General features: G+C 38.3%; 61 protein-coding genes and 1 other RNA gene (1 of these 62 running past the window's edge). 36 read left to right on the top strand and 26 right to left on the bottom strand.

All coding sequences use genetic code 11. The features are described 5' to 3' along the window. Positions 1 to 228 precede the first annotated feature (228 nt). An RNA gene (gene rnpB, locus CYP26_RS05235) (RNase P RNA component class A) lies at positions 229 to 555 on the top strand. Positions 556 to 656: 101 nt separating this feature from the next. Here the strand turns inward: rnpB and CYP26_RS05240 are convergent. The 4 genes from CYP26_RS05240 to CYP26_RS05255 are packed head-to-tail and all read right to left on the bottom strand — an operon-like array spanning position 657 to position 3416. Beyond that, positions 657 to 884, bottom strand: a complete 228-nt coding sequence (locus CYP26_RS05240) for a hypothetical protein (RefSeq protein ID WP_103630651.1) — start codon at positions 882 to 884, stop codon at positions 657 to 659. Then, complete coding sequence (gene fliS, locus CYP26_RS05245; protein WP_035143745.1) at positions 877 to 1248, bottom strand: flagellar export chaperone FliS; 372 nt, start codon at positions 1246 to 1248, stop codon at positions 877 to 879. The genes CYP26_RS05240 and fliS overlap by 8 nt, the downstream gene beginning before the upstream one ends. Positions 1249 to 1257: 9 nt before the next feature. Further along, positions 1258 to 3018, bottom strand: a complete 1761-nt coding sequence (gene fliD, locus CYP26_RS05250) for a flagellar filament capping protein FliD (protein ID WP_103630652.1) — start codon at positions 3016 to 3018, stop codon at positions 1258 to 1260. A gap of 2 nt (positions 3019 to 3020) precedes the next feature. Next, complete coding sequence (locus tag CYP26_RS05255) at positions 3021 to 3416, bottom strand: FlaG family protein (RefSeq protein WP_021089781.1); 396 nt, start codon at positions 3414 to 3416, stop codon at positions 3021 to 3023. Positions 3417 to 3535: 119 nt separating this feature from the next. On the opposite strand from CYP26_RS05255, the gene CYP26_RS05260 reads away from it, so the two are divergent. The 15 genes from CYP26_RS05260 (at position 3536) to CYP26_RS05330 (ending at position 17042) form a co-directional block, all read left to right on the top strand. Continuing rightward, complete coding sequence (locus tag CYP26_RS05260; protein ID WP_012001654.1) at positions 3536 to 3880, top strand: hypothetical protein; 345 nt, start codon at positions 3536 to 3538, stop codon at positions 3878 to 3880. Beyond that, positions 3877 to 4443 (top strand): 16S rRNA (guanine(966)-N(2))-methyltransferase RsmD, encoded by a 567-nt coding sequence (rsmD, locus tag CYP26_RS05265; RefSeq protein WP_103630653.1) that lies wholly within the window; start codon positions 3877 to 3879, stop codon positions 4441 to 4443. Before CYP26_RS05260 ends, rsmD begins: the two co-directional genes overlap by 4 nt. Positions 4444 to 4499: 56 nt before the next feature. After that, complete coding sequence (locus CYP26_RS05270; RefSeq protein ID WP_009293749.1) at positions 4500 to 5552, top strand: flagellar basal body P-ring protein FlgI; 1053 nt, start codon at positions 4500 to 4502, stop codon at positions 5550 to 5552. After that, positions 5552 to 5851, top strand: coding sequence for a rod-binding protein (locus tag CYP26_RS05275; RefSeq protein ID WP_103558155.1), 300 nt, complete (start codon positions 5552 to 5554; stop codon positions 5849 to 5851). Before CYP26_RS05270 ends, CYP26_RS05275 begins: the two co-directional genes overlap by 1 nt. Before the next feature lie 58 nt (positions 5852 to 5909). After that, positions 5910 to 6113, top strand: a complete 204-nt coding sequence (locus CYP26_RS05280) for a flagellar biosynthesis anti-sigma factor FlgM (RefSeq protein ID WP_035142326.1) — start codon at positions 5910 to 5912, stop codon at positions 6111 to 6113. A gap of 16 nt (positions 6114 to 6129) precedes the next feature. Continuing rightward, positions 6130 to 6561: a flagellar export chaperone FlgN gene (locus CYP26_RS05285; protein WP_012001657.1), complete on the top strand. Its 432-nt coding sequence runs from the start codon at positions 6130 to 6132 to the stop codon at positions 6559 to 6561. A gap of 3 nt (positions 6562 to 6564) precedes the next feature. Then, the gene (gene flgK, locus CYP26_RS05290; RefSeq protein ID WP_103630654.1) at positions 6565 to 8436 is read left to right on the top strand and encodes a flagellar hook-associated protein FlgK; all 1872 of its coding nucleotides are present in this window, start codon (positions 6565 to 6567) and stop codon (positions 8434 to 8436) included. Then, entirely contained in the window at positions 8433 to 9200 is a 768-nt protein-coding gene (locus tag CYP26_RS05295) for a TIGR02757 family protein (protein WP_103630655.1), read from the top strand. The genes flgK and CYP26_RS05295 overlap by 4 nt, the downstream gene beginning before the upstream one ends. 66 nt (positions 9201 to 9266) lie before the next feature. Further along, a complete protein-coding gene (locus CYP26_RS05300) occupies positions 9267 to 9803 on the top strand; it encodes a superoxide dismutase family protein (RefSeq protein ID WP_002942317.1) in 537 nt (178 codons plus the stop codon). 144 nt (positions 9804 to 9947) lie between these two features. Beyond that, positions 9948 to 10709, top strand: coding sequence for a TSUP family transporter (locus CYP26_RS05305; RefSeq protein ID WP_103630656.1), 762 nt, complete (start codon positions 9948 to 9950; stop codon positions 10707 to 10709). A gap of 65 nt (positions 10710 to 10774) precedes the next feature. Further along, entirely contained in the window at positions 10775 to 11458 is a 684-nt protein-coding gene (locus CYP26_RS05310; protein WP_002942300.1) for a F0F1 ATP synthase subunit A, read from the top strand. A 163-nt stretch (positions 11459 to 11621) separates the two neighbouring features. After that, positions 11622 to 13043 carry an Asp-tRNA(Asn)/Glu-tRNA(Gln) amidotransferase subunit GatB gene (gene gatB, locus CYP26_RS05315; RefSeq protein ID WP_103630657.1) on the top strand — a complete coding sequence of 474 codons (1422 nt, stop codon included), beginning with the start codon at positions 11622 to 11624 and terminating at the stop codon, positions 13041 to 13043. A gap of 12 nt (positions 13044 to 13055) precedes the next feature. Beyond that, positions 13056 to 13946: an NAD(P)H-dependent glycerol-3-phosphate dehydrogenase gene (locus CYP26_RS05320; protein WP_103630658.1), complete on the top strand. Its 891-nt coding sequence runs from the start codon at positions 13056 to 13058 to the stop codon at positions 13944 to 13946. After that, positions 13943 to 14998, top strand: a complete 1056-nt coding sequence (locus CYP26_RS05325; RefSeq protein ID WP_103630659.1) for a glycoside hydrolase family 3 N-terminal domain-containing protein — start codon at positions 13943 to 13945, stop codon at positions 14996 to 14998. Before CYP26_RS05320 ends, CYP26_RS05325 begins: the two co-directional genes overlap by 4 nt. Positions 14999 to 15173: 175 nt before the next feature. Further along, a complete protein-coding gene (locus CYP26_RS05330; protein WP_181000864.1) occupies positions 15174 to 17042 on the top strand; it encodes an HsdM family class I SAM-dependent methyltransferase in 1869 nt (622 codons plus the stop codon). A 16-nt stretch (positions 17043 to 17058) separates the two neighbouring features. Here the strand turns inward: CYP26_RS05330 and CYP26_RS05335 are convergent, their stop codons facing one another. From CYP26_RS05335 to rarD (CYP26_RS05355), 5 genes are all read right to left on the bottom strand, one after another. Then, complete coding sequence (locus CYP26_RS05335; protein WP_103630661.1) at positions 17059 to 17913, bottom strand: restriction endonuclease; 855 nt, start codon at positions 17911 to 17913, stop codon at positions 17059 to 17061. 4 nt (positions 17914 to 17917) lie between these two features. Next, positions 17918 to 18139, bottom strand: coding sequence for a helix-turn-helix domain-containing protein (locus tag CYP26_RS10685; RefSeq protein WP_103630736.1), 222 nt, complete (start codon positions 18137 to 18139; stop codon positions 17918 to 17920). A gap of 291 nt (positions 18140 to 18430) precedes the next feature. Further along, positions 18431 to 18883, bottom strand: coding sequence for an aryl-sulfate sulfotransferase (locus CYP26_RS05345; protein WP_103630662.1), 453 nt, complete (start codon positions 18881 to 18883; stop codon positions 18431 to 18433). Next, positions 18876 to 19763 (bottom strand): EamA family transporter RarD, encoded by an 888-nt coding sequence (gene rarD / locus CYP26_RS05350; RefSeq protein ID WP_103630663.1) that lies wholly within the window; start codon positions 19761 to 19763, stop codon positions 18876 to 18878. Before rarD (CYP26_RS05350) ends, CYP26_RS05345 begins: the two co-directional genes overlap by 8 nt. Continuing rightward, the gene (gene rarD / locus CYP26_RS05355) at positions 19747 to 20634 is read right to left on the bottom strand and encodes an EamA family transporter RarD (protein ID WP_009293763.1); all 888 of its coding nucleotides are present in this window, start codon (positions 20632 to 20634) and stop codon (positions 19747 to 19749) included. Before rarD (CYP26_RS05355) ends, rarD (CYP26_RS05350) begins: the two co-directional genes overlap by 17 nt. A 142-nt stretch (positions 20635 to 20776) precedes the next feature. Between rarD (CYP26_RS05355) and CYP26_RS05360 the strand changes: the two genes are divergently transcribed. The 12 genes from CYP26_RS05360 to lpxD all read left to right on the top strand — a co-directional run bounded on the left by CYP26_RS05360 (position 20777) and on the right by lpxD (position 33547). Further along, the gene (locus tag CYP26_RS05360) at positions 20777 to 22117 is read left to right on the top strand and encodes a class II 3-deoxy-7-phosphoheptulonate synthase (RefSeq protein ID WP_103630664.1); all 1341 of its coding nucleotides are present in this window, start codon (positions 20777 to 20779) and stop codon (positions 22115 to 22117) included. 24 nt (positions 22118 to 22141) lie between these two features. Further along, positions 22142 to 23104, top strand: coding sequence for an NAD(P)/FAD-dependent oxidoreductase (locus tag CYP26_RS05365; RefSeq protein WP_103630665.1), 963 nt, complete (start codon positions 22142 to 22144; stop codon positions 23102 to 23104). Next, a complete protein-coding gene (locus tag CYP26_RS05370) occupies positions 23101 to 25353 on the top strand; it encodes a vesicular transport factor Uso1p (RefSeq protein WP_103630666.1) in 2253 nt (750 codons plus the stop codon). Before CYP26_RS05365 ends, CYP26_RS05370 begins: the two co-directional genes overlap by 4 nt. Beyond that, a complete protein-coding gene (locus CYP26_RS05375; protein WP_103630667.1) occupies positions 25350 to 26057 on the top strand; it encodes a tRNA1(Val) (adenine(37)-N6)-methyltransferase in 708 nt (235 codons plus the stop codon). The genes CYP26_RS05370 and CYP26_RS05375 overlap by 4 nt, the downstream gene beginning before the upstream one ends. After that, positions 26054 to 26419, top strand: coding sequence for a YkgJ family cysteine cluster protein (locus CYP26_RS05380; RefSeq protein WP_103608287.1), 366 nt, complete (start codon positions 26054 to 26056; stop codon positions 26417 to 26419). The genes CYP26_RS05375 and CYP26_RS05380 overlap by 4 nt, the downstream gene beginning before the upstream one ends. After that, positions 26398 to 27660, top strand: coding sequence for a tetratricopeptide repeat protein (locus CYP26_RS05385; protein WP_103615577.1), 1263 nt, complete (start codon positions 26398 to 26400; stop codon positions 27658 to 27660). The genes CYP26_RS05380 and CYP26_RS05385 overlap by 22 nt, the downstream gene beginning before the upstream one ends. After that, entirely contained in the window at positions 27657 to 28442 is a 786-nt protein-coding gene (trpC, locus tag CYP26_RS05390) for an indole-3-glycerol phosphate synthase TrpC (protein ID WP_103630668.1), read from the top strand. Before CYP26_RS05385 ends, trpC begins: the two co-directional genes overlap by 4 nt. Beyond that, positions 28442 to 28927 carry an HIT family protein gene (locus CYP26_RS05395; protein ID WP_103630737.1) on the top strand — a complete coding sequence of 162 codons (486 nt, stop codon included), beginning with the start codon at positions 28442 to 28444 and terminating at the stop codon, positions 28925 to 28927. Before trpC ends, CYP26_RS05395 begins: the two co-directional genes overlap by 1 nt. Beyond that, positions 28914 to 29921, top strand: coding sequence for a tRNA 2-selenouridine(34) synthase MnmH (gene mnmH, locus CYP26_RS05400; RefSeq protein WP_103630669.1), 1008 nt, complete (start codon positions 28914 to 28916; stop codon positions 29919 to 29921). Before CYP26_RS05395 ends, mnmH begins: the two co-directional genes overlap by 14 nt. Positions 29922 to 30435: 514 nt before the next feature. Beyond that, positions 30436 to 32130 carry an acetolactate synthase large subunit gene (locus tag CYP26_RS05405; RefSeq protein ID WP_258031424.1) on the top strand — a complete coding sequence of 565 codons (1695 nt, stop codon included), beginning with the start codon at positions 30436 to 30438 and terminating at the stop codon, positions 32128 to 32130. Between the two features lie 2 nt (positions 32131 to 32132). Further along, positions 32133 to 32594 carry an acetolactate synthase small subunit gene (gene ilvN / locus CYP26_RS05410; RefSeq protein ID WP_258031425.1) on the top strand — a complete coding sequence of 154 codons (462 nt, stop codon included), beginning with the start codon at positions 32133 to 32135 and terminating at the stop codon, positions 32592 to 32594. Continuing rightward, positions 32594 to 33547, top strand: a complete 954-nt coding sequence (lpxD, locus tag CYP26_RS05415; protein ID WP_103630672.1) for a UDP-3-O-(3-hydroxymyristoyl)glucosamine N-acyltransferase — start codon at positions 32594 to 32596, stop codon at positions 33545 to 33547. The genes ilvN and lpxD overlap by 1 nt, the downstream gene beginning before the upstream one ends. A gap of 151 nt (positions 33548 to 33698) precedes the next feature. Here lpxD and CYP26_RS05420 read toward each other — a convergent pair whose 3' ends face one another. Next, positions 33699 to 35237, bottom strand: coding sequence for an inorganic phosphate transporter (locus tag CYP26_RS05420; protein ID WP_103630673.1), 1539 nt, complete (start codon positions 35235 to 35237; stop codon positions 33699 to 33701). A 130-nt stretch (positions 35238 to 35367) separates the two neighbouring features. On the opposite strand from CYP26_RS05420, the gene CYP26_RS05425 reads away from it, so the two are divergent. Then, entirely contained in the window at positions 35368 to 36270 is a 903-nt protein-coding gene (locus tag CYP26_RS05425) for a disulfide bond formation protein DsbA (protein WP_103630674.1), read from the top strand. Between the two features lie 30 nt (positions 36271 to 36300). Continuing rightward, a complete protein-coding gene (locus CYP26_RS05430) occupies positions 36301 to 36732 on the top strand; it encodes a GatB/YqeY domain-containing protein (protein WP_103603664.1) in 432 nt (143 codons plus the stop codon). Positions 36733 to 37414: 682 nt separating this feature from the next. Here the strand turns inward: CYP26_RS05430 and CYP26_RS05435 are convergent. The 16 genes from CYP26_RS05435 to CYP26_RS05510 are packed head-to-tail and all read right to left on the bottom strand — an operon-like array spanning position 37415 to position 52962. After that, positions 37415 to 38671: a methyl-accepting chemotaxis protein gene (locus CYP26_RS05435; RefSeq protein WP_103630675.1), complete on the bottom strand. Its 1257-nt coding sequence runs from the start codon at positions 38669 to 38671 to the stop codon at positions 37415 to 37417. Between the two features lies 1 nt (position 38672). Beyond that, the gene (locus CYP26_RS05440) at positions 38673 to 39173 is read right to left on the bottom strand and encodes a PAS domain-containing protein (RefSeq protein WP_021092381.1); all 501 of its coding nucleotides are present in this window, start codon (positions 39171 to 39173) and stop codon (positions 38673 to 38675) included. A 27-nt stretch (positions 39174 to 39200) separates the two neighbouring features. Beyond that, the gene (locus CYP26_RS05445; protein ID WP_021089179.1) at positions 39201 to 40436 is read right to left on the bottom strand and encodes a type II secretion system F family protein; all 1236 of its coding nucleotides are present in this window, start codon (positions 40434 to 40436) and stop codon (positions 39201 to 39203) included. After that, positions 40433 to 42184: a GspE/PulE family protein gene (locus CYP26_RS05450; protein ID WP_103630676.1), complete on the bottom strand. Its 1752-nt coding sequence runs from the start codon at positions 42182 to 42184 to the stop codon at positions 40433 to 40435. The genes CYP26_RS05445 and CYP26_RS05450 overlap by 4 nt, the downstream gene beginning before the upstream one ends. After that, positions 42184 to 42723, bottom strand: a complete 540-nt coding sequence (locus CYP26_RS05455) for a hypothetical protein (RefSeq protein WP_021092328.1) — start codon at positions 42721 to 42723, stop codon at positions 42184 to 42186. The genes CYP26_RS05450 and CYP26_RS05455 overlap by 1 nt, the downstream gene beginning before the upstream one ends. Next, positions 42720 to 43586, bottom strand: a complete 867-nt coding sequence (locus CYP26_RS05460) for a CDC27 family protein (protein WP_103630677.1) — start codon at positions 43584 to 43586, stop codon at positions 42720 to 42722. Before CYP26_RS05460 ends, CYP26_RS05455 begins: the two co-directional genes overlap by 4 nt. Beyond that, complete coding sequence (locus CYP26_RS05465; RefSeq protein ID WP_103630678.1) at positions 43579 to 44406, bottom strand: ATP-binding protein; 828 nt, start codon at positions 44404 to 44406, stop codon at positions 43579 to 43581. Before CYP26_RS05465 ends, CYP26_RS05460 begins: the two co-directional genes overlap by 8 nt. Further along, the gene (mshL, locus tag CYP26_RS05470) at positions 44399 to 45925 is read right to left on the bottom strand and encodes a pilus (MSHA type) biogenesis protein MshL (RefSeq protein ID WP_103630679.1); all 1527 of its coding nucleotides are present in this window, start codon (positions 45923 to 45925) and stop codon (positions 44399 to 44401) included. The genes CYP26_RS05465 and mshL overlap by 8 nt, the downstream gene beginning before the upstream one ends. Beyond that, on the bottom strand, positions 45903 to 46313 hold the full coding sequence (locus CYP26_RS05475) for a hypothetical protein (protein WP_103630680.1): 411 nt from the start codon (positions 46311 to 46313) through the stop codon (positions 45903 to 45905). Before CYP26_RS05475 ends, mshL begins: the two co-directional genes overlap by 23 nt. Next, a complete protein-coding gene (locus CYP26_RS05480) occupies positions 46313 to 46960 on the bottom strand; it encodes a pilus assembly protein PilO (protein ID WP_103630681.1) in 648 nt (215 codons plus the stop codon). The genes CYP26_RS05475 and CYP26_RS05480 overlap by 1 nt, the downstream gene beginning before the upstream one ends. After that, positions 46957 to 48477, bottom strand: coding sequence for a C4-dicarboxylate ABC transporter (locus CYP26_RS05485; RefSeq protein ID WP_103630682.1), 1521 nt, complete (start codon positions 48475 to 48477; stop codon positions 46957 to 46959). Before CYP26_RS05485 ends, CYP26_RS05480 begins: the two co-directional genes overlap by 4 nt. 60 nt (positions 48478 to 48537) lie before the next feature. After that, a complete protein-coding gene (gene era, locus CYP26_RS05490; protein WP_021086219.1) occupies positions 48538 to 49407 on the bottom strand; it encodes a GTPase Era in 870 nt (289 codons plus the stop codon). Beyond that, complete coding sequence (gene hslU / locus CYP26_RS05495) at positions 49404 to 50726, bottom strand: HslU--HslV peptidase ATPase subunit (RefSeq protein ID WP_103630683.1); 1323 nt, start codon at positions 50724 to 50726, stop codon at positions 49404 to 49406. Before hslU ends, era begins: the two co-directional genes overlap by 4 nt. An 8-nt stretch (positions 50727 to 50734) precedes the next feature. Further along, positions 50735 to 51268 carry an ATP-dependent protease subunit HslV gene (gene hslV, locus CYP26_RS05500; protein WP_002940451.1) on the bottom strand — a complete coding sequence of 178 codons (534 nt, stop codon included), beginning with the start codon at positions 51266 to 51268 and terminating at the stop codon, positions 50735 to 50737. After that, positions 51269 to 51715, bottom strand: coding sequence for a 50S ribosomal protein L9 (gene rplI, locus CYP26_RS05505; protein ID WP_009293837.1), 447 nt, complete (start codon positions 51713 to 51715; stop codon positions 51269 to 51271). A 23-nt stretch (positions 51716 to 51738) separates the two neighbouring features. Beyond that, the gene (locus CYP26_RS05510) at positions 51739 to 52962 is read right to left on the bottom strand and encodes an argininosuccinate synthase (protein ID WP_103630684.1); all 1224 of its coding nucleotides are present in this window, start codon (positions 52960 to 52962) and stop codon (positions 51739 to 51741) included. 221 nt (positions 52963 to 53183) lie between these two features. Here CYP26_RS05510 and CYP26_RS05515 point away from each other — a divergent pair, with 221 nt between their 5' ends. The 6 genes in view from CYP26_RS05515 to CYP26_RS05540 are tightly spaced (at most 33 nt apart) and all read left to right on the top strand, a layout consistent with a single transcriptional unit that may run on beyond the window. After that, positions 53184 to 55283: a TonB-dependent receptor domain-containing protein gene (locus tag CYP26_RS05515; RefSeq protein WP_103630685.1), complete on the top strand. Its 2100-nt coding sequence runs from the start codon at positions 53184 to 53186 to the stop codon at positions 55281 to 55283. Then, positions 55277 to 56104, top strand: a complete 828-nt coding sequence (locus CYP26_RS05520) for an alpha/beta hydrolase (protein WP_103630686.1) — start codon at positions 55277 to 55279, stop codon at positions 56102 to 56104. The genes CYP26_RS05515 and CYP26_RS05520 overlap by 7 nt, the downstream gene beginning before the upstream one ends. A gap of 33 nt (positions 56105 to 56137) precedes the next feature. Continuing rightward, positions 56138 to 56383: an RNA-binding S4 domain-containing protein gene (locus CYP26_RS05525; RefSeq protein WP_087580073.1), complete on the top strand. Its 246-nt coding sequence runs from the start codon at positions 56138 to 56140 to the stop codon at positions 56381 to 56383. Continuing rightward, a complete protein-coding gene (gene tsaE, locus CYP26_RS05530) occupies positions 56383 to 56781 on the top strand; it encodes a tRNA (adenosine(37)-N6)-threonylcarbamoyltransferase complex ATPase subunit type 1 TsaE (protein WP_103630687.1) in 399 nt (132 codons plus the stop codon). Before CYP26_RS05525 ends, tsaE begins: the two co-directional genes overlap by 1 nt. Next, positions 56774 to 57502, top strand: a complete 729-nt coding sequence (gene lptB, locus CYP26_RS05535) for an LPS export ABC transporter ATP-binding protein (protein WP_103630688.1) — start codon at positions 56774 to 56776, stop codon at positions 57500 to 57502. Before tsaE ends, lptB begins: the two co-directional genes overlap by 8 nt. A gap of 3 nt (positions 57503 to 57505) precedes the next feature. Further along, positions 57506 to 57671 carry the 5' portion of an RNA polymerase factor sigma-54 gene (locus CYP26_RS05540; protein WP_258031426.1) on the top strand. It continues 1085 nt past the right edge of the window, so only the first 166 of its 1251 coding nucleotides appear in the window; it begins with the start codon at positions 57506 to 57508; its stop codon lies off the right edge, out of view.

Genomic DNA, 57671 nt, shown 5'->3' on the forward strand with positions numbered 1-57671 from the left:
GATTGGTTTAAGGTTCAAAGCAAAATAACAAAAAAGTAAAATTTGGAGCGTTTTGTTCTTGTTTTTGTAAAGAAATTTTAAAAAGATTAAATAAAAAAATTAATTTCATACCAAGTTGTGACAAAATTTATGCTCAAAAATCAAAAAAATTTCTTAGATAAATTTGCAAAATTTAATGAAAAATTTGGTCGCAGGGTAAATTTATATATTTTTAAATATAATCACGCTCTGGCACGGTAAGCGGTCGCTTTTGCATCTTGCAAAAGAGGAAAGTCCGAGCTGCGATAAGACAAAGTTCCATCTAACGGATGGCTAGGGAAACCTAAGGGATAGTGTAACAGAAAGCAAACTTCCGCCTTGGCGGTAAAGGTGAAACGGCGGGGTAAGAGCCCACCGGTACGCTTGGTAACTTGCGTGGCCATATAAACCCAACTTGCAGTAAGAAGGGATGGTTTTGGTCTTATATTAAAACCCTTCGCTAGAGCTTGTTTGTAAAAGTAAGCGTAGATAAATGATCGCTCAAGACAGAACTCGGCTTAACGCCGTGCCTTCGCTTAAATTTAGAGTAAATTTCAAGTAGCAAGCAGTTAGTAAATTTAAAAGATTTTCAAGACAAAACCGGCAAATATGCCGTGCCTTGAAAGTTTGAGTTTAGATTAGTTTTTTACGTATTTTTGAGCTTTTTGTAGTTTTGTAAGCTCGTTTTGGATGTGTGAAGATTTAGCTTTAAAAAGCTCTATCGCGCCGCCTATCAAGGCCTTTGCCTCTTCAGCTGCAGCTAAGCTTTTAAACATATCTTCGTTGAAATTTTGTGATAAAACAGCTAGCTTTCTTGTATCTTCGTTTATTAACGCTAGCTTAAATTCATTGATCCAGCTATTCACCTGATGTTACCTCCCTCCATGCTTCTGATAACTGCTTTACGACATTTGTTACTTCATTTAGCGCTGCTATATCATTTTGGATATTTGCCATAGCAAGAAGCTGCATCTGCCTTGTATAAAGGCCGCTAAGGTAGTGAGCCACGTCGCCTTGAGAATAATCAAGCGAGTTTAAAAGCTCGACAAAGATAGCGTTTGCTCTGTTTATATAATAGACCTTTTTCTCTATATCTCCAGCTTCGATCGCTTTTTTGGTGCGAAATATAAATTTCAAAATTCCATCATAAAGCATTTCTATTAATTTAGTCGGGGACTCGATGCCCCCGAAACTCGACTGTGCGTATGCACTATATGCGCTTTGATTCATTTTTCTCTCTTATTTTCTACTGTTTATCTCAGCATCTATCATTGATTTTAGAGTTGAGAACTGATTTTCTAAACTTGCGATGATAGAGTTATACTTGATGAAGCGCTCTTGCATCGTTGTATATTTCTCGTCTAAAAGCTTTTGTGTAGCCTCTTTGTTGTCTGCAATTGATTTGTTTTCATCTCTTAGCTGATTTTGCATAGCAATCATTGTACCATCTTTGCCAACGACACCATCAAGCATTTTGTTAAGTCTTGTAAATAGACCATCTGTCTTTTTAGTTATTGGATTTACAGTTGCTTCGCTCATTCCCAGGCTTGCAAGGGCTGTGCTATTGCCTTTTATCTCTAAACTTTGGCCATCATTTCTCTTTAGGATTATTCTCTTGCCACTTTGATCAAGGCTAGCTGTGACACCATCTATTCCAGCGTCATTTATAGCTTGTTGAAGTTTTAGAGCGTTGTCCTCAGCTGATGAGCCAGCTGCGGTTGAGAAAATAACCGACTTGCCATTTATCGTAAGATCGCCGGCTGCTATGTTTAGAGCTCCGGCGCTAACTGGAGCATTTCCCATGTGAGTTATCGGCTCAGTCTTGTTTGACCCCATGAAAAATCTCTGAATTTCCTCAGGATCTTTGCTAAGAGCAGCGTTAAATTTATTTAGATCAAGCTGAAGCTGACCATCTTTATCAGGCGTTATGCCAAATTTACTTAGCGCTTTGCCTTCGCTATCTTGACCATTTACTAGACGGCCGATGTTTGATCTAAGGCCTGAAATTTCGCTCACGCCTTGGAAGGTGCCGGCGCCTTCTTTCTCATCATAGCTTGTCGCGATGCCAAGGTTCATGGTCATTAAGTTGTAGTCTTTTATAAACTCTTCAACCGCTTTTATGACTTCGTCTGTATTTTGTGAAATGCTAACATTTGTTTTACCAACCTCATTTAGTGTTATAGTAACACCTGGTCTTAGATTATCAAATGTATTTTTATCCCTTTTAACATTTACGCCATTATATGTAAATTCTGCATCTTGTGCTTTTTGAATTCTATTTTTTTCCAAATTTGATGTCATCTTTGGTGAACCATCAGGATTTGTTAATAGTACGCCATTCTCATCTGTGTCTTGAAACTGCGTATCATCCCAGCCAAGCTTGTCTAAAATGCCAGATGTATCGTTTGAAATTTTGATAGTCTGTGTCGCACCAGTTTTGCCTGATTGAAGCATTATTTGATTTGGTTTGTCGCCACCAACATTTAAAATTCTAGCTTGCAACTTGCCGCCACTTACGTCATTTATCTTATCAACGATATCTTGATATGTTGTTGATCTTGTCACGCCGATAGAGAATTTTTGTCCGTCGATCTCAACATCAAATGAGCCAGTGCTTGTTGCGCCCACTATCTCTGAAGCTTTTTTGAAATTTTTGCTTTGAAATGTATCTTTTTGAGCAAGTTTTTGCACGTCGATACTAAAGCTTTGCACGCTAACGCCGTTTGCCGCTGAAGCTGTGACGCTTTTACCGGCGTTATTAGTATTTCTTTTTAGATAAAGTGCCTCGCCGCCAAGTGTTTTGCCACTAACATTTACGTTGCTAACAAGAGTTTTTAGAGCCGCAAGATCCTTTTGCTTAAGCTCATTTTTCTCTAGTCTTGTTGTAAGTGGTTTGATCTGTCCAGCCTCATCAGCCTCTTTTAGTTTCTTGATAAGCTCATCGTTTAGGCCGCTATTTTTTGTACCGATGCCTAAATTTGTTACGTTACCTACTGCCATTTTTAACTCTCCTTGTCAAAAAGTATTCCGATACTTTCTTTGAAATACTCGCTGATTTTTATAGCTTCTTTGCTCGGAAGCTGTGTTATCTCTTCGCCTGTTTTGGCGTCTTTTACTTGCACTACCATTAAATTTAGCTTCTCGTTGTAAGCAAATCTTACATTAGTATCGAGCTGTTGCATCTGATAGTTTAGCCTATCAGTGACCTCTCTTGTTTTTCTAGCAAGATCCTCGTTGCTAAGTCCGTCAAGCTCGTTAGCATCCTTTGATTTGCCGTTTTTATCGGCATTTACTTTGACATCAGAGTGCTCGATAGGTCTGCTGTCAATTTGACGCTGAGCTGACGTGCTCATGTTTGCATCAAGTGTTTGATTTGCTGCTGCTTTGAAAATTTCCATAGTTTTACTCCTTAAAACTTACGCTAGCTCCTACATCGGTAAAATTTTAAATTCCTTTAGTATTTATATAAATTTTTGATTATTTAGGTTAAAATCGAGCAAAATTTATAGGACGGGATATGAAAATTTCATTTGAATGCGACTGCATTTTGCTGCAAAAGACCTTGCTGCTTTTTTGTGGAAATTTAGCCGCTCATCATAAGGATTGTGATTTTGTAGTAAGTGACCGCGAGATCGTCACAAAAAAACCGCTATTTATAATAGGTAAGAACGCTCATCTTTCTCATCCATTCACAAGAGCCACTCTTCTTGATACGCTCGAGGAGTTTTACTCAGCCACGCAAATTTCAAAGGCAAAAGAGCCAGATCAGATAGTAAATGAAAAGAGTTTGGAGCAAAAAGTATCACTCTTAATAGATAAATTTAAAGCTGATCTGCTTGAAATTTTAAGGGCAAATCAGTGAAGCTTTGCACCAAAATTTCAAGTGGTAAATTTAAAGGCAAAAGGCTAGAGCTACCAAGTCTAAGCACGACTAGAAGCACAAAAAGCATCGTAAAAGAGTCCTTTTTTAACGTCATTAGAGATGAAATGTACTCACTTACATTTATAGAGGGCTTTGGCGGAAGCGGCGTGATGGCAAGCGAGGCTGTTAGTAACGGAGCGCGCGAGGCTATCGCTATCGAAAAAGATAGAGCTGCTTTTAAGATCACGCAAAGTAACCTTGCAAGCCTGCAAAGTCCAAATTTAAAAGCGATAAATGGCGACAGCTTTGCACTTTTGCCTGATCTTATAAATTCGCAAAGTGGCAAGGTTTTGCTCTATCTTGATCCACCATTTGACATAAGGACTGGCTTTGATGATATCTACGAAAAACTTGTAAATTTGATCTCGCAGCTAAAAAAAGAGAAAATTTATATGATAGTTTTTGAGCATAACAGCGACTTTAAATTTAATGATGAAATTTCTACATATAAGCTTGTTAAATTTAAAAAATTTGGAGCCACTTCTCTCTCTTATTTTCAGTAAAATTTGGAACATCTTTTGCTTTAAAAACCTAAAATAGCTAAATTTTAGGAAAAAATATGAAAAAAATTTTATCTTTTGTAGCAGCTTCGGTGATAGCTACTTCAGCCTTTGCTACGCAGATAAAAGAGCTTGCAAACATCGTTGGCGTAAGGGATAACCAGCTAATAGGCTATGGTTTAGTCGTCGGACTAAACGGCACAGGGGACGGCTCAACGTCAAAATTTACGATCCAGTCGCTATCAAACATGCTTCAAGGCGTAAATGTCAAGATAAATCCAGATGATATCAAGTCTAAAAACGCAGCCGCTGTTATGGTGACAGCAAAATTGCCTGCATTTGCAAGACATGGCGACAAGCTTGATATCGAGATCTCATCTATCGGCGATGCAAAAAGCTTGCAAGGTGGCACACTTCTTATGACCCCACTAAAAGGCGTTGATGGCGATATCTACGCTTTGGCTCAAGGACCTCTAAGTATCGGTGGCAAGAGTGCAGGAAGAAGTGGTGGTAATCACCCAACAGTTGGCACTATCTTAAATGGCGCCCTTGTGGAGCGCGAGGTCACTTACGATATATACAACCAAGATAGCATAAAACTAAGCCTAAAAGATACAAATTTTAAAACCGCTCTTGATATCCAAAACGCCATAAATGCAAACATTTCAGACGATACTGCAAAGGCGATCGATCCAAGAACGGTTATCGTTAAAAAGCCAGATGATGTTAGCATCATCGAGCTTGCAAGCGCTGTGCTTGATCTTGATGTGGAGTATAAGCCAGATGAGAAGATCGTAGTCGATGAGAGAACTGGCACGATAGTTAGCGGTATAAACGCGGTGGTTAGCCCAGTCGTGATAACTCACGGCGCTATAACTATAAAGATAGAGCCAAACAGCTACGAAGAGGCGGCGCAAAATGATGTAAATATAGGTAGCGACACCTCGGTGGCTCCTAGTCAAAATTTACTTAAAATTTCAGGCGAAAAAACAACCGTTGCAAACGTGACAAGAGCGCTAAACAAACTTGGAGCAACACCAAGTGACATCATCTCGATACTTGAAAATTTAAAACGAGTTGGCGCGATACAAGTCGATCTGGAGATAATATAATGCAAATAGACAACACCCTAGCACTAAATTCATATAGTGACATCTCAGCAAACAAGATAAAAAATGCAAATGCCAAACAAGATGCACTTTTGAAAGAGCAAACTGATGCTTTTGAAGCATTTATGGTAAAAGCTGTTCTTGATATCGCTTTAAAAGAAGATGAGCATAACTCACTCTATCCAAAAGCCGCTGGCAGCGACATTTACAGGTCTATGTATAACGACGCTATGAGCAAAGCTTTGAGTGGAAATTTAGGTTTTTCAGAACTTTTATACGATTTTTTGAAGAGAGACTCTTAAGTAAATTTATATTTTGCCGATGTAGTGATATAAACATTTTATTTTAAGAGGTATGGATATGATAACTCCTTTGAACCAAAGACCAAACTACCAGGCAAATACGCTAAATAAAAATAGCGATGCTAGAGTTGAAAATGAAAACAAAGAAGTAAAAACAAACGAAAACGCAAGAGTAAAAGAGATAGCTGATGCAATAGCAAATGGCACCTATCAGGTAGATATCTCTAAAACAGCAAAAGCTGTGGCTGATGCGTTGCTATAAATTTAAAGGAATTTAAATGATAAAGAAGCTTTTGGACGAGGCCATAGGCGAGCTAGATGAGCTTATAAATTTAACGATGCAAGATATCGCCAATATAAAAGAGGCGAAGCACTCAAGCGTTGATGAGAGTGTGAAGAAGAAAAATGCTCTCGTGCGCGCTTTTGAAGATACCAAAAGAGCTTTGGATAAAGAGCTACTAAGAGTTTCAAAAGAGAGTGGCACTACGACACTTGCAAACGTTTTAGATGATGAAGTGAAGTCAAAGCTAGTGCTTATGCGTTCAAAGCTTGAAATTTTGCATAAAGTAAATAAAGAATATGCAAGACACGTCGTTGTTGTTAAGGAGTTTTTCGACTCGCTTAGCAAAAAAGTCTTTGGCACTCAGACTAATGAATACGGCCAAGACGGCAGCGGCACAGATAATAATTTTTACAAATCAAGGGTTTAAAAAATGGCTAATATCTTTATGTCATTAGGCACAGGCGTTTCAGGGCTAAATGCAGCCCAAGTGCAAATAAGCACAACTGGAAACAACATCACAAACGCCGATAGCAACTACTACACAAGGCAGCGTGTAGTGCAGTCTGCGTCTCCAGCGATGAACACAGTCCCTGGCGGCGTTGGCACAGGTACGCAAGTAGATACCGTGACAAGGCTTCACGATGAGTTTGCCTATTCAAGACTAAAATATTCATCATCAAATTTAGAAAATACAGGCTATAAACAGAGAATTTTACAAGAGGCGACAAAATACTTTCCAGATCTAAAAGATAACGGCATGGTAAAAGATATACAGGAGTATTTTGCTGCGTGGAACAACTTTGCTTCGAACCCAGACGAGGGCGCTCAAAAGGTAAATTTGATAAATAAAGCTAGCGTTTTAACAGCTAGCATCAACCGCTCATCAAAGATGCTTTATGATATGCATACTCAGATAGATGAGACTATAAAGATAAATATAAACGAGATAAACTCACTTGGCAAGCAAATAGCAAATATCAATAAGCAAATTCAAAGAGTTGAATCAGGCGCAGACGCTGGCATCAAGATAAATGCAAACGACCTTCGCGACAAGCGCGATGAGCTAGAGCTTGCTATGTCAAAGCTAGTAAATACAGCTGTTTATAAAAGCGATCTAAAAAGCGAGTCAAGGATAGATACAGGCATAAGCGATCAAGGAAGATACTACAACCTAAATATCGGCGGTGTGAGCATCGTTGATGGCGTAAATTTTCATGAAATTTCTATGAGCTCAACCGAGAGTGGGCAATACACAAAAATTTATTATGAAAGAGAAGATGGCAGACGCATCCCTATGGAGGAGAAGATCACAAATGGCAAGATAGGCGCTGCGCTTGATCTTAGAGGCCGCAACTACGAGCCAGATAATGATAAATTTAGCGATGGTATCATCCAAAAATATATCGACAATCTAAATACATTTTCAAAAACTTTAATAACTAGCACAAACAACGTCTATGCCGAGTCTGCTGTTGAAATTTCAAACTCAGATCCGATCAGCTATCTAGAAAACGAAAAGACGCTGATGAACCATGACAACAGCATAAGAAATGGCAGCTTTGAAGCCATAGTTTATGACAACAAAGGCAATGTCGTAGCTAAAAAGACTATCGAGATAAACGGCACTACGACGATGAATGATACAAAATACGGCAACTCTGTTGTGCAGGATTTTAACTCAAATTCAGACGATAATAACGACAACAACATGTTAAATGACGTCGATGACTTCTTTGAAGCGTCGTATTTTTATGATAAAAATACGCATCAAGGCACATTTGCGCTCATACCAAAGCAAGCTCAAGGGCTTTATAGTATATCAATAGTCGATCATGGTACAAATTTCCCAGGCGTTGTTGGCATCAATAGATTTTTTTCTGGCACAAACTCAAACACAATAGGCATCAATCAAAATTTCACTCAGGATCACACAAAGCTTCGTGCCTACTCAAAGCCAGTTGTCGGAAACAACGAAGTTGCAAACAAGATGATTCAGCTTCAGTACCAAAAGCAGACATTTTACTCAAGTGGCACTGCGCTTGACAGAGATGAGACGATTGAGGGATATTATCGTTATTTTACGACCGATATGGCGAGCGATACCGAGGCGAACAACACTATCCACGACACAAATACATCTTTACAAAGGACTGCTGAAGAGGAATTTCAATCAACAAGCGGTGTAGATACCAACGAAGAGCTTACAAACTTAATCCGCTTTCAAGCAAGCTACGGTGCAGCTGCAAAGATCATCACGACAGTTGATCAGATGCTTGATACCCTTCTTTCACTAAAACAATGAGCGAACTAAAGAGTCTTTTAGACTCGCACGTACTTAGTAAAAATACAAATTCGGGGCTATTTGACGCCCCAGATCCACTTCAAGTAGCTACTAAATTTAAAGAACCAAATATAGCACTCATTTGCGCGTTATTTGCCTATGGCAACGCAAAAATGATAGTAAAATTTCTAAATTCGCTTGATTTTAGCTTGCTTGATGAGAGTGAGAAAAATATCAAGAAAAATTTATCAAATTTTAAATACCGCTTTCAAAATGAAAACGACGTAAAAGAAATTTTCATCACACTTTCACGCCTGAAAAAAGAGGGCAGCATAGAGGAAATTTTGCGCCAAGGTCAAGCAAAAAATGGTGAGATGATAGAAGCAGTAAATGAGCTTATTAAATTTATATATGGGCTAAATCCTTACCGCTCAGACGGATATGAATTTTTCTTTGGTAAGAGCTTTAGTAAAGAGCCTCAAAGCCCATATAAACGCTATAACATGTATCTTCGCTGGATGGTGCGAGATAGCGACATCGACCTTGGATTATTTAAAAATTTGCCAAAAGATAGGCTTTTGATGCCACTTGATGTGCATACGCATAGGGTTTCATTAAATTTAGGGCTTATAAATAGAAAGAGCTACGACTTCAAAGCGGTCATGGATCTTACAAAAAAACTTAGAGAATTTGACAAGCTTGACCCGATAAAATACGACTTTGCGCTTTACAGGATAGGGCAGAGCAAAGAGCTAGAAACTATCGTAAAAAATCTCAAAAAATAAAAATTATTGCTAAATTTTTAAATTTTAGATAGACTTCACCTACAATTTTATCCATAAGGAGCTTGTATGAAAAAAATCGTTTTACTAAGTGCAGTTCTAGGAACTTTGCTTTTTGCTCACGAGGGTCATCACTTTGATCCAAAAGCTGGAGAGCATCTTGTGATCCCAGTTAATGAGCTAAGCGAAAAGGGCGATAAGAGTGTTGGCGAAGTAGTAGCTGTTAAGACAAACTACGGCGTTGCGTTTTTTCCAAATTTAAAAGGTCTTCCTGCAGGACTTCACGGCTTTCACGTTCACCAAAATGCTGATTGTGGAGCGACTGAGAAAGGTCTTGGTATGAAAGCGGGCGGTCACTGGGATCCAGCTGAAACAAAGATGCACTCATTCGCATGGGACGATAAGGGTCACAAAGGCGATCTACCAGCACTTTACGTAGATGCCGAAGGCAATGCAAACTACCCAGTTCTAGCTCCAAAGATAAAAAATCTTGACGAGCTAAAAGGTCACTCGCTAATGGTTCACGTCGGTGGCGATAACCACAGTGACCAACCAAAAGCACTTGGCGGCGGCGGCGCTAGAATGCTTTGCGGCGTTATTAAGTAATAAAGCCCCCACAAAAAGCCTTTAAATTTAATGTTTAAAGGCTTTTTAAAATTTCTCGCTCAAATTTAACTCCCATTTCTAAGATGAAATTTCAAAACTTTAAACTACAATCCGCTTTTTAACTTAAATTTACAAAGAGTAAAAATGGAATTTGACCTACTTAGCTACGTCGTCTTTTTTGTGGCTGCATTTTTGGGTGGTTTTATCGATGCGATCGCAGGAGGCGGCGGACTGATCACTCTGCCAGCTATCATGGCTATGGGCGTGCCACCTCATCTTGCCCTTGGCACAAACAAGCTTCAAGGCGTCTTTGGCAGCTTCACGGCAACGCTAAATTTCACTAAAAAAGGGCTGATTGACTATAAAGAGTGCTTTGTTGGCATAGTTTTTACATTTATTGGAGCCATCATCGGCGCAACGCTCATCTTATTTTTAAATGCAAATTTCTTAAAAATAATCATCCCATTTTTGCTAATCGCCATCTTCATCTACACGCTTTTTATGCCAAAAATAGGCGAGAGCGACAGGGCTGCAAAGATGAATGAGAGGCTTTTTTATGTCGTTTTTGGACTAATTCTTGGCTTTTATGATGGCTTTTTTGGCCCAGGAGCAGGCTCGTTTTGGATGTTTGCGATGGTGGCTTTAATTGGGCTAAATTTAAAAAAGGCGGTCGCTCACACAAAGGCTTTAAATTTCACCAGCAACATCGTAGCACTTGGCGTTTTTATAGCCGGCGGGCAGATACTTTGGCTAGTTGGCTTTTTGATGGCTGTGGGGCAAATTTTAGGAGCATATTTTGGCTCAAATTTAGTCATCAAAAAAGAGGTTAAATTTATTAGAACGATGTTTTTGATAGTTGTCGCAGCGACCATTTGCAAACTACTTTTTGACTACTTCAAAGCTTAAAATTAAAAATGTTTTAACAATAATTTTGTTACAATCACGCAAAATTCTAAATCTAAGGTAAATCAATGAAAGATTTGTTTCTATTCTCAAATTTGCTAAACCATTCACATGCCTTTGTCTATGCGTTTCACTTTTGCCTTGTAGCTTTGATCATCCTCATCGTTGCTTACATTGCAAGGAGTAAAATGCAACTTGTGCCAAGAGGCCTTCAAAACATAGTTGAGGCTTATTTGGAGGGCGTTATCTCTATGGGTAAAGATACTTTAGGCAGCGAAAAGCTAGCTAGAAAATACCTCCCACTTGTCGCAACTATCGGCTTTATCGTATTTTTCTCAAACGTCATCGGCATCATCCCTGGCTTTGAGTCACCAAGCTCAAGCTTAAATTTAACCCTAGTTTTGGCTTTGGTTGTATTTATTTACTATAACTTTGAGGGCATTAGAGAAAATGGCTTTTTCAAATACTTTGGACACTTTATGGGGCCAAATAAATTTCTAGCTCCTATTATGTTTCCAGTCGAAGTCATCTCACATCTTTCACGTGTAGTTTCGCTATCTTTCCGTCTTTTTGGTAACATTAAGGGCGATGACTTGTTCTTGCTTGCGATGCTTACACTTGCACCTTGGTTTGCTCCACTTCCAGCCTTTGCACTTCTAACACTTATGGCTGTTTTGCAAACATTTATCTTCATGATGCTAACTTACGTTTATCTAGCTGGTGCAGTCGCTATTAGCGAACACGAGCATTAAAATTTAAAGCCATATTTTTATATGGCTTTTCTCTTTTAAATTTATTCTCCAAAAATATTTTTAACCTATATAAATATATCACCAAAGCTCCCCTTTAGATATTTTAAAAGAAAGTATCGCTAAAATACGCACTAAAAATTTGCATAAATTTAAAGGTAAAAATATGTTTGAAGTCGTTATCGGTTTAGAAGTTCATACTCAGCTTAATACAAAAACTAAAATTTTCTGCTCTTGCTCGACTAGCTTTGGCGACGAGGCAAATACCCACGTTTGTCCGACCTGCCTAGCTCTGCCTGGGGCGCTACCTGTGCTAAACAAAGAGGCTGTCAAAAAGGCGATCAGCTTTGGCACAGCGATAAACTCTAAGATAAATAAAAAATCAGTCTTTAATAGAAAAAACTACTTCTATCCAGACCTTCCAAAGGCATATCAAATTTCACAGTTTGAGATACCTATCGTAGAAGGCGGCGAGCTCATCATCGACGTAAATGGCACTAAAAAGCGTATCGGCGTAACTAGAGCGCACCTTGAAGAGGACGCTGGCAAGAATATCCACGAAGAAAACGAGAGTTTGGTCGATCTAAATAGAGCTGGCACGCCGCTTCTTGAGATAGTTAGCGAGCCAGACCTTAGAAGTAGCGACGAGGCGGTGGCTTATCTTAAAAAACTACACTCGATCCTTCGCTTTTTAAACATCAGCGACGCAAATATGCAAGAAGGTAGCTTTCGCTGCGACGCAAACGTCTCTATCCGCCCAAAAGGCGACACCAAGCTTTACACAAGGGTTGAGATAAAAAACCTAAACTCATTTAAATTTATCCAAAAAGCGATCGACTACGAGGTAGAGCGCCAAAGTGCAGCTTGGGAAGATGGCAAATATGACGAAGAAGTCTATCAAGAGACGAGGCTGTTTGACACGACAAATTTAGTAACAAGATCTATGCGTGGCAAAGAGGATAGCGCGGAGTATAGGTATTTTCCTGACCCTGACTTGCTGCCTGTTGAGGTGTCAGGAGAGATGTATAACGAAGCGATCAAAATTCCAGAGCTTGCCGAGCAAAAGGTTGCAAGATATGTTAGTGAGCTAGGAGTAAAAGAGAGTGATGCGCTAAATTTAACTCAAAGCGTTGAGATGGCTAGATATTTTGAAGAGCTGATCGCCGCTGGAATTCAGCCAAAGCTTGCTACTACATGGCTCATAGTCGAGCTTCTTGGTCGTTTAAATAACGGCATGACGATCGAGACAAGCCCAGTTAGCAGCGCTAAGATGATAAATTTACTAAAACGCATAGAAGATGGCACGATAAGCGGCAAGGCTGCAAAAGAGGTGCTAGACTATCTAATGGAGCATGACGCAGACGTTGATAGCGTCATCGAAAAGCTTGGCTTAAAACAAGTGAGCGACGACTCAGCGATCATCGCGATCATAGATCAAATTTTAGCTGCGAACGCCGACAAAGTCGAAGAGTATAAAAATGGCAAAGATAAGATGTTTGGCTTCTTTGTCGGTCAGGTAATGAAAGAGGGTAAGGGTGCCTTTAACCCAGGCAAGGTCAATGAGCTTTTAAAGGCCAAAATAGGCTAAAAAAGGGCTAAAATGAGCATAGCAGTCATCGGAGCTGGTAAGTGGGGCAGTGCGCTTTTTCACGCATTTAGTGAAAATAACGAGTGCGTCATCAGCTCAAGAACGCCAAGAGAGATGCCAAATTTTGTAAGCTTGGATGAAGCTTTGGAGTGCGAATATCTAGTCTGCACGATCCCAACGCAAGCTACAAATTTATGGCTAAAGCAAAACTACAAAAACAAAGATCAAAAGATCCTAGTCGCCAGCAAGGGCATAGACACGGCAAATCTCAAATTTCTAAATGAAATTTATGAAGACTTTGTTGATAGAGAAAATTTGGCCTTTCTCTCAGGGCCGACCTTTGCAAAAGAGATCATGCAAAAGCTGCCTTGCGCCTTGGTGGTAAATTCTAAAAATCAAAATTTAGCTTTAAAATTTGCCTCATTTTTCCCAAGCTATATGAAAGCCTACACTTCTGATGATGTGATCGGCGCTGAGGTGTGCGGAGCTTATAAAAACGTGATCGCCATAGCTGGTGGTATCTGCGACGGACTTGGTCTTGGCAACAACGCAAGGGCGAGCCTCATTTCACGTGGGCTTGTCGAGATGGCTAGATTTGGCAAATTTTTTGGTGCAAAAGATGAGACATTTATGGGGCTTAGCGGCGCAGGAGATCTTTTCTTGACCGCTTCATCGATACTTTCACGCAACTACCGCGTAGGTCTTGGTATCGCAAGGCACGAGAGACTAGAGAAAATTTTAAATGAGCTTGGCGAGGTGGCAGAGGGCGTCGATACTGCAAGGGCTATTAGCAAGATCGCTAAAGAAAAGGGCATATATGTGCCCATAGCCAGTGAGGTTGAAAATATGCTAAATGGTAAAGACGTTTTTGAGAGCGTAAAATCGCTTTTGGGAAGAAGATGAGAGCTTTTAAATTTATACTTTTTATGGCTATTTTTGCTTTGGGGTTAAACGGCGCTGAGGTGAGCCTAAGAGCCAAGGTCTCGCAGATGATAATGGTTGGCTTTAACGGAGCTAGCACAAAAGACGCTGCGTTTCGCGCGATGTTAAGCGACGCTGGATACGAGAGATTTGGCGGTGTGATGCTACTTGGCAGAAATGTCACCAACAAAGCCCAGCTAAAAGCTAGTATAAAGGCGATCAAAGAGAAAAGTCCTAAAATTTTTATCGCCATTGACGAAGAGGGCGGTAATGTAAGCCGCATGAAGGACAAGAGCTTTGACGGTCCATATCCTAGCGCATACGAGGTCGCAAGCACGCTTGATATCAAAAGCGCATACGATCTCTACTCAAAAATGGCTATAAATTTAAAGGAGTGCGGCATAAATTTAAATTTCGCTCCAGTTGTCGATCTACACGATGAAAACTCGCCGATCATCGCTGCTAAGCAAAGGGCGTTTAGCGAGTATGCGAGCAAGGTTGTGATCTATGCCGATGCTTTTATGGACGCATTTAAAGAGCAGGGCATCCTAACGACACTTAAGCACTTCCCAGGGCATGGTAGCTCAAAGGAGGACTCACATAAAAATAAGAGCGAGGTCACGCTAAGTAAAGACGCGCTACTACCATACAAAGACGCTATAAGCACTGGTAGAGCGCAGATCATCATGGTCGGACACCTTTTTGTAAAGGGCATCGACGAGGATAATCCAGCCACACTTTCTAAAAAAATAATAACCGATCTGCTTCGCAATGAGCTTAAATTTAATGGTGTGGTTATCAGCGATGATATGCTGATGAAAGGCGTTGGTGACGAAGCTTTAGCACAAAAAGTGGTGAAATTTATAAACGCTGGTGGCGATATTTTGCTCTTTAGCGAGTTTAAGATAAATAACCAAAGAACGGCCGATCTAATCACTCAAATCATAATTGACGCCGTAAATGAGAAAAAGATCAGCAAAGAGCGGATAGACGCTTCATATAAGAGAATAATGGCTCTAAAAGCGAAGCTGTAAATTTGAAAATATAAATTTAGAGTATTAAATTTCTGCTAAGTTCATTTCTCTCTGGATAAAAGTATAAAATGGTTATATGAATAATTAAAATATTTTTTTATATAGTTATGTTTTTAAACTATATTTTAGTGTAGCTTCTTTAATAAATGATTATTGCAATAAATGGAGTGTAGAATTGAATAAAAGAATAAAAAAAATAGAGTTGAATAGAATTGTAAAAAGTCTTAAAAATAATTTTAATACAAATGAATTAATTTCTGAATTTTCAAATTTTTATATAAAATCTAATAATCTATTAAGTGGCGATATCTTATTGGGTTTAAGTGAATTTAAAAAATATAGTAATTGTCGAAATAAAGTATTATTTAATAGAATTAATAACTTATTTTCAGTTTTTTCTTTAAAAGATCTAGAAGCTGTTTTTGAAAGTTTAATTGACTTAGATAGAAAAAAAAGAGAGGGTGCAGTATATACTCCAAATTATATTATTGACTATATTATTAAATATTCATTGCAAAATTTTAAAGGTAAATATATTCCTATAATTTGCGATCCTGCTTGTGGAAGTGGTGGTTTTTTAGTTAGATCAATAGAAATTTTGAGTAAAAAATATAATATTTCAATAGAAGAAAGTGTTGAGTATGTAAAAGGAATAGATATTAATAGTCAATCTGTGTCTTGCGCTAAAATAATTATTGAATTATTTTTTTTATCAAAAAATATCGTAGTTAAATCTTTGGACAATAATATTATTTGTGAAGATACGCTAATAAGAGATAAAAATATTTTACTAAAAAAATTAAATTCAGAAAACGGCATAGATGTTATTGTAACTAATCCGCCTTATGTAAAATTGCAAAATATTGACAATAGTTATAGAAAAGAATTAATTAAAAAGTATTCTAATTTTACAAATGGTAGTTTTAGCTTAGCAATGTTATTTTTAATTGCTGGAAAAGAGTTGTTGTCTAAAGATGGTATGCTTGGATATATTACGCAAAATAATTTTTTTACATCCCTTGCTTCAAAAAAAATTAGAGAGTTTTTGCAAAACAATAAATGTATTCATACAATTATTGATTTTTTACATACAAAAATTTTTAAGAATGTATCTGCATATACCTGTTTAATATTTTTAGAGAATAGCCAAAAATTAGAAGAATTTAATTTTATGTGGGCTTTGGACCCGATAAATGATTTAGAAAAAAACAATTTTTCAAAAATTAATATAAAAGCATTAAATAGCGAAAAGTGGAGAATGGCTCCTAAAAAACATTTAGACAATATAAACAAAATAGAAACAATAGGTTATAGATTAGGTGAGATAGCTGACATTAAGGTAGGTTTTGCGACATTAAAGGATTCTATTTTTTTGGTTGATGGTAATAATCCATTAAACTTAGAAGAAGGAGTATTAAAATCGGCAATTAAAATTTCTGAATTAGATAATGAAGAATCCATTTTGAACAAAACAAGAAAAATTATATTTCCTTATCAAAAAGTAAAACATAGGTATGTTGCATATAATGAAGATGATTTAAAAGAGTTGTTTCCGCTAGCTTACAAATACTTGTTAAAAAATAAGGAATTGCTCAAAAGAAGATCTGAGGCAAAAAAAGGTTTAAAGAATTTTTATGAATGGGGTAGAATACAAGGAATGGAAGCCCCTGGTTATAAATTATTAACAAAAACATTTTCCAGTAAACCTAATTTTATGTTGGATAAAACAGATTCTTTGTTTTGTAATGGTTATTCCGTAAAGCCAAAAGTAAAAAAAACAAATGATCAAGAAATTAATATAATAATTTTGCAAAAGATATTAAATTCATCCATAATGGACTATTATTCAAAACTTACCTCTTTTCAGTTGGATGGAAACTATCAATGTTTCCAAAAAAATTTCATAGAGTTGTTTTGTATTCCAAAATTGGATAAAAAAGATAAAGATTTTATATTAAACAAGTCAGGATCGGAATTAAATCAGTATTTGGCTAATTTATATAAAATAGACTTTAAAGATTTAGAAGAAATTATAAATAGATAATTTTTATTTTTTATAATTATTTAATTGTTGAAATATTAAATCTATCACAATAAATTTTTAGCAATTTATCAAAAAAAGTATTCCAACTTAAATCTTCATATTTAAGAGTTGAGTTTTTTGGAAGTAATCCATTTTCCTCCAATTCATTGGTGGTATTGTAAAATTTTGGTGGTGTCTTACTAAAATCTACAATTAATAAACAAATTGATTCATATTTATAATAGTCTTCTTTAGTACTTTCTCTATTCGTGATTGCTTGAAAAGATTTTATATATTTTTTAACAAGTTCTTGATTCTTTTTTTTAAATTTTACTAACTTATTACTAAATTCTTTGGTGTCATATTCTGGTACAGCCAAAAGGTAAACTTCTCCTAAAACCATATCCGGACATCTTGCATGTAAATTTAGTGCCTCAGCATAAGTTCTTTCAAAAAGTGTATCAAAATTTTTTTGAATACTTGAAATCTGACTTCTTACATTAATTACTAATGTTTTTCTAGTAAATTCAATTCCGTACTCATCTTTTATGCCATCCAAAGGTTCTTCTGTGAGTTTTTCTTGGTATTTGTCAACATTGTTTGGTTTAATGCAAATATCTTGGTCTTTTTGTTTAAGCTTTCCAGCAAGTTTTAATTCAGGCGAATTTGAACCAATTGATGGACATATTAAATCTTTATTAATGCCTTTTGATATTAATGCATGTTTAACAGCTTCATGAATTTTAAAAATTGGCTCTGATGACCTTATTGCTGCCGTTATACCACTACTTCCATCTTTTTTTATTGAATCTTCTATTAGTTTTTTAAAATTTGATATAGCATCTTGTATATAATCTTGTATATAATCTTGTATATAATCTTGTATATCCATGTTATTATTCTCCTATCAAATTTTTAATATCGATATTTAGCCCTTCAGAAATTTTAAATAATGTCAGATAACTAGGATTTCTTTTGCTTCTTTCTACTAGACTTATATATGTCCTATCTAGACCACATTTATATGCTAGTGTTTCTTGGGTTAAATTTAGTTCCATTCTTCTAAATTTTATTTTTTTTGCTAGATTGTTGAGTAATTGTATTTCTTTATCATTCATAAAAGTTATATTATTCAATATATAAAGTTTTTATCAACGGACAATAGTCTGCAATTATTTGGCAAAATAAGACTAAAATATACTCTGTAACTATTGAATATATAGTATTTTAGCACTATGGTCTTGTTTGCATAAAATAAAATATGATTATGTGTATAATACAAAATTAAAAAAAGCTTGATCTTAATATAAAAATATATATTTGGAATAATGGTTTTTAAAAGTATCTTTCTATTGTATTTTTTTGAATTATCTTTGGTTGCCTTAGAACTTTACACCTTTAATTTTTTTTCACAACCCATCAAATTCTTTTTTTAGTTCGTCCCTTAGCTCTTCGGCTCTATCTTCGCCGTTTTTGAAATTTGCCTTTACAAAGCCATCGATCTCGTCTAAAATTTCAACAAGTTCGCTCTCCCAGTTTGCATTTTCTTGTTTTAAAAGCGCCTCTAGCTTATCTCTTGTCTGCTCGAGCTGATCTAGTGCTTTGTCCTTGTCGCTAGCCTCATTTAGCGCATCTTCAAAGAGTATGTCTTGCCTTAGAGCATTTATCTTTTTTAAGATAATGTTGCAAAATTTAGGGTATTTCTCAGCGTTGCTTAAATTTTCTAAAACCTCTTGTGCAGCCTTTTGATAGGCAGGCACCGCCCCCTCATCGTCAAGCTTTTTGGTTAGTTTTTGTATCTGAAAATATAAAATAAGCGCTGCAAAAAACGCAAGCAGCAAATAGATCGTTACGCTATTCATTTTTACTCCTTTTTCTAAATTTATCCACGCTAATTATCGCTAAAGCCAGCCAGATCATACAAAATGAGACGACTTTGTAGCCATCTAAAATTTCGCCATAAATGAAGACCGCGCAAAGGATCGCGATGGTTGGTGAGATGTATTGCAAGTAGCCGATAGTCGTTAAATTTATCCTTGTCGTAGCTGCGTTAAATGCGACAAGTGGCACGATAGTTACGATGCTTGAAGCGATCATTAAAAGCGAGTCTTTGTTTAGTCCAAAGTGGCTTTGCGAGTGAAAAACCAGCCATAAAACGTAGCCAAGCGCAAATGGAAACATAAAAAATGTTTCGATAAAAAGCCCATTAAATGCGCTAATCTTCGCCATCTTTCTAACCATCGCGTAAAATCCAAATGAAAGTGGCAAGATGATAGAGACAAGTGGCAGACCGCCTTTTGCATAAATTTGCACGCAGACAGCTGCGATGACGATGCAAACGGCCATAGCACCAGCTTTGCTGAGGCGCTCTTTAAAGATGATGACACCAAGAAGCATGCTTATCAAGGGATTTATAAAATAGCCCAAACTCGTGTCTAAAATTTTGCCGCTACCCACCGCATAGACATAAACGCCCCAGTTTATGGTGATAAAAATACCACTTAAAAATAGAGCCTTTAGCGAGCGGATATCTTTAAGAAGCGCAAAAATTTCGCCCATTTTGCCATTAATGCAAAGCACTGCTGCCATCAAGAAAAATGACCATATGATCCTGTGGGCTAAAATTTCATAAGCATCGACATCTTTACTAAATAGGTTGAAATAAACCGCCAAAAACCCCCACATAAAAAAGGCGCTAAGCGCGAGAATAACGCCTTTTTGGCTCTCATTTAGTCTTGGTATTTTTGTCGCCTTTTATAGAATTTATACTATCTATCATCAAAAGCGTGACAGAGATGGCTAGGCAGATCATCAAAAAGTATGAGCTTTTCTCCAGTCTCTCGCCGATGGCAAATGAGACAAAAAGCATCATTATAGGCTCAAAATATGTAAGCAAACCTAGTACATTTATCGGCACGAGCGTGCTTGAGAGGATCTGGGCGATGAGGGCTATGCCGCTGATAGCACCAAGCAAAATGAGCAGATAGTAGATGTTTGGATTTTGGCTCATTACGTAGTCCATATCGGCTGTGAGCGCAAAATAAAATGAGAATAAAAACATAAAAATTATCTCGATAACAAAGCTTGAGAAATTTGCAAGGTTGTAGTACTTTCTAATGGTAAAATAGACTGGATAAAGGCAAAAAACTACAGCGCTCTCCCACGAGATGCCGCCACTTATAACTGCTGTGCTAAAGACGCCAATGGCAGCGAAAAAGATCGATGCTAGCTTTGTTTTTGAGAGGTGCTCTTTGAAAAATATCCGTCCAAAAAGGACCATGACTATTGGCATGATGAGGTAGCCTATCGAGACTTTTAGCGCTGCGCCGTTACTTGGAGCCCAGAGATAGAGCCACATCTGAAATGAGACGATGAGCGAGGTAGCAAGCAAAACTAGTAAAATTTTAGGTTTTAGCTTTATTTTTAGAAGTAAAAATTTGAAATTTCGCTGCTGTTTTAACAAAAAAATGGCGGCGATGACAAAAGGCATGGCAAAGATCATGCGGTATCCAATAAGAGCTTGCGTGCTGATGGGGTTCATGAGCACTGACATGTAGTAGATGCAGTTAAATAAAACTGAGGCTAAAAGCGAATAAAATATGCCTTTTATCATGAAAAAAATCTTCTCTTTTTCTGGGTAAATTTAAAGTAGCGATTGTATGCAAAATATCTTTAATAACCCATTAATGGCTTTTATTTTTTAAGTTTTGCGTGATATAATCAGCGCTAAATTAAGGTAAAAGATAGGAAAATTTATGACTTGGGACAGAGATAGCTGGAGAGAATTTAACATCTTGCAACAACCAACTTATCCAAATTTAAAAGAGCTAAAAGAGGCTGAAGAAAAGCTAAAAGCACTTCCGCCTTTGGTATTTGCTGGCGAGGCTAGAAGTCTTAAAAATGAGCTTGCAAAAGTTTGCAACGGCGAGGCCTTTTTGCTTCAAGGTGGCGACTGTGCTGAGAGCTTTACAAATTTTAGCGCAAACAACATCAGGGATATGTTTAAGGTTTTGCTTCAAATGGCGATAGTTTTAACCTTTGGCGGTGGCTGTCCAGTGGTCAAAGTAGGCCGCGTAGCAGGGCAGTTTGCAAAGCCTAGAAGTAGCGACTATGAAGAGGTAAATGGCGTTAAGTTGCCAAGCTATAGAGGTGACATCATAAATGGCTTTGAATTTGACGAAAAGGCTAGAGTTGCCGACCCAAAACGTATGATAGAGGCCTACTATCAAAGCGCATCGACGATGAACCTACTTAGAGCCTTTTCAAGAGGCGGTTTGGCTGACCTTCATCAGGTGCATAAGTGGAATTTAGGCTTTGTTAAAAAGCCAGAGATCGGCGAGAAATACGCAAAACTAGCTGACGATCTAACAAAAACTCTATCTTTCATGGCAGCTTGCGGTATCACCTCGGCAAACACTCCAGCGATAAATCAAACAGCAGTCTATACATCTCACGAGGCGCTACTTTTGCCTTATGAAGAGGCACTAACTAGGGTTGATAGCCTTAGTGGCGAGTGGTACGACTGCTCGGCTCACATGCTTTGGATAGGCGAGAGAACGCGCGGCATAAACGACGCACACGTACATTTTTTAAGTGGTGTTAAAAATCCTATCGGCGTAAAGATCGGACCAAGCGCAAAAGCTGAAGACGTCGTCGCACTCGCAAATAAGCTAAATCCAGAAAATGAAGCTGGCAGACTAAATGTGATAATCAGAATGGGCGCTGATAAGATCGGTGAAAATTTACCAAAAATTTTAAGAGAGCTAAAGCGTGAGGGGTTAAATATCGTTTATAGCATCGATCCGATGCATGGCAACACCGTTAAGACCTCAAATAACTATAAAACTCGTGAATTTAGTAAAATTTTAAGCGAGGTTAGAAGCTTTTTTGAAATTCACAAAGCTGAGGGCACAAGAGCAGGTGGCGTGCATCTTGAGATGACTGGCAAAGATGTGACAGAGTGCACTGGTGGCGCGCTAAACATCACTGAAAGCTCGCTAAAAGAGAGATATGAGACGCAGTGCGATCCAAGACTAAATGCTGATCAGGCTTTAGAGCTTGCATTTTTGATGGCTGATCTAGTTAAAAAAGCTTAAAATTTATAAAATTTGGAGAAAAATATGGCAAATATTTATGATCTAATAGTAGTTGGCGGCGGACCTTGTGGTATAGCTAGCGTAGTAGAGGCTAAAAGAAATGGCTTAAGTAATGTTTTGCTCCTTGAAAAGGGCGACAACCACAGCCAAACGATCAGAAAATTTTATAAAGACAATAAACGCGTAGATAAAGAGTATAAAGGGCAAGATAGCACGATCCATGGGCTAGTTTCGTTTGAAGATGGCACAAAAGAGAGCACACTTGATTATTTTGACAAGCTACTTGACTCTGAGAATATCGAGGCTTTTTTTAATTCTGAGGTCGAAAGCGTAAAAAAAGAGGGCGAAGTTTTTAAAGTAACTACCTCAAAAGCTGTCTATGAAGCCAAAAACGTGATGGTCTCGATCGGCAAAATGGGACGACCAAACAAACCTGACTATAAGATCCCGCCATCACTAAATTCAGTTGTAAATTTTAACCTTGATAACTGCACAAACGGCGAAAAAGTGCTAGTTGTGGGCGGTGGCAACTCTGCGGTTGAGTACGCTATCGAGCTTTGTCAGTATAACAAAACTACGATCGCTTACAGAAAAGATAAATTTAGCCGTGTAAATGAGACAAATTTAAGCGCACTTTGGGAGCTTGAGAAGCATAATAAGATAAAAGTAAGACTAAATCACGATATAACCGAGATCGATAATGAATCAGGCAAGGTAAGAGTGCATTATGAAAATGGCAAGATCCGTGTCTATGATAGGGTTGTCTATGCGATCGGTGGCTCAAGTCCGGTTGATTTTTTACAAAAATGTCAGATAAAAACTGATGAAAAAGGCACTCCGATAGTTGATAGCAATTACCAAAGTAGCGTGCCAGGACTATATGTGGGAGGCGACATCGTTTTAAAAAATGGTGGCTCGATAGTAGTCGGACTAAATCACGCTCATAGCGTTATCAAAGATATCTTAAAAGGCAAGGCACAAGCTTGATAAATAAAATCGCACTAGCTATTGTTTGTCTGATAGCTGGCTTTTCTCTCTCGTTTTTGAAATTTCAAAAAGAGGACGAGACGCCAAAAGATACTAATCAAACGATTTACTCTATAAATTTTGATGATCTCCCTGAAGAAGAGAAGCAAAGATATGTAAGCAAAGACGATCTTTACGAGTATGGCGGTTACATCACGCCAAAGAGCTACATGCAAAATTTTGTTGATGATAAGGATCTAAATTTATCAGACAATGTAAAAGAGCTTCAAGAGCAAGTGCGCGAGCTAAGCAAAAAAAATGAAATTTTGGCCGCTGATAATGTCGATATGAGCGAGAAAAATTTAGACTTCATAAGCAAAATTTCAGAGATGAAAAGAAATATCGAAAATGAAAAAAACGAGATAGTAGAAAAAAATCAAAAGGCTCTTGGCGAGCTTGAGGCGCAACACTTTGAAAATATCCAAGCTTTGACAAAGCGCCTAAATGAAGCGCAAGCTGATATGATAGAGAGCTCAAAAGCTTATGAGAAAAAGATAATTGACCTTGAAAATGCGATAAATGACGCTAGAAATGGCGATGAGAGCAAACTTAAAGATGCCAAGGCCAGCTTTAATAAATTTAAAGAGAGTTTTGAGGCAAACTACACTGCTTTAAAAGAGCAAAATAACGAGCTAAACGCGACACTTGCGCAAAAAGAAGCTCTTATAAAAGAGTATGAAAAAGCTCAAAGTGAAAAAGATAGAGGCGAGAAAAAAGAAATTTTGCTTTTAAAAGAGGAGATCGAGCGAGTTAAAAATGATGCTAATACTCAAAAATTTAGCTACGAAAAAGAGATAAATGCGCTAAATGATGGCTTTGAGACGCAAAAGAGCGTTATGGAGGATGAGCTTTCTAAAAAGGCAAATAAGATAATTGATCTGCAGGAGGCTCTTGAGTCAAATAAGACTGCACTAAAAGATAGAATTTACGAGCTTGAAGAGATCAAGAAAAACCTAAACTCAAAGGATCTAATGGCGCAAAGCTATAATGGCAAAAATTTAGAGCTAAATGCCTCGCTTGCGGCACTTCATAAGAGTTTTGATGATCTAAAGCAAAAGAGTTTAAAAAGCGAGCAAGAGAACAAGCTTGCAAATGAAAATATAAGCTCGCTTAAAAAAGAGCTTGAGAGGGCAAATGCTCTAAATAAAAAGCTTGAAAAGCAAAATTTAGACGCAAACTCAACTCTAAATGAGCTAAGCAAAAAGCTAAGTTTAAGCGAGGAGAGCCTTAAAAAGAGCCAAGAAGAGCTAAAAGCACTTGATACAAAGACAACTAAATTTATAAAAACGCTATTTGATCAAAACCAGACCATCTCTTTGCAGTCACAAAAACTTGGCTCAAACGAGGGCGAGCTAAAGAATTTGAGCGCAAAGCTTGATCTAAAAGATGCGAAGATAAAAGAGCTTGAAGAAAATGTCACAAAGACAAGCCAGATGCTAATAGCCAAGCAAAACGAGCTAGAAACTCAAAAAAGAACGCTAAAGATCGATATGCAAAACTATGAAATTTTGCGCCAGCAGATAAATATGCTACAAAAAAAGATAGTTGATACCTCAACATTTTTAACTGACAACAACAAAAGTGGCGGCAAAAATTTACTAAGCTTGCAAAATGAACTAGAAAATGCAAAGCAAAAGCTAAATGAGAGCAACAAGACGATCGAGAGGCTAAATTCAAAGATAAGTGAGCTAAGCTCGAGCGGTCATAAAGGCGGAGCCGTAAATGCTCAGATCATCGAGCTTCAAAAAGATATAGAGCAAAATTTAAATAGGCAAGACGAGCTTGAAAATGAAAATGTAAATTTAAAAAATATCTTACAAGCTACGACCAAGCCTGAAACCCCAACAAAGCTCGTCCTCATCTCTAGCATCGAGTGTGACGATATGGACTCAAAGGACAAAGTGAGCATAATGTGCAAAAACAGAGTGAGCGAGTTTTTGCAGAGATTTAACTCAAACTATATGTATGAGATCATCCCGATCGTGGATAAGAAAAATTTTGTCATCCCATCAAATGTCGCTCAAAATATCAAAAAAGATGACCTTGGCAAGCTAAATAACTATGTAAATTACGGCGTTGGTAAAGAGCGTGCAAAGGCTGCGGCTGAGCTTATAAAAGAGGAATTTGGCGACTTTGCAAGGATCAGCTTTAGCTCCGAAGTGATAGTAAAAGATGTGACGCGCGGCTTTATCATCAAGGTTTATAGATGATCTTAGCCCAGCTTGAAAATGGCTATCGCTACAACAGCGATACGCTCGTTCTTTATGATTTTATTTGCGCGAGCTTTGGCGAAATTTCTGGCAGAGTTTTGGACGTTGGAGCAGGGTGTGGGATACTTGGACTTTTGCTTAAGCGTGACTTTAAAAAGATAGATCTAAGCATGCTTGATCTTTTAGAGCTAAATAGCGAAATTTCTAGCTATAACGCAAAGAACAACTACTTAGAGGCTAGAGCCATAACGGCTGATTTTGCAAATTTTAAAGATAGTGAGAAATTTGATCTAATCATATCAAATCCGCCTTTTTATCATGACGGTGTTACAAAAAGCCAAAATGAGCACATAAAAGTTAGTAGATATGCAAGCTCACTAAATTTAAAGGATTTTATAAGAGGCTTAAGCGTAAATTTAAAGCCACATAAAAGGGCGTTTTTTTGCTATGCGCCAGATGATCTTAGCGAGATAGCGGCATGCTTAAAAGAGTATAAACTAAATTTGGTGAGCTTAAAATTTATCCATACCAAAAAGGATAAGCCAGCAAATTTGGCTTTGCTTGAAGTGCGAAACAACTCAAACTCAAAGCTAAAAGTCCTGCCGCCTCTTGTGATGAGCGAAGATGGCTCGCACACGAAAGAGGCAAGCGAGATCTTTAAAAAAGCAGATACAAACAGCATCTCTTACAAGGAGATAGCGTGAGGGCTGATGGTTTTAGCTATGAGTTTGATCCTAGCTTTTGCGAGAGTTGCGGAGGCAAATGCTGCACTGGCGAGAGCGGCTACATCTGGATAGATGAGGGTGAAATTTTAAAATTTTGCGCTGCTTTTGATATGCCAAAAGATGAGTTTGAGAGCAAATTTTTAATACGTGTCGGGCTTAGACGAAGCATCAAAGAAAAGCCTTATGATGACGGTTTTGCTTGCATATTTTTTGACGAGAAAAATAAAAACTGCTCGGTCTATGAGCTAAGACCTAAGCAGTGCAGGACATTTCCGTTTTGGGATTATTTTAAAAAAAATTTAAAGGAGCTAAGAGCAGAATGCATTGGCGTAAAATTTTAATAATTTTTATAAGCGTATTTTTTAGCACGCATCTGCTTGCAGATGACAACAAAAGTGTAAATTTACGCCTAATGCAAGCTCTCATCTCGCAAGATAGTGGCGATGTAAATGCTAGCATCCAGACCTATCTTGGGCTTTTTAAAGAGACAAATCAAAAGACCTATCTAAAAGAGGCGATCAAGCTAGCCTTTGCCACAAAAAATGAAAATTTAGATAGCCTCATGGCTGAGGGCGAGAAGAGCTTAAAAGATGATAGCGATTTTATCAGGATTAAGGTTGCAAATTTAGTCAATCTATCTAAGCTAAACGAGGCAAAAGAGCTTATGCAAGAGCTTGCCACAAAAGAGCCAAATGCTCAAAATTTGCTCATGCTTGGCACTATTTGTATGATGCAAAATGATACGGTAACGGCGCTAAAATACTTTGAAGAGGCATACTCGCTAAAGCCTGAAGAGGAGAATTTGCTCCGCATCGTTGATATACTTTTAAACCGCATGGACAATGTAAATGATGCGACAAAATACCTCGAGAAATTCCGCGAGGAGCAGGGCTGCACTCAAAAGACATGCGAGCTTTTGGCTGAAATTTACTCTCAGCAAAGAAATTTCCCAAAGGTGATCGAGCTTTTTGAAGAGATATACGACATCACTCACGACACCTCTTATCTTGACAAGATCGTGCAGTATTTTGTCTATGCTAAAAATTATAAAGCGGCTATTGAAATTTTGAAAAAATATGGCTACAACGACGCTACGCTGATGGATCTTTACGCTGCGACTGGAAATTTTGGCGATGCATACGTTTTAGCGGTTAAAATTTATAACGATAGCAGGGATCTAAATTTCTTAGCAAAGGCTGCCATCTACGAATATGAGATGAACAAAGATAGCCTAGATGAGAAAAAGATCACTGATATCTTAGATAAATTTGAAGCTAGCGTGCCAAAGCTTAATAACGATATGTTTTTTAACTACTACGGCTACTTGCTCATTGATCACGAGATAGACCCTAGAAAGGGTGTGGAGATGGTGCAAAAAGCACTTGAGATCTCGCCAGACTCGCCTTACTATGAGGACTCGCTAGCGTGGGGTTATTTCAAGCTTGGCGAGTGCAAAAAGGCAAAGGGCATAATGATGCACGCTATGAAAGATGTTGATTTTAAGGCTTCAAAAGAGGCAAAGGAGCACTTGCACCTCATCGAGCGCTGCATAATAAATTTAAACAAAAGGCTTAAAAAATGATACTTGATGAGATCATAAAAAAGACAAAAGAGGATCTAAAAAAGCGAAAAGCTGACTATCCACAGGAGTGGCTAGGTCGCTCGCTCGCATACAACCCATACGTGCCAAGAGACGTTCTAAGCGCACTTAGATCAAGTAAAGATGAGCCTATAAAGATCATAGCCGAGATAAAAAAAGCAAGCCCAAGCAAGGGCGTGATAAGAGAGGACTTCGAGCCGATAAAAATAGCGCAGGAGTACGAGCAGTACGCAAATGCTTTTAGTATTTTAACTGAGCCTCATTGGTTTAAGGGCGATATAGAGTACATCACCCAGGTGCGCCGCTACGCTTCAAGGCCGATCCTTAGAAAAGACTTTATCGTTGATAAGTATCAAATTTTAGAAGCACTTGTTTATGGAGCGGACTTTATCCTGCTCATCGCCAAAGCACTAACGCAAGGCGAGCTAAAAGAACTACTTGAGTACGCGCACCACTTGGGGCTTGAGGTCTTAGTAGAGACCCATGACGCGAGCGATGTGAAAAAGGCGATCTTTGCAGGAGCAAATATAATAGGGATAAATCATAGAAATTTAGATGATTTTACGATGGATATGAGCCTTTGCGAGAAGCTCGTGCCGCTTTTGCCAAATGGCAAGATAATAGTCGCAGAAAGCGGACTTTACGAGCATGAGCAGCTTCGCGAGCTAAGTAAGATCGGAGTTGATGCTTTCTTGATCGGAGAGCATTTTATGAGACAAGATGATATAAAAAATGCCGTTAAAAAGATAAAGGAGGGCGAGTGATGCAGCACCTTTGTGCCCCTTGGAGAAGCGAGTATTTCAGCGCAAAAAAAGATAGTTGCGTATTTTGCGAGGTGATAAATTCAAAAGAGGACGACGAGAAAAATGGCGTGCTTTTTCGTGCTAAGCACTGCTTTGGGATCATGAATTTATATCCGTATTCGCCAGGACATTTTATGATCATACCAAACCACCACACCGACAAGATCGAGGAGCTTGACGAGCAGACGTGGTTTGAGATGAGTAAATTTGTAAGGCTTGGGGTTGAAATTTTAAAGCGTGAGCTTCACGCACAGGGCGTAAATATCGGTATGAATTTAGGCAAGGCAGCAGGCGCTGGCATAGCTGAGCACGTGCACTATCACCTTGTGCCAAGGTGGAGCGGGGATACAAATTTCGTCACAACGATCGCTGATGTGAGAGTAAATGGCACGCCTTTTCATCCGCTTTATCAAAAGCTAAAAAAGGCTTTTAGTGGCGTTATTTGAGATTGACATAGAGCAGTGGCTTGAAAAAAGAGGCGAGTTTGAAGTCCTAATAGACGCTAGATCGCCGCATGAGTATGCCTACTCGCACATAAAAGATGCGATAAATTTATACGCGCTTGATGATGCTGAGCACAAAGAGGTAGGCACGATCTACAAAAGTGACAGAGCCCTAGCAAAGAGCCTTGGTGCAAAATACATCTGCAAAAATTTGCAAAATATCATCGACGAGGTCTATAAAAGGTGCAGGGTCGGCTCAGCTATTGGCATCTACTGCGCAAAGGGCGGACTTAGATCAAGCTCGGTTGGCTTTGTGCTAAGCATGATAGGATATAGGGTTTTTAGGCTAAATGGCGGCTACAAGGCTTATAGAAACCATGTTTTGGAGTTTTTTGAGCGTCCGCTAACAACTAAATTTATAACCCTTTTTGGCAACACTGGCTGCTATAAAAGTAAGCTTATAAGGGCACTTTCGCCATCAATAGACCTTGAAGCGATGGCAAATCACCTAGGCTCAGTTTTTGGCGCGATAAACGGCGCGCAGCCAAGCCAAAAGTGCTTTGAAGATGCGTTATTTGAGGAGCTTTCTGCACTAAAAGATCAAATTTGCTTTATCGAGGGTGAGAGCAGAAGGATCGGCTCGCTAACACTTCCAAAAAGCCTTTATGAAGCGATGAGAAGAGGCATCTGCGTTGAGATTAGCGCGAGCTTGGAGAATAGAATTTCTTGCATCACAAGCGACTATAAAAGTGTGGATAAAACCTTTTTTGATGAGTGTATAAAGAAAATTTCGCCCTTTATCGACAAAGAAGCCAGAGATGAGGCGGTGGCTAAATTTAACGAAAACGACATCGCCAAAGTGGCTGAAATTTTACTTACAAAATACTACGACAAGGTCTATAAGAAAAATGAAAACATTGATGTTTTTGTAAGCTCTGATGATCTTGACGAGGCAGTAAAAAAGCTAAATTTGATAAGAGCTGAGGCGAAAATTTAAACCCCTTTGACGCTTTGTTTGGGCTAAATTTCATCTATAAATTTAAATTTGCTCTCTTTTGACTTGGTTAAATTTACTTTTAAATTTAAAAATTGCTAGATCAAATTCGCTCTTAAGTTTAAAATAGACCTCTTTTTGCACTTAAAATGGCTTAGTTTAAGGCTATTTTTATATCAGAACATAAGATTTCTTGCTATTTTTGTGAAATTTCTAGTTAAATTTATCTGTTTATCTGGGATTGGCTGGATTGGCTGGATTGGCTGGATTGGCTGAAAAGCCACGCCAAAATTTACACCGACAAACTCAAATTTAAAAATTTACCGCTCAAATTTCTTAAAATACTAAAAATATTACGTTAAATTATATGTAAAATACTTTGTAATATCCTTGCTTCAGCGTTAAAATTTTTTCAAAGAATTTAAGATAACGCCCAAATTTCGCTAAAAAGTTAAAATGGATTTAAAATGCTTTGGGATATAATTTGCGATAAATTTATCAAAAGGCTAAAGTGATGATAAAACAAATTTCTGGTTCGCAGATGATAAGCGAAGCCTTGCACGAAGAGGGCGTTGACATAGTCTTTGGCTATCCAGGCGGCGCAGCCTTAAATATCTACGACGAGACATATAAACAAACTTATTTTAAGCATGTCTTGGTTCGCCACGAGCAAGCGGCCGTGCACGCAGCAGACGGATACGCAAGGGTTAGCGGCAAAGTGGGCGTTGCATTTGTGACAAGTGGTCCTGGCTTTACAAACGCAGTTACAGGCCTTGCTACGGCTTACAGCGACAGCATCCCAGTTGTGCTTATAAGTGGTCAAGTACCAACCTTTATGATCGGCACAGATGCATTTCAAGAGATCGATGCGGTCGGAATTTCACGCCCCTGTGTCAAACACAACTTCTTAGTAAATAGCGTCGAGGAGCTACCTCGCATCATAAAAGAGGCGTTTTACATCGCAAGATCAGGCCGCCCAGGACCAGTTCATATCGACATCCCAAAAAACGTCACTTCAAGGCTTGGCGACTTTGTCTATCCAAAAGAAATTTCTATCCCAAGCTACAAGCCGACCTACAAAGGCAACTCTAAGCAGATCAAAAAAGCAGCTGCTGTGATAAATGAAGCAAAGAGACCACTTCTTTATATAGGCGGCGGTGCAGTCGCGTCAAATGCTAGCGAGATCATCCGTAAATTTATGCAAAAAACAGGCATTCCAGCAGTCGAGACACTTATGGCTCTTGGCGTGCTTGACGCAAAAGATGAGCTAAATTTAGGCATGGCGGGCATGCACGGCAGCTACGCTTCAAATATGGCGCTTAGCGAGTGCGACCTTCTCATCTCACTTGGCGCTAGATTTTGCGATAGGGTCACAGGCAAAACTGACGAGTTTGCCAAACATGCAAAGATCATCCATATCGACATCGATCCAAGCTCTATCTCAAAGATCATAAACGCCCATTTTCCGATAGTTGGCGACCTTACAAACGTGCTAAGCGAGCTTTATGAGGAGGTGAAAGGTGAGCCTAAAAACTATGCGCCTTGGAGAGAAATTTTAGATAGATATCAAAAGCTAAATCCTCTTGGCTACACAGATAGTGACAAGGTCTTAAAGCCTCAATGGGTGGTTGAAGAGACCGCAAAAATAGTTGGCCCTGAGGCTATCATCGCAACTGACGTTGGTCAGCACCAGATGTGGGTAGCGCAGTTTTATCCATTTAACCGCGCAAGGCAGCTTGTCACAAGTGGCGGTCTTGGCACGATGGGATACGGCCTCCCTGCAGCGATCGGAGCAAAGTGCGCTATGCCTGATAATCTAGTCATAAATTTCACCGGCGACGGCTCGATACTTATGAATATCCAAGAGTTGATGACCGCTTATGAGACAAATGTCCCTGTCATAAACATCATCTTAAACAACAACTTCCTAGGCATGGTGCGCCAGTGGCAGACATTTTTCTATGAAAAGCGCTACTCATCGACTGATCTTAGCTTGCAGCCTGATTTTGTAAAGATCGCTGAGGGATTTGGCGGCGTTGGCTTTGTTTGCAAGAGCAAAGATGAGTTTAAAAAGGCTTTAAAAGAGGCGATCAAGAGCAAAAAATCAGCTCTTATCGATGTTAGGATCGACCGCTTTGAAGACGTGCTTCCTATGGTTCCAGCAGGGGCTGCGATTTATAATATGATATTAAAGAGCAAGGAAGAAAAATGAGTATCAGAAGAACGATTTCGGTTATAGTTTTAAATGAACATGGCGTTTTAGCTAGGATTTCTGGGCTTTTTGCGGGCAGGGGCTACAACATCGACACGCTCACAGTCGCTCCGATACCTGAGAGCAACTTCTCAAGGCTAAGCATCGTCACAAGCGGCGATGAGAGAGTTTTAGAGCAGATCGTAAAACAGCTTCACAAGCTCATCCCAACATATAAAGTCATAGAAAGTGGCGAATTTGTCGAAAAAGAGATGGCACTTGTGAAAATCCCGCTTGGTGAAAATTTCGCTGGTCTTGAGGTGATACTAAAGACATACAATGGCATCGTCACAAACACAAATGAAAACTACATCGTTGTCATGGTGGCTGACGATGCGAGCAGGATAGAGAGCTTTTTAAAATCGATCAAGAAATTTAACCCAGTTGATGTCGTGCGCGGCGGATCTGTGATAATGGATATATGATGAAACTAAGCGAAATAGCCTTAAAAGTAAATGCTACTTTTAGCGGAGAAGATCTTGAAATTTTTGCTCTAAATTCTTTAAAAAATGCAAATAAAGCTGAGCTAACATACTGCGATGGCGAGAAAAATGCTAAATTTATAAGCACTTCAAACGCTGGAGCCATCTTGGTGACAAAATCGCTTTTAGACTTAGTGCCAGCTGGCATGGTAGCGCTTGTGTGCGACAACCCGCACCTTGCGTTTGCTATCCTTAGCAAAATTTACGCTAAGCCACTTTTTTGCAAGCCAAAACCATCAAATATCGCCGAGAGTGCAACTATAATGCCAAATGTCTATATCGGCTCAAACGTGAGCGTGGGCGAAAACACGATAGTGATGGCTGGGGCGTTTTTGGGCGATAACGTGAGTGTCGGCAAAAACTGCATCATCCACCCAAACGTCGTCATCTATAATGACTGCGTGGTGGGCAACGAGTGCCACCTGCTAGCAAACTGCGTCATCGGCAGCGACGGCTTTGGTTATGCGCATACAAAAACTGGTGAGCATGTGAAAATTTATCACAATGGCAATGTTGTTTTGGGCGATTTTGTCGAGATCGGCGCTTGCACGACGATAGATCGTGGCGTTTTTGAAAGCACAATGATCGCAAACTACACAAAGATAGATAATCTTGTTCAAATAGGCCATAACTGCGAGCTTGGAAATGGCTGCCTCATCGTATCACAAACTGGGCTTGCTGGCTCAACAGTGCTAGGCAGAAACGTCGTAATGGGCGGACAAAGTGGCTCGGCCGGTCACGTAAAAGTGGGCGACTTTGCGCAGATTGCAGCACGTGGAGGCGTGAGCAAAGACCTACCTGGAGGCAAAAAATATGCTGGAGCTTATCCGATAATGGAGCTTTCAGAGATGTTTAAAATCCAGGCTAAGATGATTAGATTTTTTAGAAAAAACTAAAAATTGCAATAACGTAGCTAGAAGATCATCTCATTAAGAAAAAATAACTTCAAATTTACTTGGCAGGTTGGATCAACTTGCCAAGCTTTCATATAAAATTTATACAAAAAAATATCTAAAAATAGGGCGGTTTAGCTATTTAGAAATATGACTAAACGCCTAGAAATTTAGCAAGGGCAAAATAAAATATAGCCGATGAGATAGCAGCTGCAGGAAGCGTAATGAGCCAAGCTAAGATGATAGGTCTTACCATTTTCCAGTTTGCATTTTTATTTACGATACCAATGCCCAAAACAGCGCCTATTAGGATATGCGTTGAGCTAACTGGTATGCCAAGCTTTGTTGCTAGAAGTATGACGATACTTGAGGCAAGCTCCGCGCTAAAGCCAGTCGTCGGCAAAATTTCAGCTAGTTTTGAGCCAATAGTTGTGATCACTTCTTTGCCTAAAAACCAGAGTCCAACAACAAGCGAGATGCCAAAGGTTACCATTGCGATGCTTGGTATGGGTGAGCTTTCGTTTATAGAGCCAGTTTTTAGCACGTCAAGCACGGCTGCAAATGGTCCAACTGCGTTTGCGATGTCGTTTGCGCCATGTGAAAAAGCAAAAGATGAAGCGGTAAAAATTTGAAACCATGAGAAAATTCTATTGATGCTCTTTTCGCTATCGTTTTTGCTCATGACGTTTATGATAGCAAGGCTTGCAAGATACGCTAGAGCGCCGATGACAAAGATGATCCAGACTGTTTGGATGATGCTAAAGGCTAAATTTATATGCTCAAGCCCTTTAAAAAGCATCATTGATGAGATAACCATCGCAGCAAATCCAGCGATGATAGGGATGTGCTTTTTCATCGCTTTAAAAGTATCTATCTCTTTTTCGCTATCTTTCATGATGCGAATTTTTGAGCGGTACTCGCTGTATTCAGTGGTTTCGATCTCGTCCTCATCGATAACTGCGATCTTTGAAAGAGTGGCTATCTGCTCCTCAGCTGGCTTTGTTTTAAGCGCTTTTATGAAGCTTTCTTTATAGGCTTTTCTCTCAGCTTTTAGCGCTTTTAAATTTGTCTTTAGCTCGTGCGTTGGCTCGATTATTTTGCTCTTTACATAGCCAAATATAATGTAAGACATCACGCCACCAAGCAGTGGTGAGATGACCCAGCTAACGGCGATCCTGCCGATCTCGCCCCAAGAGACCATATTAAATGGCTCAGGATCTTTTATCATAAAACCCATGGCAAGTCCTGCGCCAACGATGCCGCCAACGATCGAGTGAGTTGTCGAGACTGGCAAACCCTTTTTAGACGCATAAAATAGCCAAAGACCAGAGCTTAGAAGGGCTGAGATCATGATGATGACAAATTTCATCGGGTTTATGTCGCTTGGAAATTTCACGATCTCGTTTCTAATGGTATTTGTAACCTCAGATCCTGCGAATATCGCACCGCTAAGCTCAAAAATAGCGGCGATAACGAGAGCTTGTTTTAGTGTGAGTGTTTTTGCGCCAACGCTTGTGCCAAAGCTGTTTGCAACGTCATTTCCGCCGATATTAAACGCCATAAAAAGACCAAACATGCCAGCGATCAAGAATAAAAAGTAGTTATTTGTCGGGATGTATTGATAGCCCCAAACGAAAAATCCAACGCTGCAAATCGCAAAAATAACTAACGCCAAGAAGTTATCTCGAAGCAATCAAGCCCCCTTGTAAGAGTTTTTAGCAAAATTATATCTTGAAAATTATTAAAGTTTTTAGAATTTTCTCACTTTAAATGATACTAAATTATTATATGTTAGAATTTGGCAAAAATATTAAGGATAAATTTTGGTTATAGCGATCGATCTTGGCTCAAACACCTTTCGCGTGGCACTTATAAAAAAAGTGCAAAATGGCTTTGGTAACGAGCAAATTTATGAAAAGATAGTTGGAGCTGCAAGGGGCTTAAACGAAAGTGGCAAGATAGGCTTGGAGGCTAAAAATAGGCTCTTTGTTGCGATAATGGAGGCTAAAAGCAAATTTGACTTTACTAAATTTAAATGCGTGGCAGTTGCGACTGAAGCTTTTAGGGTGGCATCAAATAGCGAAGAAATTTTTAGTGAGATAAGAGAGAAATTTGGCATAAATTTTCATATCATTGATGGGCAAGCTGAAGCAAAACTTACATTTTTAGGCGTGCAAAATGCCTTAAGAAAGCTTGGCATAAATGATAAATTTAGCATCATCGACATCGGTGGTGCAAGCTCCGAGATAGGTGAAGAGGGAAAATTTATAAGCTTTAAATTTGGCATCATCACCTTTTACGAGAGGTTTAAGACGCTTGATTTGATGCAAGAAAATGCAGAAATTTATACAAAAGAGGCAAGGGAATTTCTAACAAGTCTTGACAATAGACTTATCGTGCTAACTTCTGGTGTGCCGACCACTATCGCAGCGCTAAAGCTTGGGCTAAACTACGAAAGCTATGATCCAAAAAAAGTGAGCGGGTATGAGCTTAAAAATGACGATCTTGCTTGGTTTGTAAATGAGCTTTTAAAGATGGATGATAAAAGTGCTGATGCAGCAGTTGGAAGAAGTAGAAAGTATCCGCTCATCGCTGGAACGCTGCTTTTAAAAGAGCTTTTAAGCGGGCAAAAAGCGAAATTTATAGTAATAGACGATGGGCTTAGAGAGGGCGTTGGGGCGGCTTATCTGCAAGGCATATTTCAAGAAATTATCACAAAATTTTAGTTATGATTTCAAAAATTTAAAGGAGAGAAAATGAGTATAAGAGAGCAAATTTTAGCTGATATAAAAGAGGCTATGAAGGCAAAAGATGAGTTTAAAAGGGACACTTTAAGAACGCTAAATGCAGCACTTAAGCAAGTAGAAGTCGATCAAAGGATCGAGATGACGGACGAGGTCGTGCTTCCGCTACTTCAAAAAGAGATCAAAAAAAGGGCTGACTCGGTTGAGCTCTATCTAAAGGGAGCAAGAGAGGATCTAGCCAAAAAAGAGCAAAGCGAGATCGAGCTTATCAAAGCATATCTGCCAGCTCAGCTAAGCGATGATGAGCTAAAAGAGAAGATCAAAAGCATTATTGAAAAAGTTGGTAAAAATTTAGGCGCTGTGATGAAAATGGCAAAAGATGAGATCGGAGCGAGCGCTGAAGCAAAACGCATAAGCATAATCGCAAAAGAGCTTTTGAGTTAAATTTTTAAATACACTTTCTAAAAGCCTGTGCGTTAAATTTAATGTGCAGGCTTTAAAATTACTTTATTATTAAATTTGAGAGCGATAAATTTTTAAATTTGGGCTAGGGCGGTTTGCTAAATTTAAATTTATATTTTAAAGCAGGGATTTAATTTAATCTTTAGTTTTAAAATCAACAATAAAACATTATAGATTTTAAATTTGAAAAAATTAAGGAAGTAAAATTTAAAGTAGAAAGTTGGCTAAATTTGAGCTTCTTGTCTCGCTATAAATAGCAAAATCCAAAAACAATTTTTCTTGCAAACTCCAAATTTGCTTGGCACTGTCCTCAAAGTGCCAGACGTTATGGTGGCAAAAGGCGCATTTTAAAGCTTTGCCGCAAAAATGGAGACTTTAAAAAGCAGAATTTATGAAGTCTAACTAAATTTTAACCTTGTTTTGTAGTGAAAAATTCGTAAATTTAAAAACAAAATCTCTTAAATTTACAGACTTTTATAAAATATCCATCCAAAAACAAATCTAGATAAATTTTTAGCCTTGTTTTATAGCTACCTTTCTTACCAAAAGAGGTAAATTTTAAAAATCACTAAAATTGCAAAATACACTTGCAAGCACAATAAAAAAAGAATTTGATATATAAATTTAAAAAGCTAGACCCAAGGCGAGTCTAGCAAATTTGAAGTTATTTTGAAGCGACCATTTCGTTGTATGAGTTAAATATCTCTCTGCTAAGATCTTCAAGCTTTCTAAACTCAGTGACAAAATGTTTTAAATTTTTCTCGTTATAGCCCTTGCCAGCTTCTGTCAAGATAGCTTTGATGTTTTTGTTAAACTCATCTACCAAATGGCGTGATTTCTCGTAAGTTTTAGTATGACTAAAGCTCTTTGCGCACTCATTTTCATACCACGCTACAAGATCGTCTGCGTCTTTTGCTATATCATCGCTGTAACCTTGCTCATTTACCGTATCTGAATAAACGCCCACTTTATAGACGATGATAGCTATCTTTGCAATGATGCCAAAGGTTTTATCTTCTACATATTTTGATCTTTGGGCTGTCTCTTTTGCATTTTGGTTAAAGCTAGCTAAAGTTTGCTTGAAATTTTCAACATTTGCCGTGGCGATCTTTGAGATTTCATCTATCTTTTTAGAATTTTCATCTATATCTTTGGCTTCTTGCTGAAGTGTTTGGATATTTACGCCGATCTCGTGTGTCGCTTTTTGGGTATTTTCAGCTAGTTTTCTAACCTCATCAGCGACAACTGCAAAGCCACGTCCATGCTCGCCTGCGCGTGCCGCCTCGATGGCTGCGTTTAGAGCTAGCAAATTTGTCTGTTCAGCTATATCTTTTATCAAATTTACAACCGAAGTGATATCGTCTGTTCTGCTATTTAGCGTACTTATGGCGTGGCTTGAGCCCTCTATCAGCTCCTCAAGTGAGCTCATATTTACGCTTAGCTCATTGATGCTTTGCGTCGTATCCTCGGCGATTCTAGCCGTATCTTTTGCCATGAGTGCCATTTGGCTAAGGTTTTTGATACTCTCATTTAGATCGTTTCTAACATCTTCTATGCCGTCGTTGCCATTGCCAAGTGTGTCAAGCTCTTTTGAAAGCAGACCTCTTACTTTACTTTTTTGACCTTCTTTTATGCCAACAACACCATGGCTCATGAAAGTAGCATTTTGTTTAAAGGTTCCACGAAATCCCTCTGTAAAGATATTTCTATATGTTAGTCCGCTTTGAGCAGCATCTATCGAGGTTGAAATTTCTCTTTGAAGTGCTTCTACTTGATCAAGCAAGTCATTTATACCAAGTGCTACTTCATAAAGTGGGTCATTTTCTTTTACATTTACTATCCTAGGCTCTAAGATGCCGTTTCTAGCTGAGCCTACTACGCTTAAAATTTCATTTATAGAGTCAAGTTTTTTTCCAAACATATTATAGCCTTTGTAGGTTATTTACAAATTCATCATAACTTAGATTTTTTTCGTTTAAAAAATCAGTTAAAAATTTCATCGAAGCATCCATGCCACCGCTCTTTTCTACAGATAATAACTTTTGATATATAGGCTCTATCACCTCAATCGCCTTTGGATTTGGCTTGCGTCTAACTGAGTAGTAACCAACCGTGTTATTGCGGTCATCAACTGAGGCTGTGATGTTTGCAAAGACCCAGTAATATCCACCATCAAAGCTTTTGTTTTTGACATAAGCAAAAATTTCTTTTTTATCTTTTATATGCTCCCAAAGTAGCTTAAAAATAGCTCTTGGCATATCTGGGTGTCTTACGATGTTGTGAGGCTTACCCAAAACTTCAGCTTGCTTTGCTCCAACTATCTTTAAAAATGGCTCGTTACAATATGTAATACGTCCTTTTAAGTCGGTCTTTGAGACCAAAAAGGCGCTCTCTTCGACCATGTGTTCTTTGTTTTCAGACATCTTCTCTCCTTTAAGATTTTAATTATTTTAGTTTTTAACGGCTTTTGATAGATCCCACATCGGCAAAAATATACCAAGAGCTAGTAAAAGCACCATGCCCGCTATAAAAACGAGCAAGATAGGCTCGATATAGTTTGAGATATTATCAATAATATCGTTAAATTTCATCCTGTAATAGTCAGTTACTTTTCCAGTCATATCGTCTAAGCTACCGCTTTGCTCGCCAGCGCTTATCATCTGTATGAGCATATTTTCATATAAATTTGTATCTCTAAAGGCCTCCGTTAGGCTAACACCCCTACCAACAAGTATCTTAACGCCGCTTAGCTTCTTTTTGATATCCTTGTTTGAGACTGTTATCACAGCCGTATCAAGGGCATCTGCTATAGGCAAACCAGCACGAACAAGCTCTGTAAAGATGAGGTTAAACCTACTCATATTTGAATAAAATATGATCTTGCCGATGAGATAGACTTTCAAAAGGTATTTATCGACCTTATCTTGAAATTCTTCACTATCAAGGTAGTATTTTCTAAGTAAATATCCGATAAATGCAAGTGCTCCAAGGATATAAAAGCCGTAGTTTGTCATGACGTATTCGATATTTAGCAAAATTTTAGTTGGCAGTGGTAGCTCTGCATTTAACTGCTCGAAAATTTCTCTAAACTGTGGCACAACAAGTATCATAAGGATAACAAAGGCTATGATGATCGCACAGATGACGGTTATCGGGTAGCGGATAGCTTTTTTAAATTTTTGCTGATTATCCCAGACTTCTTGCAAGATTGAGGCGAGCTTTGCAAGCGCGTCAGCCATATTACCAGTGCTCTCACCAAGCCTTATCATCGCTAGCGTCACGTCGCCAAGCTCTTCTTTAAAATTTTCTATGCTATTTGTGAGGCTTGAGCCTTGATTTAGCTCCTCATCTATGGTTTGAAATATAAATTTCAGGCGCTTATCCTCGGTGGAGTTTGCAACCTCTTTAATGCTATCGTGGATAGAAATTCCAGCATTTGTCATAACGCTAAGCTGTCTTATGGTGGCAACCAAATTTGGGATTTTGACCTTTGGACTAGTAAAAGCCTTTGCGATCACATTTTGTAAATTTTCAAAGTTATTTATGCTAGAAGTTTGCGTCTCTTTGATCTTTACGATCATACCAGTGACATTTGCTTTATCTTTGATCTCGCTTTTATTGTTCGCTCTTAGGCTCATCTTATGGCGTTTGCCGTTTTGGATGTACTCAACCTCAAAGTATTTCATATCTTAGCAACCCTATAAACTTCTTCAAGCGTAGTTATGCCATTTGCCGCTCTTATGACACCATCATGGAACATATCTATAAAACCCTCTTCGTAAGCTACGCTTTTAAGCTCATCTTTAGAAGCGCCATTTGCGACCATACTTGCTATATGGTCACTAATAGGTAAAATTTCACTTATCATTTCACGTCCAAGATACCCTGTTTGTGAGCATTGCGGACATCCGACACTTTTGTAAAACTGATAGTTTTCAGGGACAAATTTCTTAACCTCGTCAAATGCCTTTTGAGATAGAGTGATCTTTTGTTTGCAGTGTGGGCAGAGCTTTCTAACAAGCCTTTGAGCCTCTATGCAAACGAGCGCGCCACTTACTAGATAAGGCTCGATACCCATATCTATCATACGAGGAAGCGCGCTAATGGCGTCATTTGTGTGAAGTGTAGAAAAGACAAGGTGACCAGTAAGTGCCGCTTGTATCGCTATGCGAAGCGTCTCTTGATCCCTGATCTCGCCTATCATTATGACGTCTGGGTCTTGTCTCAAAATAGAACGGAGCGCTGAAACAAAGGTAAGACCAGCCTTTTCATTTACATGCACTTGTTGGATCATATTTAGCTGATACTCAACCGGGTCTTCAACTGTTATGATCTTAGTTTTTACGCTTTTTATATCATTTAGCGCACCATAAAGTGTAGTAGTCTTACCTGATCCTGTTGGACCAGTGACTAAAATGATACCATAAGGTGCTTTCATGCTCTTTTTAAATTTAGCAAAGTTATCAGGATGCATGCCAAGATCTTCTAAATTTATAATAACCTTTGACTTATCAAGAATTCTTAAAACTATACTTTCGCCATTTAATATAGGTAGCGTCGAGATACGAAAATCATACTCTTTGTCTAAAATTTGAGCTGAAAATCTACCATCTTGTGGGCGGCGGCGCTCTGCGATATCCATGTTTGAAAGTAGCTTCATACGGCTAACCATCGGCGGATAGATATCTTTATCAAATATAAATGTCTCACTTAGCATGCCATCGATCCTGCTTCTTACGATGCAGTTTGTCTCAGTTGGCTCGATGTGAATGTCGCTGGCTCTGCTTTGGATAGATGTTTTTAAAATGATCTCTATTAGCTTTAAAATTCCAGAGTTTTCACTGTTTTGACCTTGGCTAGCTGAGCTTGAAAGCTCTCTTCTGATCTCTGTTATCACATCTTTTATGCTCTCATTTAGTGCTAGCTTGCTTATATATTTTTCTATCTGAGTTGGCTGAGCGATGGCAACTTTTAGTAGTTTTCTATTAAATAAATTTTGCACCTTATCTTGAGCCATAACGTCAAATGGATTTTTAAAAGCGACATATACGCTTATCTCATCTTCTTTTACTGGGATCGCGCTATATGTCTTTAGCTGAGCGGTGCTTAGCTTCTCGCTGATGCGGTAGTCGATATCGATATCATCAAGGTCAAAGTATAAAACCTTAAATTTCTCGCTTATAAATTTAACAAAAGCCTTTATATCAAGCTCAAGGTCGTTTGAAATTTCATCGATATTTACATGTCCTCTTCTATAGATATCAGACAAAATTTCCATAAAGTCTTCATCATTTAGTAAATTTTCATCTCTTAAAATTTTAACAAGACCTTTGCCTTCTTGCTCGCTTATCTGCTTTATCTTTTCTATATCTGATGTGCTTAGTTTGCCGTTTTGTTCTATATTTTTTAAGATTACATTTTCTACATTTTTCATTATCTATACTCTATTTGTGATTTCAGGTCGTTATTTTTAAAAATTTTAAGCACTAACTTTGGTATTTGTCCATTTGTTGGGCTTATCTCATATCTTGTGTCAGAATTTGGCTCTTCAAAGATAAATGTACCAAGCTCTTCGACATACTCTTTTTTTACAAATTTATCAAACAAAAATGAAAGTATATAATCACTCTTTGGAAGTCTGATATAGCTTATATCAACGCCATCTATCATAGCGTGAAATAAGAGCTTTTTCTTAAATAAGATGTCAGCAAAATAGGCAGCATTTTCTCTTGATTTTTCGCTCTTTACTAGCTTATCAATCGGAGTTGCTAGCCTGTTTAGATCATTCATCTTTATGCAAGCGATGCCGAACATAGAAATTTGCTCTTCGTTATTTTGTGTTTTTAAAAAGTCCTCAACCTTTTGGTTGCAGACTTTTGCGTAGTTTGCACTGTTAAAGTCATCCCTAATCTCAGTTAGGCTAACAGCAAAAACTTCACAAACAAAAACAAAAAAAATAGCAAAAAATTTCATAATGTTCCACTTTTTATCTTATTTATAAGCTCATTTATCGAAGCTTTGTTTAAGTTTTTATTATACTCCCTTAGAGCTTTGACGGCATCATCACTTTGCTTTAGCTTATATTTTGACTTTGCAAAGATGATCCACGACTCCTCTAAGCTATTATCTATATCGTTTGCAGCAAGCGACCACTTTATAGCTTCTTTAAAATTATTGTTTCTAAAATTTAATCTCGCAAGTTCAAGTGCAATAGTTGGATTATTTGTCTTTAAAAATTGTTCTCTTAGCACGCTCTCTTCATTTGATGCCGAAGTTACTTGTATATTTACACGCTTTCTAGCTGGCTTTGACTCAAGATCTATCACTTCATCTTGTGGCACGCTTATGCTATTTTGTTCGGTAAGTGGCTCTTCATCAGGGATGTTTAGCTTAAGCCAACCTTGTGAGCTTCTTTGCCTTTTTGGGTCATTTTTTGAAGTGTCGTTTGTCTCGTTTATCTTTACAACCTCTTCAAGCTTTTTAGCTATCTTGTCAGCTAGCTCATCTTGCTTTTTACCCTCTTCAAATTTAGCCTTGGCAACCTCACTCTTTTGCTTTAGCTCACTAAGAACGCTTACATTTGTCTCATTTTTTTCTACCATTTTTACTGTGGTTGCATTTTTGGCTAAAACTTTATCGCTTTTATTAGCAAGACTTGGAGCTTTCTCTATGCTTAGCACTATCAATGCAGCTAGCAAAATGATGATAAGTAAAAGCTCTATGATTAAAATTTTAGAGTTTTTGGCATTAAAAATTTTATGCAAAAAGCCACCATTTTTTTTCTTGTAGCTCTCATAAAGCTTTTCTAGTCTTTGAATTTCTTGTGGTTCAAGCATCGATTAGCCCCGCATCAAGTGCAGCCATGGTGAGCATCATGGTATTTGCCTTATCACCGCTAAGCTTTGAAGGCTGATACTGCTCGTAGTATTCGCAAATTTCATAGAATTTATACATGATCTTGTTTAGCGTTCTTAAATTTCCACCGCAAAATGAGTAGGCACACTCGTAGTCTTTTTTATCAAATTTAAGGTATTTATCATAATTTTTTTGACTAAGCTTTCTTTGCAAGTATATGATGATCTCATTTACATCAGCGCTACTTAACTCGATACTCTCCCAAATTCTAGTCTGAAAATAATCTTTTGCCAAAATATCTTCATTTTCAGTTTTATGTATCGTAAAGAGAAATTTAAACATCCTAGTATCAGCCATAAGCCTTATCTTCTCGATAAGCTCAGTCGGATAGAGCTGCGCTTCATCTAGTATAACCGTCATTTGATTTTTTAAAATTTCATCTTTACTACTAAAGTCTTTTGAATAAAATTTTATAAAGCTCTCAAAGTTGTTTATATCTTCAAGCTTTTTTCCATAAATTTGCTCACAAAGTGCCTCGATAAATGTCGCCTCGCTAAAAAATGGATGCGGGAAAAAGATGAGGCTTTTATCTTCTTTTAGATCATTTGCGATCTTGTTTAGCAAAAAGGTCTTGCCGCTACCTGGCTTACCATAAAACAAGATAAGCTTAAGTGGCTTTTTTAGAGCTAAAACTATCTTGTTGTAGCAGCTTATAGAGTTGTCTAAATTTACGAAATTTAAACTCTCGTCTTCGTCTATGAAAACATCTTTTATATGTGTATAAATATTTTCGTTACTCATAGATCGATTTAGAAAATCCTAGATCTTTTAGCGACTGCTGAACTGGTTTTGGATCTTCAAGATCAACAACTCTTGGCGTGATGACAAAGATAAGCTCAGTAGTTCTTACGCCATCTCTTGTGCTTTTAAAGACACTTCCTATCAAAGGTATGTCAGCTAGAAGTGGCACAGCTGTGTTTTGCTTATCTTTGGTCTGTCCGATAAGTCCGCCAAGTATGATCGTATCGCCACTATTTACCTGAACTACGGTTGAGAGTTTTTTCTGAACTGTATCAGGGGCGATCTCTCTAATGGCTGTATTTTGTGATCTTGTGTCATCTTCTGCATATTTAAAGCTACTTAAGCTTGGGTTGATGCGAAGCATGATCTTGTTGTTATCTGAGACTTCTGGGAGTAAATTTAACAAGATACCGATAAATACAGAGTATTGCTTATAAGTTGTTGTAAGCCTGTTGTTATTGTTATTGTTGCTACCATTATCTGTCTCTTCCATGACGCGGTAGTTTATATTATCACCCACAGAGATTAGCGCTTGCTGGTTGTTTAGCGTGGTTACTTTTGGACTTGAAACGACCTTTGTTTTGCCATTTGTTTCAAGGAAATTTATCATACCATCAAGACTAAAGTTTAAATTTGCAGCGATATTTAGTGTGCGTCCAAAGCCATCGCTTAAGCTATTGCCCTTGTTTGTCCAGCTTGCATATGAGCTAGTACTAGAACCTGGGTTACCAATATATGAGTTAAATCCAAGCTCAAATTTACTCCAATCAACACCTTGTTTATACTCATTGTTTAAATCAACTGCGATGATAGAAACATCGATGATGACTTGTTTTTTAAGTCTTCTTTGCATCTCAGCTATATATTTTTCAACGCGTTTTAGCTGAGAAGGGGTAGCTGTAACAGTAATAAGTCCAGCATTTTGGTTTATGATAGGGTCTGGCGCTGTGATATGCTCACTGCTATTATTTAAGATAGCTTTTAGCTCAGCATCAAGCTTCTCCCAGAAGTCAAATTTCTCAGTTGTTCTTATCAAGTTATTTTCATTTTTTATATCGCTCGAACCATTATCGCTACTTGAACTATTGCCTACCTCTGATGGAGAGGCATCAACAGAAGCTTTTGTAATGGCTGTGCCTTCACGGATAGAGGTTATATAGTCTATTTTAAAAATTTTCGTTTGAAGCGATGAGATTTTTAAGACATTATTTGAAAACTCATAGCTTAAATTTTTCTCATTTAAAAGCAGATCAAAGACCTCGCTTAGGCTCATGTTTCTTATATTTACGCCAAAGACTTTATCATCGAGCTCTTTTTTGCTGTAAGCATCTTTTGCAACGATACTAAAATCACACATTTCAGAGAGCTGATTTAAAACATCTCCAAGACTTATGTCGTCTGTGATCTTCATACTAAAATTTTTACTCAAGCATGTGCTTGGTTTTGCCATTATAGGGGTAGCTAAAAATGAAGCTAACACCGCAGTTATAATAAATTTACTTAATTTTGATACCAACATTTTTACTTCCATTTTTAAGAGTTAGTTCTTGTTTTTCACCATCTTTTACGATGATAACCTTGCTGCCATAAACACTTGTGATATTGTAATCATCAATCATATCTCCCACTTTATACCACTTGCCATTTATATTTGCTTTATTTAGCAAAATAGCCTTTAGCATAAACCCCCTTGCAGAAGAGTATTTTGTAGTGTTTTGATCGCCTTTTGGAGCAACTGGCAAATTTAGCTTGAAAGGATCTTGCAAGCTAGAAATTTCACCGCTATTAAGCCCTTTTCTTTGCTCCTTTATCTTAACAAAAACTTCATCATAGTTTTTCATCTCGCCTTCAAACTCACTGCCAAATAGACCAAGAGATAAAATTAAAAATAAACCAAATTTTTTCATTAGTACTTCATACCCCACACAGAGATAGAGAGCTTAGCTCCTAGATCTTTTTGAGTGGAATTTATATCCATCTTGTGAAGATCTACTACGAGTTTTGACTCTTCAAGTCCGTTTATATAGCTAAGCATATCTTTAAAATTTCCAAGGCAAGTGACATCTATATTTAAAATTTGCTCTATCTTTTGGAAATTTGGCTCTTTTATATCGCTTTTAAGCTCTAAAATTTTTATATTATTTTGCTTTGCTAAAAGCACGATACTATCTATATAGTTTGCCCAGTTTTGATTGTCAAAAAGCAAAAAAGAAAGCTCTTTAAGCTTTGAATTAAAATAGGTATTAAATTTCAAAATATTCGTGTAGCGAAGTTTTAGATTGCTTAAATTTCTATTTTCTTCATTTATCTTGAAATTTCTATCGCCATCAGGAGAGCTTACTGAGGCTAGATAGTTTCTGGTGTTTTCTAACTTTGTAGAAATTCTCGTATGTTTATCAAGCTTTTCATCAAAGAAATTTTGCGCAGGATCAAAGCATAGCATATAGACAAGGTAAGCTATAATAAGCGCTGAGCCAAGGAAAATGAGGTTTGTTTCGTTTGGCTTTTTGCTATCAAAGTATTGATCTATTTTGCTTAAAATATCTTGTCTCATTGTCTAATCTCTATGCTTATATTACTTTCATACTCGTGTTTAGCGTCATCTGAGCGAATTTTTTTAGTATTTACCAAGTATTTTTCATCTTTGCTGATATCTTTGATCAACTGGGTTATCCTTTTTTCATTATCGCTAACTGCAGTTATAGTCAAATTTCTATCGTTATTTACGATGTTTGTGATATGAACTGCATTTAGATTTAAAATATCGGTAATTTTAAAAAGATTTAAACCCTTCATAGCGTAATTATCTTTTTTATTTTCGATCTCAGCAAGCAGACCTTTTCTAAAATTTAGCTTTTCATTCTCTTTTTGAGTTTGCTCTTTTACCGCCTCTTGTTCTCTTGAAATTTTAGCTAGCGTCTCTTTTATCTGCATCTCTTGGGCGTTTAGGACGCTATATTCGTCATTTAGTCTTGCACTGTCTTTTTCTAAAACAAGACCAGCTATGTAGTTGTAAGCTGGATATAACATACTTAGCGCAAATGCCGCAGCGCAAGTGAGCAAAAATTTACCACTTTTTCTTTTGACAAATGGATCTGGGCGAAGCATATTTGAGAGGTTAAAGTTCTCATAAAATGGCTCTTTGGTATAAAATCTACCAAATAAAGCCATAACATTATAACGCTCGTTGATAGTATAGTTTTTATTATTTATCGCAACTTTTATATTTATATACTCTGCATCCAAACCAAGTTTGGTTGAAATAAAATTTGCAAAATTTTTGATCTCATAGTCACAATCTATGTAAATTTTCTTTATAGATATGCCATTTTGGCTATTTATAATATTTAATATATCGTTAAAATAAAAAATATAATCTTCAAAAACTGTGTTTAGATCGTAGTTAAAGCCATCATCATCTTTATTTACAAGTCCTCTTTGAGACAAAACTTCGATAAATTTTTCATCACTCAAGCGATCGCCGCTTTGCTCTAAGAATTTATCTTTAAGATAGTTTAGGTTATAGCGAATTTCTCTAGCTGTAAAAAAATCACCATCTAAATATATACTTAAAAATGATTCATCTTTTCTAAGTGCGATAAAGCAGTCTGCTTGAGTGCTAGGCAGCAAGCCTTTTTTGTAAATAGCAGAGTAGATCAAAGGCTCAGGCGCAAGGTAGTCGATATATGGGACTTTTTTTGCAACCGCTTTAAAGGTCGAATTTATATCTTCATTTGTGATAGCAAAAACAGTAAAAATTCTCTCTTGAGCTTTTGTAGTGCCTTCTGAAAAGAATATCTTATTGTCAAGCGCAGGATCAAGTGAGAGCTCTGCATAGGCTTTTGAATAAAGCTCCTCATAGAGGGTGTCGCTATCAACGCTTCTAGGGATAAAAATAGTTGTTGTTTTTAGATCTTTAAATTTTATATATGAGATGAAAAAGTCGCGTTTATTGACTGTTTTTGAAAAGTTAAAAGCTTCTACATTGCTGTTGTGATAACGAAATCCTTTATAGTCATACGGATCTATTGCGACTATAGAAATTTCACTATTTTTTTTAATATTCATCATGAATCAAAAAACCTTCCTAAACGCTTATATTGGGTATTTTAATATCTTTCTAATAAAAAATCAATAGCCGATTATCTGATTTAGGCTCTTTTCTTCTTTACTCCAGCCTTTTTTAACGACTACATCGAGCTTTAGAAAGACCTTTGTGTTTGTTAAATTTTGTATTAACTTTCTTGCAAAAATTCCTATTCTTTTAATAGTTTCACCATTTTTCCCGATGATCATGCTTTTGTGGATGTCGCGCTCCGTGATGATGCTAGCATAAATTTCAGTTATGCCAGTTTTTTCTTTTACACTTTTTATGATCGCGTCGCTAAGATAAGGTATCTCATCGCTTAAATTTTCATAGATCGCTTCAAGTATAAATTCTCTAAAAATTTCCTTCTCGTTTGTCGGCGTAAGAAATTCTGGATCATAAAAGTACTCATGCTCTGGCAAAAGCTTGCAAATTTCATCAAGAAGCGGCTTTTTATAGGTAGGCTGCTTGGTGCTAAAAGTAAGCAAAGCTGCAAATTTATCTTGAAATTTCTGGTACTGAGTGATCTTTTCAAGCACTTTTGCATTTGAGCTCTCATCGACTTTTGTTAGCACTAAAATATGCGGTTTTTCTGGATTTAGAGCTAGAAATTTCTCATAGTCGCTTGTATCATCATGGATAGGCGCTAAAAATACGATGAGATCGCAGTCTCCCATCGATTTTATAGCTTGGCTGATTAGTAGTTGATTTATCGCCTTGTTGCTCTCGTGAAGTCCTGGCGTGTCGGTGAAGATGATCTGATCTTCGCCGTTCATAACGATGCCATTTATCTTTCTGCGAGTTGCGTTTTGCTTGTGCGAGACAATGGCGATCTTTTCGTTTAATAAGGCATTTAAAAACGAGCTTTTGCCAGCATTTGTGCGTCCTATGATGCTAACAAAGCCTGATTTCAAAGTATATACCTCGCTAGATCTTGGTCCTCAACCACGTCTTTTAGGCGCTCTTTTACAAGCTCTTTTGTCACATTTATCTTCTCGCCTCTCTTTTCGCTAGCCTCAAAGCTGATATCTTCTATCACGCGCTCGATCACCGTGTGAAGGCGTCTAGCGCCGATATCTTCCATCTTTTCATTTGCTGCGTGAGCGATCCTTGCTATCTCTTTTATCGCTTCGTCGTCAAATTCTAGCTCGACGTTTTCAGTTGAAAGAAGCGCGATATATTGTTTTAAAAGCGAATTTTTTGGCTGTGTTAAAATTTGATAAAGCGCATCCTCATCAAGGCTATCAAGCTCGACCCTTAGTGGGAAACGGCCTTGAAGCTCTGGAATGAGATCGCTTGGTTTGCTTATGTGAAAGGCGCCAGCTGCGATAAACAAAATGTGATCTGTCTTTAAATTTCCAAATTTGGTATTTACATTTGAGCCCTCAACGATAGGTAGCAAATCTCTTTGCACGCCTTCTTTGCTTGGGTCTTGCCTGTTTGAGCTACCTGAGCCAACGGCAACCTTATCGATCTCGTCTATAAAGATAATGCCCTCGTTTTCAGCTCTTCTTAAAGCCTCTGTTTTTACGCTCTCAAGGTCTAAAATTTTATCATTTGCCTCGCTTTGAAGGGCTTTTTTGGCGTCTTTTACCTTCATCTCTTTTTTTATGTTTTTGCCACCGATGCCAATTATCTTTATAAAGCTCTCTTGCATCTGCGCCATATCAGGTGGCACGTTTGAGCCAGCTTCAAGCGGGTTTTGCTGCACCTCTATCTCGATACTTAGCTCGTCAAGCTCGCCATTTCTTAGCCTATTTAGCATTTTTTCATAGCTCTTTGCATATTCTGCTTGCTTCTCTTCGCTCGCACCCTTTGGAAGTGGCGGAAGTAACTTTGAGACGATCTTTTCTTCGATGTAGGCATTTATCTTGTCTTGGTTTTTCTCGCTTTGCTCGTTTTTTACGAGGTTATATGATGCCATAGCAAGGTCTCTTACCATACTTTCAACGTCACGACCGACAAAGCCAACCTCAGTATATTTACTAGCCTCGACCTTAATAAAAGGCAGCCCCATCATCTTTGAAAGACGCCTTGCGATCTCGGTTTTACCAACGCCAGTTGAGCCGATCATCAAGATATTTTTTGGCATGATGTCATCTTGCAAGCTCTTTTCAAGCTTCATACGGCGGTAGCGGTTGCGAAGTGCGATCGCTATGATCTTTTTGGCGTCCTTTTGACCGATCACATAGTCATCTAAAAATTTAACAATTTCTCTTGGTGTTAAGTTCATTTTCTCTCTTATTCTAAAACATAAGTTTTGATGTTTGTATTTGTATAGATGCAAATTTCGCCTGCGATCTTGAGGCTCTCTTTAACTAGCTCCTCTTCGTCGATATCGGCAAATTTATCTAAGGCACGGGCCGCTGAAAGTGCGTAGTTGCCGCCACTTCCGATAGCTGCTATCTTGCCATCTTCAGGTTCTACTACATCACCAGTGCCACTAAGTAAGAAAATTTTATCCCTATCAAGCACAAGCATCATCGCCTCAAGCTTTCTTAGATACTTGTCCTTGCGCCACTCTTTGCTAAATTCTATCACCGCCTTTAGCAAGTCACCCTTTGTATGCTCTAAATTTTTCTCAAACATATCAAAGAGGTTAAACGCGTCAGCAGTGCTACCAGCAAAGCCAGCTAGGACTTTGCCGTTGTGAATTTTGCGAATTTTTACGGCATTGCCCTTTAAGACGGTGTTGCCAAAGCTAACCTGTCCGTCGCCACCAATGACCGCTTTATTTTTGCCTTTGTAGGCTAAGATGGTTGTCGCATGAAACATCTACTCTCCTTGCACATCAACCTTTAAGGTCGCATTTATCGAGTGACCAAGCTTTATAGAGACATCATAAAGACCAACTGCTTTTAGGTGCGTGTCTAGGTCGATAGCCTTTTTCTCAACTACCAAATGATGCGTCTTTTCAAGCTCTGCTGCGATCTCCTCTTTTGAAACTGAGCCAAAAAGCGAGCCATTTGCACCAAGAGTTTTCTTGACGACGACTGTCACTTTTGCAAGCTCTTCTTTAAGCTTTTCTAAATTTGCGATCTCATATTTTAGCTCTTCAGCCTTTCTTTTTTGAGCTGCCTCATATTGACGAAGGACATCTGGAGTAGCTGCTTTTGCAAAACCTTTGCCGATTAAGAAGTTGTTGCCGTAGCCATCTTTTACCTCTTTTATCTCGCCAGCTTTTCCAAGTCCTTTTACATCTTTTATTAATAATACTTTCATTTTTATCCTTTTAAATTTTATTTTTAGTCAAATTTTCGCCCATTTTTGCGTGCGATTATAAAGCGAAGTGCATTTAGCTTGATAAATCCAGCTGCATCTTTTTGGTCATAAACGCTATCTTCTTCAAATGTGCAGTATGCCTCGCTAAATAGATTATCATCTTTACTGCTTCTGCCAAGGATAGTCACGTTGCCTTTATAAAGCTCAACTTTTACAGAGCCATTTACGTGCTCTTGGCTCTTGTCGATGAGTGCTTGGAGCATATTTCGCTCAGGTGACCACCAGTAGCCGTTATAAACTAGCTCGGCATATTTTGGCATGATCTCATCTTTTAAGTGAGCTGCACCGCGGTCAAGCGTGATGCTCTCTATCGCACGGTGTGCTTTTAGCATTATCGTGCCGCCTGGGGTTTCGTAGCAGCCGCGGCTCTTCATACCAACTGAGCGGTTTTCTACGATATCAAGTCTGCCGATGCCGTGTTTTGCGCCAAGGCGGTTTAGTTCGGTTAAAATTTCAGCTGGGCTCATTTTTTTGCCATTTATGCTCACTGGATCGCCTTTTTCGTAGCCAATCTCGATGATCTCGCTCTTATCTGGAGCATCTTTTGGGCTTACTGTCCATCTCCACATATCATCTTCTGGTGCATGGCTCGGGTCTTCAAGTACTAGGCCTTCGTAGCTTATGTGAAGTAAATTTGCGTCCATTGAGTATGGGCTTTTGCCTGGTTTTTTAGTAATATCTATGCCATTTTTCTCAGCGTATGCCAAAAGTTTTTCGCGGCTGTTTAGATCCCATTCGCGCCATGGAGCGATGATAGTTAGATTATCGCCAAGCGCGTAGTATCCAAGCTCAAAGCGAACTTGGTCGTTGCCTTTGCCTGTTGCTCCGTGGCTCACGCCGTCAGCACCAACAAGTCTTGCGATCTCGCTTTGGCGTTTTGCTATTAGCGGGCGCGCGATTGATGTGCCAAGCAGATATTCGCCCTCATAGATGGCATTTGCTCTAAACATTGGAAATACATAATCACGTACAAATTCTTCTCTTAAATCTTCAATAAAAATATTTTCAGGTTTTACGCCAAGCGCTAGGGCTTTTTTGCGTGCAGGCTCTAGCTCTTCGCCTTGTCCGATATCAGCTGTAAATGTGACTACTTCGCATTTGTATTCATCTTGAAGCCACTTTAAAATAATACTTGTGTCAAGTCCGCCTGAGTATGCTAAAACAACTTTTTTTACATCTTTTTTCATAGCTGTCCTTTTGTTGAAATGGTCGTATTTTAGCCTAAATTGATTAATTTTTAATAAATTAATCTAATTTCTAATGTAAGCATTATTTTAAAAACTCCATAGCTATTTTCATGGAAATTTATCATTTAAAATTATGATAATTAATATTGTTTTTATGCTTGTTTTGTTAAATTTGCGTTTCGCTTTCATTATCAAAAATTAAATTTAACAAAAGGATATCCGTGAATAGATCAAAATTTATCGCCATTTGCCTTAGTGCTTGTGTGGCAAATTCTCTCTATGCAGTAGAGAAAGATAATAACGAAACCAAGCTAGATGGCGTCGTAGTAAGCGCGAGCGGCTTTTCGCAACAGATAAAAGAAGCCCCTGCAAGTATAAGCGTGATAAGCGGTGATGAGCTAACAAAAGATAGCTTTACCTCACTTCACTCAATCGCGCAAAAAGTGCCAGGCGTAAATGTCGTTGGTGGCGAGGACGGGGCAGCTAGTGGCATCTCGATACGCGGCATGGAGAAGTCTCAAACGCTAGTTTTGATTGATGGCAAAAGAGTAAATTCAAGCAGCGCAAATCCAAAGGGTGGAGCAGGGGATGTGAACTCAAATTTCATCCCACCAGCTGAAGCGATCGAGCGTATAGAGGTCATCCGTGGCCCTATGAGTTCGCTTTATGGTAGCGACGCGGTTGGAGGCGTTATAAATATCATTACCAAAAAGGATTTTTCAAAATTTAGTGGCAACGTCGGCATCTCAACCACGATAAACACTCACAAAGGCATAGGCGACGGCAGGCAGGGCGACTTTTATCTAAATTTACCTCTTTATAAAGAGTTTTTAGCGCTTCAGCTTTGGGGTTATAAAAAGCTAAGAGATGAGGATAGTTACGTTGGTGGCTATCAAAAGAGCGATAAGAGAAATTTAAGTGCAAAACTTTGGATCACGCCAGATGAACACAATAAATTTTTCATCCTTGGCTCAAATGAAAGACACGACTACTCGCGCACCGTCGGCAAAACAGCCAATCCAAATCCAAGAATGAACGTCTTAAACGCTTATGACTACGAGAAAAAGAGCTATGGCGTGGGCTATCTTGGCGAATTTGATAGCCTAAATGCTGATCTTAGCTACATTTATGACCAGACACAAAGAAGTAGCCTTTTTGACAAATTTATACCAGCAAAAGTTAAAAATCACAACTTTAACTCCAAATTTACAACATTTTTTGGCGCACATGCACTAACTTTTGGTTATGACTTTCATAAGCAAAATGTAAATACAACCTTCATCGTCTCAAATGCCTCAAAAAACGGCCTTGAAAGCCCAAAAAGCTACTCTATGAGCGAGCATGCTGGTTTTATCGAGGATGAGTGGCAAATTTTAGATGAGAAGCTCTTTTTAACGCTTGGCTCAAGGCTCACGCACAACGAATTTTTTGGCAACCACCTCTCGCCAAGAGCCTATCTAGTCTATAACGCCACAGATACGCTAAGCTTAAAAGGCGGCGTAGCGACTGGTTATAAAACACCGGACGTCAATCAAATCTCCCCAGAAGTAGGCACTATTCAAAAGTCTTGGAGTATAGTTGATTTTGGTAACAAAGATCTAAAACCAGAAAAGAGCACGACCTATGAAGTTGGAGCATATTATGACAATCAAGCTGATTTTAGAGGCTCGGTAACGCTTTTTAGAAATGAATTTAAAGATAAGATCCTAGACACTGATGGCAGCAAAAGAGTAAATGGAATTCCAGCCTTTGGCACTTGCACAAATGCACCAGACGTTACTTGCCCTGGTTGGGGAACTTACTTTAACATTGAGGGTGCGACCGTTTGGGGCGTAGAGCTAAGTGGCGACTATGACATCCTTTCAAATCTAAATTTAAGCTCAAACTACACCTATAACAAATCAAAGATAAAAACTGGCAACCCAACGATAAATACGCCAAGAGGTCCTATGAAATTTAGCCAAACTGGGCTTAACAGACTTGATGGCAAAAGCCTAACAGCAACGCCAGAGCACACATTTCACGCCACGCTTACATATAAGCCTGTAAAAAGCGTCAAGACATTTTTTGGTGCAAACTACGAGAGCAAGCTAACAAGCGTAAATTTTGGTGCTGGTAATAGTGTAAGAGAGAACACAAAAGACCTACTCACCTTCGATACAGGCGTCAGCTGGGACGCAAACAAGCACCTAACGCTTAGCCTCAATGCTTATAATATCTTTGATAAAGTAAGATACGATGAGGCGCTTGTGGGAAATACATATTACTTTTATCCGCAAGAAGGCAGGAGATTTTGGTTTAAGGTCGCTGCAAAATGGTAAGAGCGTTTAAATTTTTGCTTTTTACGCTTGGTGTGACGCAAATTTTACAAGCAGCTCCGCAACAAACGCCTGAGCCACTTAGCCAAAAAGCTGCTAGTAAATTTGAAATTTCAACCTTTAAAATGAGCGCAAATGATGAAATTTATAAAATTTTTACAGCCAAGCTAAAGGGGCAAGATAAGTTTAAAAATGTGCTTTTCTTGCTTGACGCAAACGCTCAGTTTAACATGCTCTTAAATGAATTTGATGGCAAGACCGCTCCGCTAATAATAGGCATAGGATATGACACAGACAAAAGCTACGAGATAGAAAAACGCACAAGAGATCTCACGCCAAAGGCAGAGGGCGAGGAGTTTAGCAAAGGTGGCGGCGCAGATGCGTTTTACCACTTTTTAACTAGAAATTTAGTGCCACTAATCGATGAGAAATTTAACGTGCAAGGCAGCCAAAAAAGCCTTTATGGACACTCTTTTGGCGGTCTTTTTACGCTTTATGCTTTGCTTAAAAATGAGGGCATATTTTCAAATTTCTTTATCGCTTCGCCATCTCTTTGGTGGGGTGGGTCTGAAATTTTAAAGCAAAATGTGAGCGAGGGTAAATTTAAAGAAAAACTAAAGGCTAAATTTGTCTTTCTTAGCGTTGGCGAGCTTGAAAAGAGAAAGGGCAAAACCGACAAAGCTGGCATTTTAAAGGCGAGTGATTTGGCTCAAATTTTAAAGCAAAGTGGGGTAAATTCTCACTTTGAGCTTTTTAAAAATGAAACCCATGGCAGTGTCATACCTCTAAATTTAAAAGAGCTTTTAAAATATCTAAAGGATTAAAAATTTAAGGCTATTTTTGTTAAAATCCGCCGCATGAGAGTAGATAAATTTTTAAACGTAGTAAATATCACCAAAAGGCGTGCCGTTAGCGAAGATATGTGCAAAAGCGGCGTTGTGAGCATAAACGGCGTGCAGGCAAAAGCGGCAAAAGACGTAAAGATAGGCGATGTTATCACCATCAAATTTCTAGCTCGTGAGGCGAGATATGAGGTGCTAGCGATCCCAGCTACAAAAAGCATACCAAAAAGCGCTCAAAGCGAATATGTAAAAGAGCTTTGATGGTTTTTGAGCTTTTAGAAAATGAACTTGATGGGCTTGTGCGAGTGCTTCCAGAAAGTGGCGTGGTGCTACTAAGTGGCGATCTAGCAAGTGGCAAAACTACGCTTGTAAAGGCGATCATCAAGGCTCATGGCATAGAAGAGAGCGTGACGTCGCCGACATTTTCTTTGATGCAAATTTATGGCAAAGATATCTACCACTACGACATTTACCAGATCGGATTTGACGGGATGGCAAAAAACGGCCTTTTTGAAAATTTATTTGAAGAGGGGCTTCATCTAGTAGAGTGGGGTGATGAAAATTTAGAAAAAGCTCTAAAGAAAAACGGCGAAAGCTATACGTTAGTAAAAATTTCTCCTAGCAAAAATGGCAGAAAATACGAGGTTATAAGTGCATAAACTAGAAGTAAAAGATCTAAAAAAGACGATTAAGAAAAGTGAGATCATAAAAGGCATATCTTTAGAGGTAAATAGTGGCGAAGTGGTGGGGCTTCTTGGGCCAAATGGCGCTGGAAAGACGACCACTTTTTATATGATCTGCGGACTCATCTCACCAACTAGCGGAGATGTTTTTTTAAATGACGAAAAGATCACAAATGTCCCGCTTCATAAAAGAGCACACCTTGGTATTGGCTATTTGCCGCAAGAGTCAAGCATATTTAAAGAGCTAAGCGTTGAAGAAAATTTACTCCTTGGCGCTGAAATTTTAAATCAAAGCAAAGAATATATCTCTAAAAGAGTAAATGAGATGCTAAATATGCTAAACATCGAGCCTATCCGCCTAAGAAAGGGCGTTAGCCTAAGTGGCGGCGAGCGCAGACGCTGTGAGATCGCTAGAAGCCTCATCATAAAGCCAAAATTTTTGCTGCTTGATGAGCCATTTGCAGGCGTCGATCCTATCGCAGTTAGCGACATCCAAAGTATCGTTAGAGACCTTAAAAAGCTAGGTATCGGCGTTTTGATAACTGACCACAACGTCCGTGAGACGCTAGCCATTTGCGACAGAGCCTACGTCATCAAAGATGGCTCGCTGCTAGCAAGCGGCAGTGCGAGCGAAGTGGCAAACAATAAGCTCGTTAGAACGCACTATCTTGGCGAAGAATTTAAGCTACTTGAGTAGATGATGCTAAGGCAAAAGCAAACTTTAGCGCCAAAGATCAAACTAAACCAAACGCTAAGAAGCTGGCTTCCTATCCTTCAAAGCGGGCTTGATGAGCTAAAAGAGACGCTTGAGCCTTTTATAAAAGAGAATCCATTTGCCACGATCGAACATAAAAATTTAGAAAAAA

Source organism: Campylobacter concisus, assembly GCF_002913225.1.
GTDB classification, from domain to species: Bacteria; Campylobacterota; Campylobacteria; order Campylobacterales; family Campylobacteraceae; genus Campylobacter_A; species Campylobacter_A concisus_J.

Excerpts from the sequence above, each read along its gene's own strand:
- fliS (WP_035143745.1), bottom strand. The coding sequence starts at position 1,248 with ATGAATCAAAGCGCATATAGTGCATACGCACAGTCGAGTTTCGGGGGC.
- fliD (WP_103630652.1), bottom strand. The coding sequence starts at position 3,018 with ATGGCAGTAGGTAACGTAACAAATTTAGGCATCGGTACAAAAAATAGC.
- CYP26_RS05255 (WP_021089781.1), bottom strand. The coding sequence starts at position 3,416 with ATGGAAATTTTCAAAGCAGCAGCAAATCAAACACTTGATGCAAACATG.
- CYP26_RS05260 (WP_012001654.1), top strand. The coding sequence starts at position 3,536 with ATGAAAATTTCATTTGAATGCGACTGCATTTTGCTGCAAAAGACCTTG.
- CYP26_RS05270 (WP_009293749.1), top strand. The coding sequence starts at position 4,500 with ATGAAAAAAATTTTATCTTTTGTAGCAGCTTCGGTGATAGCTACTTCA.
- CYP26_RS05275 (WP_103558155.1), top strand. The coding sequence starts at position 5,552 with ATGCAAATAGACAACACCCTAGCACTAAATTCATATAGTGACATCTCA.
- CYP26_RS05280 (WP_035142326.1), top strand. The coding sequence starts at position 5,910 with ATGATAACTCCTTTGAACCAAAGACCAAACTACCAGGCAAATACGCTA.
- CYP26_RS05285 (WP_012001657.1), top strand. The coding sequence starts at position 6,130 with ATGATAAAGAAGCTTTTGGACGAGGCCATAGGCGAGCTAGATGAGCTT.
- flgK (WP_103630654.1), top strand. The coding sequence starts at position 6,565 with ATGGCTAATATCTTTATGTCATTAGGCACAGGCGTTTCAGGGCTAAAT.
- CYP26_RS05295 (WP_103630655.1), top strand. The coding sequence starts at position 8,433 with ATGAGCGAACTAAAGAGTCTTTTAGACTCGCACGTACTTAGTAAAAAT.
- CYP26_RS05300 (WP_002942317.1), top strand. The coding sequence starts at position 9,267 with ATGAAAAAAATCGTTTTACTAAGTGCAGTTCTAGGAACTTTGCTTTTT.
- CYP26_RS05305 (WP_103630656.1), top strand. The coding sequence starts at position 9,948 with ATGGAATTTGACCTACTTAGCTACGTCGTCTTTTTTGTGGCTGCATTT.
- CYP26_RS05310 (WP_002942300.1), top strand. The coding sequence starts at position 10,775 with ATGAAAGATTTGTTTCTATTCTCAAATTTGCTAAACCATTCACATGCC.
- gatB (WP_103630657.1), top strand. The coding sequence starts at position 11,622 with ATGTTTGAAGTCGTTATCGGTTTAGAAGTTCATACTCAGCTTAATACA.
- CYP26_RS05320 (WP_103630658.1), top strand. The coding sequence starts at position 13,056 with ATGAGCATAGCAGTCATCGGAGCTGGTAAGTGGGGCAGTGCGCTTTTT.
- CYP26_RS05325 (WP_103630659.1), top strand. The coding sequence starts at position 13,943 with ATGAGAGCTTTTAAATTTATACTTTTTATGGCTATTTTTGCTTTGGGG.
- CYP26_RS05335 (WP_103630661.1), bottom strand. The coding sequence starts at position 17,913 with ATGGATATACAAGATTATATACAAGATTATATACAAGATTATATACAA.
- CYP26_RS10685 (WP_103630736.1), bottom strand. The coding sequence starts at position 18,139 with ATGAATGATAAAGAAATACAATTACTCAACAATCTAGCAAAAAAAATA.
- CYP26_RS05345 (WP_103630662.1), bottom strand. The coding sequence starts at position 18,883 with ATGAATAGCGTAACGATCTATTTGCTGCTTGCGTTTTTTGCAGCGCTT.
- rarD (WP_009293763.1), bottom strand. The coding sequence starts at position 20,634 with ATGATAAAAGGCATATTTTATTCGCTTTTAGCCTCAGTTTTATTTAAC.
- CYP26_RS05360 (WP_103630664.1), top strand. The coding sequence starts at position 20,777 with ATGACTTGGGACAGAGATAGCTGGAGAGAATTTAACATCTTGCAACAA.
- CYP26_RS05365 (WP_103630665.1), top strand. The coding sequence starts at position 22,142 with ATGGCAAATATTTATGATCTAATAGTAGTTGGCGGCGGACCTTGTGGT.
- CYP26_RS05375 (WP_103630667.1), top strand. The coding sequence starts at position 25,350 with ATGATCTTAGCCCAGCTTGAAAATGGCTATCGCTACAACAGCGATACG.
- CYP26_RS05385 (WP_103615577.1), top strand. The coding sequence starts at position 26,398 with ATGCATTGGCGTAAAATTTTAATAATTTTTATAAGCGTATTTTTTAGC.
- trpC (WP_103630668.1), top strand. The coding sequence starts at position 27,657 with ATGATACTTGATGAGATCATAAAAAAGACAAAAGAGGATCTAAAAAAG.
- CYP26_RS05395 (WP_103630737.1), top strand. The coding sequence starts at position 28,442 with ATGCAGCACCTTTGTGCCCCTTGGAGAAGCGAGTATTTCAGCGCAAAA.
- lpxD (WP_103630672.1), top strand. The coding sequence starts at position 32,594 with ATGAAACTAAGCGAAATAGCCTTAAAAGTAAATGCTACTTTTAGCGGA.
- CYP26_RS05430 (WP_103603664.1), top strand. The coding sequence starts at position 36,301 with ATGAGTATAAGAGAGCAAATTTTAGCTGATATAAAAGAGGCTATGAAG.
- CYP26_RS05435 (WP_103630675.1), bottom strand. The coding sequence starts at position 38,671 with ATGTTTGGAAAAAAACTTGACTCTATAAATGAAATTTTAAGCGTAGTA.
- CYP26_RS05440 (WP_021092381.1), bottom strand. The coding sequence starts at position 39,173 with ATGTCTGAAAACAAAGAACACATGGTCGAAGAGAGCGCCTTTTTGGTC.
- CYP26_RS05445 (WP_021089179.1), bottom strand. The coding sequence starts at position 40,436 with ATGAAATACTTTGAGGTTGAGTACATCCAAAACGGCAAACGCCATAAG.
- CYP26_RS05450 (WP_103630676.1), bottom strand. The coding sequence starts at position 42,184 with ATGAAAAATGTAGAAAATGTAATCTTAAAAAATATAGAACAAAACGGC.
- CYP26_RS05455 (WP_021092328.1), bottom strand. The coding sequence starts at position 42,723 with ATGAAATTTTTTGCTATTTTTTTTGTTTTTGTTTGTGAAGTTTTTGCT.
- CYP26_RS05460 (WP_103630677.1), bottom strand. The coding sequence starts at position 43,586 with ATGCTTGAACCACAAGAAATTCAAAGACTAGAAAAGCTTTATGAGAGC.
- CYP26_RS05465 (WP_103630678.1), bottom strand. The coding sequence starts at position 44,406 with ATGAGTAACGAAAATATTTATACACATATAAAAGATGTTTTCATAGAC.
- mshL (WP_103630679.1), bottom strand. The coding sequence starts at position 45,925 with ATGTTGGTATCAAAATTAAGTAAATTTATTATAACTGCGGTGTTAGCT.
- CYP26_RS05475 (WP_103630680.1), bottom strand. The coding sequence starts at position 46,313 with ATGAAAAAATTTGGTTTATTTTTAATTTTATCTCTTGGTCTATTTGGC.
- CYP26_RS05480 (WP_103630681.1), bottom strand. The coding sequence starts at position 46,960 with ATGAGACAAGATATTTTAAGCAAAATAGATCAATACTTTGATAGCAAA.
- CYP26_RS05485 (WP_103630682.1), bottom strand. The coding sequence starts at position 48,477 with ATGATGAATATTAAAAAAAATAGTGAAATTTCTATAGTCGCAATAGAT.
- hslU (WP_103630683.1), bottom strand. The coding sequence starts at position 50,726 with ATGAACTTAACACCAAGAGAAATTGTTAAATTTTTAGATGACTATGTG.
- hslV (WP_002940451.1), bottom strand. The coding sequence starts at position 51,268 with ATGTTTCATGCGACAACCATCTTAGCCTACAAAGGCAAAAATAAAGCG.
- rplI (WP_009293837.1), bottom strand. The coding sequence starts at position 51,715 with ATGAAAGTATTATTAATAAAAGATGTAAAAGGACTTGGAAAAGCTGGC.
- CYP26_RS05510 (WP_103630684.1), bottom strand. The coding sequence starts at position 52,962 with ATGAAAAAAGATGTAAAAAAAGTTGTTTTAGCATACTCAGGCGGACTT.
- CYP26_RS05520 (WP_103630686.1), top strand. The coding sequence starts at position 55,277 with ATGGTAAGAGCGTTTAAATTTTTGCTTTTTACGCTTGGTGTGACGCAA.
- CYP26_RS05525 (WP_087580073.1), top strand. The coding sequence starts at position 56,138 with ATGAGAGTAGATAAATTTTTAAACGTAGTAAATATCACCAAAAGGCGT.
- tsaE (WP_103630687.1), top strand. The coding sequence starts at position 56,383 with ATGGTTTTTGAGCTTTTAGAAAATGAACTTGATGGGCTTGTGCGAGTG.